Raw genomic sequence first — 55,454 nt, forward strand, 5'->3', positions numbered from 1 at the left:
ACGAATCGTACTTGTCTTGAATGCTTTCTACTACCTGCTTATCAGACATATAAGCCTTTAATTCGGTTACATTCCGATCATCTAACCATTCGGCAAATTGTTCAAGTTATTTTTACATGATGCCTTAAGCAAGCTTACAAAGATTTAGTTCAAGTTTGGCATCCAGATCGTTATGCTCATAATCCTCGCTTACAAAGAAAAGCCGAAGCTAAGTTGAAAGCAATTAATTCAGCATACGAAATAATAATGGAATCTTTAGCTTCTGGTCATAATGTCAGAAACAGAACTAATGTTCACAAAAATGAGTCTTCTAGTACACAGGTTTCTGAACCGGAACCAGTGGTAGAAGCGGTAGAAGTTAAAACAAACTTACTATTAAAGGTTAAATTTTGGATAAATAAAAATAAATGGATTTTGATAACTGGTACTGGTGCTGCTAGTGTCTTAATATCTCTTCAAATATATGCATACACCAAATATAAAGATTTTACATTTTTCAATCCGATACTGCTTATTCAGCGAATTTTTAGTAGCTCCTTTCTGGAAAGGAACATATTAGGGAATAATCTTGGTTATAGTTCAATAAAATTTAGTAGCAATGGAACTATTTTTAGTTCTGAAAATGAGGTTTGGGATTTCCATAGTGGAAAAAAACTTAAATCTTTTAGTGATAGTCAGAATAAAACGATTAATCTATATAATTTGAAAACAGGAAAAATTGACCAGTCTTTTATTGATGCTCCGAGCTTGGGGTCAACTCTTGCTTTCACTCCTGATGGTCGATTTTTACTCACTGGAAGTAAGAATGGTATAAGGATTTGGCGGATACGTTAGGTACTCGAATCCAGAAATTCGCTGACTTTTGTGTTGAAACTGCCGAATACTACTACATGTTAATACTATATTCTTTTTTTACTTTATACACTGTATAAATGCTAGAATCCTCAAGTAGACAGTTAGGATACTTAGATGCCAGTTGTAGCTAACTCAATCAAGTTTGGTACAGACGGCTGGCGGGGCGTTATTGGTGACGAGTTCACCTTTGAACGCCTAGCCCTGGTCGCGCCAGTTGCCGCAAAAGTATTATATGATACGTATTTTTCTACCGTTGGTAGCCGGACAATAATTGTCGGTTACGATCGCCGATTCATGGCCGAAGACTTTGCTCGTGCTGTCGCCGATACTGTCACCGCTGTCGGCTTTGATGTGCTACTGAGCGAAAGCTATGCCCCAACCCCAGCTTATAGTTGGGCAGCAAAACAACTCAATGCTTTAGGGGCGCTGGTAATTACAGCTAGCCATAATCCAGGCTCATATTTGGGTTTAAAAGTCAAGGGCTATTTTGGTGGGTCAGTACCGCCAGAAGTCACAAAAGAGATAGAAGCGCAGTTGTCAGTTGGAGTACCACTAGCAGCTACCCCAGGCAAGCAAGAGATATTCGATCCCTGGCCCAGTTATACCCAAGCGCTAGAAGGTAAAGTTGATATTGGCAAACTTCGAGAAGCGCTCGCATCTGGTAAATTAACGTTATTTGCCGATGTTATGCATGGTGCTGCGGCTGGTGGATTGGCGAGACTACTAGGCAATCAAGTCAAAGAAATTAACAGCGATCGCGATCCCCTATTTGGTGGCGGTGCGCCGGAACCCTTACCTAAATACCTTTCAAAGCTATTTGAAGTCATCAAGACTCACCGAGAAACCGATAAATCAGGTTTAACGGTGGGGTTGGTATTTGATGGAGACTGCGATCGCATTGCAGCAGTGGATGGAGAAGCCAACTTCCTAAGTTCCCAAGTATTAATCCCGATATTAATCGACCATTTAACCCTACGGCGCGACTTTAAGGGTGAAATAGTTAAAACTGTTAGTGGTTCCGACTTGATGCCGCTTGTAGCAGCACTACATAACCTGTCAGTCTTTGAGACAGCGGTTGGTTATAAATATATCGCTGACAGAATGTTAGTAGCAAAAGTGTTACTGGGTGGCGAGGAGTCAGGGGGAATTGGCTATGGCAGCCATATTCCCGAACGTGATGCCCTATTGTCAGCCTTGTACGTACTAGAAGCGATTGTAGAATCTGGTTTGGATTTAGGTGAATATTATCGCCACTTGCAGAAACAAACAGGGTTTACCTCAGCATACGATCGCATTGATTTACCCTTAGCAAGTATGGAAGTGCGATCGCGTCTTTTGCAACAACTGCAAACCCAACCCTTAACGGAAATTGCAGGGAAAGCAGTGATTGATTGCCAAACAATTGACGGCTACAAGTATCGTTTAGCTGATAAAAGCTGGTTAATGATTAGATTTAGCGGGACTGAGCCAGTTTTACGCCTCTACTGCGAAGCCTCAACAATTGAGCAAGTGCATCAAACTCTTGCTTGGGCGAAACAGTGGGCGGAGTAAAATTCATTATTAGTCATTTGTCATTTGTCCTTTGTCTTTGGTAAATGACCGATGACTAATTACCAATGACCAATGACTAATGACCAATGACTAAATTACTTGTAGTAGCCACAGGAAATCCAGGTAAGTTGCGGGAAATGCAAGCTTACCTGGAAAATTCTGGTTGGGAATTAACCCTTAAACCGGAAGAATTGGAAATTGAAGAGACGGGCGAAACTTTTGCTGCTAATGCTTGTTTGAAAGCATCACAAATTGCTAAAGCTACGGGAAACTGGGCGATAGCTGATGATTCTGGCTTGCAAGTAGATGCCCTAAATGGCGCACCAGGTGTTTATTCTGCACGTTACGCCAAAACGGACTCAGAACGGATTGCTAGGTTATTGAAAGAATTAGGCAACGAGGTAAATCGGCAAGCTCAATTTGTTTGTGCAGTAGCGATCGCTCGTCCTGATGGTGCGATCGTATTACAATCTGAAGGTATTTGTCGCGGCGAAATTCTCCATGTGCCTCGTGGTGATAGTGGTTTCGGCTACGACCCAATTTTTTATGTGCAAGAATTGCAATTGACCTTTGCTGAAATGACACGGGAGTTGAAGAGGTCAATTAGCCATCGAGGCAAGGCTTTTACAGCTTTACTTCCGCAATTAGAGAGAGTTAAGAGTTAGGAGAGACGCGATTAATCGCGTCTGTACAAGAGTTAGGATTTATGAATTCTGCTAAATCTTCATTCATTAGTCCTGACTCACAACTCATAACTTTTAACTCTTAACTCATAACTTTTTTAAACTGCTTCTGTGTTCTTTTCGCCAGTGCGAATCCGAATCACTTGCTCAACAGGCGAGATGAAAATTTTCCCATCGCCGATTTCACCAGTGCGGGCAGCAGCAATAATTTTGTCTACCACCATATCAACCTGATTGTCGTCAACTACGATTTCCACTTTGAGTTTTTGGAGAAACTCAACGGTGTACTCAGAACCACGATACCGTTCAGTTTGACCTTTTTGCCGTCCGAACCCGCGGACTTCAGAAACAGTCATGCCAACAATACCAGCGTTAACTAAAGCAATTTTCACCTCATCTAGCTTAAATGGGCGGATAATAGCTTCTACTTTTTTCATCTTCTTGACTCCTGACTTCTACTAGCTTCGTTTATATATCTAACCAGATCCGCTGTCTGAAGCTGTAACTAGCGGTGCTTTTCCTAAAAAATATGTAATATTTACAACTTTTTTAAAGTGTAAGTGCTTTACTTGAGGGTTTATGACATGAAAAGCGGCGAGGATTTATTAATTGGATAATCTTTGAGGTTCTAACATAAAGAAGTTGTTGTCAATTTAGCATTTTATGTAGCTTTTATAACCTAAAAATAGATCGTTTACACCATTTAGCACATTTGTTCGGATATTTAGAGAGTGATTGCAGCCAAAATATACGGCCGCCCGAAAGCCTGCTACTGCTGCTGACTGTGGGAATATCAACTAACGTTTCTGATGTTCAAACAAAGGACGCACAACGAAATATCCAGCACTAAAGGCAGTCAGCATGATTAACAAGATGGTAATAATTAACCACCAGCCATTGAGTCCCTTGACATCTGGCTCAGTAGTGGAATAATAAGTGACTTGTTGCTCTTCTATAAAAACTTGTTCTGGTATCGGAAAATTCATTTCCATTACAGGTGCAGAAAAGTCTTGGCGGCGGCTTTTTTTGGCTGGTTGTTTGGACGCAACAGATGGACGCGAACGAGAAACCTGCTGAGGTGAACGTGCTTGTGTTATTGGCTGTTTGGCGGCACTTTGAACGTCACCAGAAGCTTGATTAGCTTGGGGATAATTAGCTGTAGCATGGGAATCCACAAAATTTTGCAAACGAGAAAAAGACTCAACGACTTTGGTAATTTCTTGCCGTAATAGTTGATTTTCTTGTGTTAATTGCTGATTTTGGGTGGTGAGTGCATTTAGCCTCGCCTGTGCTGCTTGCAACTCTGTTGACAATTCCCTGTATACAGATAGTGGTACAGAGGGAGGGTAGGCTTGAGTACTCGGTGTTGGCGAATTTCTGTGAACAGAACCTATGGTTGTTCGCATCGGGGGCTTGGTATTAAAAATCAAAGTAATTAGATCGTACAGAGATGCTAACAGAGATAGTCACCCCTGAAACTATGCCCAAGAATAATAGAAAAATACCGAAAGGGCAAAGATTTTTTATTTGGGCATTGGGGATGAGGTACTGAGAAAACTTTTCTCTAGCCCCCATCCCTAATGCTCAGTCTCCAATCCCTAACCCCTAATCTCTAGTCCCTAGTCCCCACAATGGGAAGAAGTGTCCCACAGGGCCTTGTCCTTCGCCAATATCTAGGGCGTAAGTGAGTGCGGTAGTCACATATTCCTTTGCCTGTTGCACTGCCTGCCACAAATCTTTTCCTTTAGCTAGATTAGCAGCGATCGCAGCCGATAGCGTACAACCAGTACCGTGGGTATTTTTTGTCTCTACTTGCTGGCAAGTCAAAACTTCCAACTTGTCCCCATCAAACCAGATATCAACGCCACGCAAATCCCCCTGCATACCTCCGCCTTTGACTAAAACAACCTTTGTCTTTAAAGTCTTGTAAATAATTTCAGCAGCAGCTTGCATATCCTCTAAAGAATTAATTTGTAAACCGCTCAAAATCTGGGCTTCATAGCGATTGGGCGTGATTATAACCGCTTTGGGAATCAAGGCATGGCATAAAGTCTTTACAGCATCATCATCAATCAATTGTGCTCCCGTGCGTGACACCATTACTGGATCGACTACTAGATTATTGATTTGTAAAGCTTCCACTTGCTGGGCAACAGCAAAGATAATTTCCTGATTGAGCAACATTCCAGTTTTGGCAGCTTGTACGCCAATATCCTCAACTACTGCCTGAATTTGCGCCACAACAGCCTCTGTTGGCATAGCATCAACTCTCTTCACTCCTAGAGTGTTTTGTGCCGTGACGCAGGTTATAGCACTAGTACCGTGGACACAGTGAAAAGCAAAGGTACGTAAATCAGCTTGAATTCCTGCACCGCCACCGCTATCTGAACCAGCAATGGTTAAAGCAACAGGTATTCTGGAGTTTATTTCAGCGTTCATATTATGAAGATTAAGTAAGTTGGCGTCATCAAACCAAACTATCTCAAAGATTGATGAACTAGGCTAAAATCCTCTTTCTTCCTTCCTGCGCGATCGCAACCACAACCTGACTTGAGAATTCTGAATTATTTAGAGAAACTTCATCAAATCCTTGCACAAAGCGCTTTTTATTCTCATATCATTCTGGAAATTAATAAAACTCCACCAGACATATCCATATTTTTTTGAATTTTGTTGTAAAAAAACTTACCAGGTTCCGGGCTTTTACTGATATCAAGTGCTATTTGTAAAGGTTAGTTTTAACTAAGTTCACAACGCTCAGTTACACCGCTTAAAACAGGTTCAACTAAGTTGTTACATTAGTCCCCTTAAGTTAAAGGGTCAACCTAACTAAAGTTTCAACCAATTTAACTTCGATCGCTTTAACTTTAAGTTCCCAGTTATCAGCTAAGGGTGAATTTTACCATGCAGATTTGGCAACCTCCTGACCTAAAACAACGCATAAAGTTCAGAGGAATTACTATGCCAAATACGATCGTTTTATTGAAAAAAATAGATGCTAAAGCTGGTTTACAAAGAGCAGCAATATCTACGATTGGCTACGCCTACGCAGCTGCTAAAGATGAAGTCTGGAGTAGAAGCATCTACGCGCTAATCGTCCAATTAATCTCAACAAAACTCTGACGATTGACGGTATTGATATTCCTGATTTAACCATTAACGGTTGACAGGAGAAAAATTTTTCAGTTTGACAACAGCGTTTCTATAATCGACGCGATTTTAAGTTGCGATTGGATAACAGTGCAGATAGATGACTCATTCAAATAACTACTTAGCAACTGAAAAAAGTTGCTGAGATTGTACTACCAATTTCCCTTACACATATTCGGAGTAAACAGATGGCTGGCAATACATATTACGTTTCTGCAACAGGCAGTGATAAAAATAATGGCTTAAACGAAGAATCTGCATTTCTCAGCTTGGGTAGAGCCGTGTATGAAATGAAAGCAGGTGACACGCTCTACGTGATGAATGGAAATTATCAAATGAAAGGGGTTACGCTTTTTAACTTGAATGGCTCACCAGATAACTGGACAACAATAAAAGCTTATCCAGGGGCTAAACCTACGATAACAACGACGGCAAATGGCATTAATATATTCAGTTCATCCTACGTGCGGATTGAAGGACTTGATATAAAAGGCAATCGGGAAAACATCACTCTCGAATATGCCTTACAAGAGAAGGATAACCTTAATAACCCCTTGACCAATAGTAATGGTATTGCTGTTAATGCATGGAAAAACGCTGATGGTGTAGGTGGTACTAATCCCCATCATATTGTCATCACTGGTAACACAATCCGTAACTTTCCAGGTGGAGGCATAGCATTCAGTAATTCAGACTATATAACTGTTGAGAAAAACATTGTGTCTGGAAACGCTTGGTATTCGGCTCACGGTAATCAGGGAATAACCTCTCTCTACAGTTTTAATTTTGATAACAATACCACTGACTACAGAATGATTTTTCGAGACAACATTGTCTACGATAACCAAAGTCTAGTTCCGTGGAAAGCAGGAGGTACTGACAAAATCACCGAGGGACATGGGATTATGCTTGATACTACCCATGTTAGCAAAGATGATGTGGCCTATACAGGTAAGGCATTAATTGCAAATAACATCACTTACAACAATGGAGGTGCAGGCATTAATGTTTTCGAAGCTACCAATGTTGATGTTATCAACAACACGGCTTACAAGAATGCCCAGGTTATTAAAGATTCTGGAGAGATTGGTGTTACTTACTCGGAAAATGTACGTGTCTACAACAACATTTTGTATGCAAGCGACAATCAAAATGCTAACAGAATCAGGTATGCCACAAATGTCACCTTCGATCGCAATCTTGTTTATAACTCGAACATATTCCAAGCTTCAGATAATTTAAACGCTACAGGGTTGCAAAATCTTTTGGGTCAAGATCCTCAATTTGTTGATGCAGACAAAGGGAATTTTGCACTCAAACCTGGAAGTGTTGCGATCGATGGTGGTTCTAATGCTTTCAATAGCATCACTAAGAAGACTCCTCAAGATGGTGATGGAAATGGCAGTATAGTAATTGATATTGGTGCATACGAAGCTCCCCGCAGTTCTAGCAAAACCCCAGAAATTCAAGTTCTCAATGGCACAGTTAATATTGTTGATGGCAACACTGCTATTAACTTTGGCGAGACCCTTGTTGGTGAAGCCTTGACCAGAACCTTTACCATCAAGAACACCGGTATAGCTGTACTCAACCTGAGTAATCTTAAACTTCCCGACGGATTTAGTTTGGTCGGGACTCTTCCAACGAGCGTGGCTGTCAATGCTTCCACTACCATATCAGTAGCACTCAACCCCACTACACCCGGCATCTATAGTGGCAGCCTCAGTTTCAAGAACAACGATATTAATGAAAGCACCTTTGACTTTGCCATTAGTGGCACAGCTTATACTCCGGAAATTCAAGTTCTCAATGGTACTGTTGACATTACAGATGGCAACAGCACCGCCATTAACTTTGGTGAAACGACTGTTGGTGACACCTTGACCAAAACCTTTACCATCAAGAACACCGGTACAGGCGCACTCAAGCTGAGTAGTCTTAAACTTCCAGACGGATTTAGTCTGGTCGGAACTCTTCCAACGAGCGTGGCTGTTAATGCTTCTACTACCATATCGGTAGCACTCAACCCCACTACATCCGGTAGCTATAGTGGTAGCTTCAGTTTAAACAACAACGATATTGATGAAAGCCCCTTTGACTTTGCCATTAGTGGCACAGTCAGACCCGCTCCTGTCCCGGAAATTCAAGTTCTCAATGGCACTAACTCCAATGACACCTTTATTATCCAACGAGGCGATGGCAATTACAGCATCACTGACTTTGGTGGTGTAGGTACTAGCTCAAACCCCTCGGCTGCGGTGGTTGCCAAGATAGACACCTTGCAATTTATTGGGACTGAATTGACTGCGAGAAATCTGCAATTAACTCAAAATAGCAGCAATTTAGAAGTCACTTTTGGAAATGTGGCTAATACCAAAGTCACTCTGCAAAACTTTAAGTTAGAAAACCTAGACAACTTAGCCGCTTCGACAACAAGACCTGCCATCGGCAATATCATATTTGACGGAGAAGCTAGTGTTACCAAAAGCTTTGATGTGATTAATGCCAACTCCACTCAAACGTATATTTCTACAACAAACACTGTCACTTTCCTCAATGACTTGAACAATAACATCAGCGGTTTTTACGCTTCCAATGATGTGATTAATGGTCAAGGGGGTAATGATACCATCAATGGAAGTGGTGGTGATGACCTACTGCGGGGTGGTACTGGCAACGATCTTCTCATTGGTGGACAAGGCAATGATACTCTTGTGGGTGGTATCGGTGCTGACTCTTTCCTCTACGACACCAATGCTGCCTTTAATAGCGCGGTTGTGGGTATTGATACTATCGCTGACTTCAATCGCTCTCAAGGTGATAAGATTGTCCTCGATAAGACTACCTTTACTGCTATTACTTCTGTTGTGGGAACGGGTTTTAGTAACGCCAGTGATTTTCAAATCAGCAGTTTAGGGGCACTTAGCAATGCTGTAATTGTCTACGACCGGATGACTGGGCAGTTATTTTACAATCAAAATGGTAGTGCTGCTGGTTTCGGCAATGGTGGTCAATTTGCACAACTTACTGGTGGGCCCTATGTTACTGCCTCTGACTTCATCATTCAAGCATAGCTAGGTCGGGTTAACTGAGTGGAAGTGTAATCCAAAGATGAATCGAGTTTTAAGGCGGCTTTCAATTAGATAGAGCACATCCATAGGGGCACAATAAACATAGGAGTGAAAAAGAATGTAGAGATGTAGCACGGCTACGTCTCTACAAGGGTTTTGGATAACGTATATTGAATTTATGGAGATGTTTAATAAATGGTAGTCAAGTAAAAGCCATTCTAAAAAATATCTTTCCAATAAAAACGTTGTTGCCCATGAATAATATCAGTACTAGCGATCTCACTTTTTGACCAGAAATAGCCGTATTATTTGGAACTTAGAGTTTTAAATAATTACTGCTGTGGTTACGATGGCAGGTCTTGTAATAGCCCCTGCAAAAACTTACCCCATTCTGCTGCCAAAGGGATTTCTGTAAACGGAACCCGCACTGAGTTAGTAGATTCAGAAAATAGAAATTCTACTTCTATAGAACGACCTTTCTCCGGTGGATTGTTTACATCTACTGGTTTTTCATCTACTAAAACCTGGATTTGTTTGATATCAAGCAAGGAGAATGTTTCTAGTTTAATAGGCCCTTGAGGCGTGGGTTTTCCCCAAGTGATATTGTTTTCTTTTTGACCTAATACAGCATAAATATCATACTTAGCCCGTTCAAATTGCTCTGCCCAAGTGCGATAGGCTTCGACTTTTTGATACTCCTTCGAGCCTTGCCAAGCCAACCAAAAAAACATTACTAACAGCGGCAACCACAAAAGACCACGTTCCATCGTTTAAAAAAATCCTGATTCCTGAATAAAACTTGTAACTAAAAGTGCAAAATCTACCAACAAGGGGTGCAGATAAGTTATGGTATGAGCAAACTGGCAAAAAGCGGTGATGAGTTAATATGAGAAAACTTATATTATGGTGCTTGTTTGTCATTGGGCTGGGATCTGCCATATTTGGTTTCCTGAATTTCCAGGGATTGGCAGCTAAAGGAGAGTTTGAGACGATTTTGCTTGATTTTCGCGAAGATATTCCATCACTTGTAGTGGAACAGGATTTACAAGCGATCGCCAAACAATACAACGTTACACCCCAATTAGACAACAAGTTTTCCAAAAAAGATAATGTGTATATTATCAAAGGCGATCGCCAACGGCTTCAAGAACTGAAAAAATCTCAGTTTGCCCAAGCGACAGAATTCATTGAACCAAACTATATCTACAACAAGATTCCACAACCAGGTAAAACCGCTTGGCTAGGTGAATTTTTAACACCCCAAGAAGATGAAGAACCAAGTCCTTCATTAACTGGTCCTAATGACCAATATTACAGCAAGCAGTGGAACTTGCACAAAATCGGTGTTGAAGGCGCATGGAGTCAAACCAAAGGCAGTGGCATCACAGTCGCAGTTATTGACACTGGAATTACCAAGGTTCGCGACTTGTATGAGACAAAATTCGTCAAGGGCTATGATTTTGTTAACGACCGAGAAGAAGCCACAGACGATAACGGCCACGGTACCCATGTTGCCGGAACTATTGCTCAAGCCACAAATAACAAATATGGCGTCGCTGGAATTGCCTACGAAGCCAGTCTGATGCCGCTGAAGGTACTCAGTTCTTATGGCGGTGGTACCGTTGCCGATATTGCCGAAGCGATTAAATTTGCTGCTGATAAAGGCGCAGATGTGATTAATATGAGCTTGGGTGGTGGCGGTGAAAGCCAGTTGATGAAACAAGCGATCGAGTATGCTCATAGAAAAGGTGTTGTTATTATTGCCGCAGCCGGGAATGAAAACGCCAATGGAGCAAGCTATCCAGCTCGCTATCCCTACGTCATCGGCGTTTCCGCAATTGGTCCAGATGGCGAAAGAGCGCCCTATTCTAACTTTGGTGCAGGAGTAGATATCTCTGCTCCTGGTGGTAGTGAAGCTGGTAAAATTCTCCAAGAAACCATCGATGAAAAGGGCGAAGGGGTATTTCTGGGCTTCCAGGGTACAAGCATGGCTGCTCCTCACGTTGCTGGTGTTGCGGCATTAATCAAAGCTGCTGGCATCAAAGAACCAGATGAAGTTTTAAAAGTCCTCAAGCAGTCGGCACGAGTTATCCAGGATGATGGTTTGAACTATTATGGCGCTGGACAACTCAATGCAGAAGCAGCAGTCAAACTAGCTTTTAGCGGGCAAATCAGTTTCTCAGATTTCTTTCGATGGTTACGGGATAGCGGCTATCTTAACCCTGGCTTTTGGATTGATGGTGGTGCGATCGCACTGTTACCCAAGGTTTTAATGGTAGTTGGTTCCTATCTGCTGGCTTGGTTTTTACGCGTTTACTTCCCTTTCACTTGGAGTTGGTCTTTATCCAGCGGACTAATCGCCGGCAGTTCTGGGTTATTCTTCCTCAAGGGAATCTATATTTTTGATCTTCCCCAATGGCCTTTCCGGGTTTTGGGCAGTTCAATTCCTGAATTAGGCAATACTCTCCAGGGAACTGATGCATTAAATCCCCTATTTGCCAGTGTACTGATTCCCATTGTGTTGATGGCATTGCTGCTGGGACATCCTAGTTGGAAATGGTTTGCCATTGGTTCAACTTTAGGTGTAGCAGCGTGCTTAACTACAAGTGCGTTTTTCGAGCCGGCAGTTTGGGGATTGGGAAGTGGTAACATAGCACGCCTCTTCCTCATTGCTAATGCCCTAGTCTGTTATGGACTTGTTCGTTTAGCATTGAAAAACGAACATGCTTAAATAAAGACTACCTCACAGCCAAGGTTTAAGGCTTGACAACCAAATTTTGAGTAGCATTTGAGTAGAAACTAAAAATCTGGGCAATTTGCCTCTACTACCTGTGGATGGCAGTAATATTTCAAAACGGTTTCTACCTTGTCCCCAATCCATTGGGCGACTTTATCGGGTGAAACGCCTTGAGTAATTGCCCAGGTTGCAAAGGTGTGGCGTGTTGAATATGGTTTTAGGTAAAAAGGCAAGCTTCCCTTTTTTACCAATTCTTTAAGAACCCCCACGGATACATATTCACGCCCGTTTATTTTTGAGGTGTGTCCGTTCCAGACTTTTTGCAACACAGCAGAAGATAACGGATTGCCGGACTCATCTGTAAAAACTAAGGTGTTGAGGTCAGGTTGAGGCGGTCTGATCTCAAGCAGCAATTTTTGAAGTTTGGAGCCGGGGATGGTTGGAAATGTCCTTTTAACTCCGTTCTTGGTGCTTTTCAATATCCGGTATAAATTACGTGATTTATTGATGCGAATTTTGCAGTAATCATCTGAGATGTCGCCCCATGTCAGTGCGAAAGCCTCACCGGGACGACATCCCGTCCAAAACATAAATTTAATTAACGATGAATAGTGAGAATATTTAGAGTGATTTTCAAAGGCTTCTATAATTAAATCCCTTTGTCCCAAGGTGAAGGCTCGACGGTCTTCCCCGATAGTTTTTTTCTTTGGTTCTTTAGTTTTTAATTTCTCAAAAGGGTTGTCAGATATCAATTCTGAGGTGACTGCCCACTGGCAACACTGGCTGTAATGATTGACCAGTATCCAAGCCATTTTTCGCGTAGTCGTGTTTAGCAACCAATCTCTAATTTTCACCGCGTCATCGAGGAAATGCGTAGGAAGTCGCTGTGTGAAAAGAAGTACGCGGTTATAGCGGTTGAGTATGGTTGTTTGCTCAATCTGGGTTTCTTGGTAGTCGGTGAACTTGTTCCAGAGTTCCAGAAGGTTATATTCGTATTTTGGCTTGCGAGCGATCGCCGCCACTGCCACCGCCGGATTTTTCCCCGCTGCTCTAAAGCGATAGCTTTCCAGTGTCGAGTCAAATCGCTCCAGGGCGATATCGTTGGCGATCGCATCTCGCCGCGATCGCACTATCTCCCGGTTGCGTTTTGTGTCCTTGAGTCCGGTAGAAAGACAAAATTGTTTGCTAAATCCGCGAACACGGAAGCGAATTAGCAACTTCCCTGTTCGCGGATCGGCACTAATCCACTGGTCGTCAAGCATCAGTTTTTAAAAACTATTCAAGTGAGCCGGTTACAAAAGTTGGTTTTATCCAGTTCCATCGTCTATGGAGCCGCCCTTTACCTACAGCAGCCCGTCGCCAATGACCGCGCCGCCAGTGGGGAGAGGGGGAGGAATGAGAAGTATTTTCTCTGATATGCCTAGTTTGGTGCTTTTCGCCGTCACGCAACCATCTAGGATAGAGACATTTCTCTTTGGGTTCTTTGAAGGAAGTAAACCCACCAGTTTTGTTAACAGTTTCCTTGAAGGTGACATTATCAATTTCTGGCTTTTCAAAGCACAGAAACATTAAGCACTGCATGGTTAGCGATCGCAGTTCCCGGACAAAGCTGTTGTCTTTCGTCCCTACCTTCGCTGACCCAAGAGATATCGGTCTTTGATGAATAACGCCATCTTCTCGATTAACTCCCCATCCACTAAACCAGAGTGTAGCTTTTGTGTCCACACAACCGAAATGAAAAACTATATCATGTTCCTGCTCTAGGAAATATGGACTTATTCCATATTTCTCACCTTCAGACCAATCGGGATGTTGAATATCCGAGCAATGAATATTTAGAAAATCGACATACCCGCCATCTGGAGACATAACAGTTTTACTTGGTAGTAAAAGCATCATTGAGTGAAGAGGGATTTGAGAGATTAAATCCATAAATATTAGATTTTCATCCCCAATATCTGTCTGTTGAAATTGTTGGAGTAGTTGGTTATCCAAACAATATATTGGAGCGTCCTTTACTACCCACAAGGCCATACGGTGCGCTGTAAATCTTTGAGCTAAATCGCACCTCGTGTCTTTGAAGAGTGGTGCGTTTAAGCTAATCAATGCTGCTAATTCTCGCCATTGTATATAGCTCTTCGGAATCTTGTAATTTTTTCTGACAAGAATTTTGTATAGTTCATTGCCTCCCATCTTTATAAATGCTTCAACTTGGGAGTCTCTGCTGTCAGCAATAATAGTAATGTTTTTCATGCTTCTCCTTCCTGTGTCCGATCGCGCAGCGCTGCGCGATCGGTTAGTTTTTAGAAACCTTCGGGTATGCCTGCTTGTTCGGTCACAGGCGGAAACAACTGATTACGAACGAACAATTTTAAATTTTCAGCGACATCTTCAGGTAAATCTTCCTCTTCAAGAGTTGCTGTTAACTCCATTGCTTCTGTTTCAAAGTTCCCAAGGTTTCTAACTCTTCTGTAAGTGATAGTTTCAATTTTCATAAGTTTGTCTCAAACTGACCTGCGGCTCCTCAAACAAAACCTTGAAACCACCGTCGGGAGATAAACGGTTTAAGGTTTGACCGTGACTTTCAGCATCTCCTCGCAGGCGATAGCGGGCCACCTCCTGGCTTTGACTGCCAACGGTCATCAAAACTACCCAAGGTCTATATTCGTTATCTGGCTTCATTTTGATACCTCACACCGTTAATTAGACATTCGAGCAACCCTTCCTGGTCTGTTTGTGATAACTCGCTTTTGACCTTGTTGATTAACTCAAAAAGTTGACTACGGTAAGGTGACTCATCCTCGCCCTCAAATGCAGTGTCAACAATATCAGTGGCGATGCGTGAGACGAGATACATTTTTTCTATTTTGCTTAGTTGCTGAAGTTGTGCGCCATAAGCCTCCTGGATTTCTGCCAGCAAGCCAGTGTCACCGGGAGTATACCCGGTGTAGTATCCAAGTGGATGTGTCATATTTAAATCTCCTTGTAAATCAAAATTCGTGATTTAGCGTTTGGGATACCAGACGCTGTTTTTTGTCTACTCTATTACCACGATGGATTCACTATCTCCACGTAGACGCTGCCAAAGAATTTCGCCTTGCTTTCCATCAACGACTAGTGGAGTACCGCTATCGCCAAAGTGGACTTGAATGCTATCGCGGCCTATGGCTTGGACAAGGGAAATGTTGCTCAATCGAACAATACACTCAACCTCTGAATTGAGTCGGAGATGAATCAGGTCTGAACTCATAAAGTATGCTCTGAATGTAATCACTAGTACGGGTGAACTGCTGCACTGCATGAAGTGCATCTAGGAGACTGAGGTCAGGATTGTACAGCCCACTTCTCACCATGTCTGCATAGACTGGCGATTGTAAAACGCGCTGCAAGGTAGACTCTAGTAGTTGCAAGTCTTTGGTGATATCAGCGTATTTGTTCATTTTTAGGTTAGAGGAACCGCCAGCAGATATGAGAACTGCTGACGTGAGTAGATTAAATTAAACGTGCTAAAATTATTGGTTTTTCGTCTAAGGTTGCCTCCAGCTAAAGGGTAAACAGGTTTATTCTTCCTCGTCGTCTTGGTCGTTTTCTGGGTCTTCGTCGTTGATTACGATCGCCAGACCGTTGCTTCCGTGGTCAAAAGTAGTAATGAAAAATTCCACGCCAGTGACATCTCTGATAGTTACCACTGTGTCATCAGGGAAGCCTTGCAGCTTTGTGACCAGTTGTTGCACTGTTTTTGTCATGTTGTTTACCTGTTAGGTTAGTTGGTCGCTGACTTTGGATTGAAATAAATCACCGCGCGGCAATCTCGTTGTCCGCACTTTGTTCTTGGTGATGGCAGGGTGTTTCCGCGCCGTAGCGTGGGTGCTTGCTCCGTGGTTATTGGTGTGTCCTGCGAACGGTGAGGCAGGAGGGAGCGAGTATCTAATCTTCGATTCTTGTGTAAGAATAAGAGCATAATAACATCTTGTGTAAGATATGCAATAATCTTGTGTAAGAAATTAGGATAAAATGTTGTGTAAGAAATATGATGCTTTCACCAAATGACCAAGAAGAAACATGGCTGGTACGACGAGGGGAAAGTCAGAGTCAACATATCTCTGACTCAAACTTCAATAGAGAGCTTAGATCGTCAGGCTACTCGTTTGGGCATGAGCCGCTCGGAGTTGATAGAGACTATGGCTCGTCAAGAACAGTCTCTACAGCCAGAAGAAAAGGCACTCCTGGGAAAATCGTTCGTCGGCTGATCAGCGAATATCGGGATCAGGTAGCGACCAAAAAACAGGAAATTCAACAGCTTGAGTCAAACATCCAGGAATTTGAATCTTTATTAGAAGAACTGGATCAATCTGAGGAACTTGAATAAAACCGTCCTGCCTGCTGTGGCAAGACGGTTTTATTTTGTGCGATCGCTTAATTTCTGATTATTTATCCAGGCTTGACCGTAGATCATCTAATGGTGATTGTTGATCAAGGTTAACTGTAGAAGGCTCATCCGGTATAAACTCCACCCGCAAGTAGATTTTACCTTTCTGCCAGCCACCACCTTTAACTTGAAGGACTTCACACTCAATTCCTTTGTGTTTAAACCACCTGGCAAGGTCGTTACCAAGATAATTTTCGATAGCCGCGTACAGCTGACCAACCTTAAAAATTCCTCCAGCTTTAAAAGAAAATGCGTCATGCATCGTCACAACGTCATTTTTATTTAGTTCCATTTTTCGATTTTCTCTTGGTTACACAACAAAGCAGGGACAAGCTGCAACTTATCCCTGCTTTTCCTAGAATTCCCGGAGTAGATACTAATGCGATCGCACTTAGGGCAACCTGTGAAACCATCTATCAGCAATGATTTGACCTATTTCACCTCTCGTTTTGTGAACCCGTGACTATGTAGTGAATTAAACCTATGTCTACTGAGGAAGTGCGATCGTTTATTCCTCATTCCTCATTCCCCATTCCCCAATAGCTAATGACCAATGACTACTTCATTGACCGACCTTAAGACAAAGCAATCTATTTGGCGCTCCAAAGCCAAAACACTGAAACGACTCAGAGACGAAATAGAAGAGCATCGTCCTTCAATAGTCATTGTTGATGCCCTGCCAGAACAAGACGAGGAGTATCAATTGCTTGTCAAACAGTTCAACTGTTCAGTTGTGGTACTTCTCCCTGAAGTCTGGATGGAAGAAATGCGATCGCTCATTCCCCAATGCCCAATGCCCTATGCCCTATGACAAATGCTGACTCCTGGCGGATAGAGACGATCAACTTAATCGCCGATGAATTCGAGAGGTTACAGAGACAATCCAACTGTACCCTCAAAGTCAAAGATTATCTTGAAAAGACTTACGGAACAAGGCATTACAACACTCTGGATAACGCCCAACTCAAAGAATTTCGGAAGCATCTCAAATCTCTCACTGTGGAGAAACTAAGCCGTGAGCCAAATGAACAGATTTGGTTGAAACCTCACCTAACCAAGAACTGACCCGTAAAGGCGATCGCTAATTTCCAGTACCCTGCACCCTTGCACCCAACTAATAACTATGAGTGAAGACCTGTTAATTGACCTTTGTGAACCTTACTTACTAGACCTAATGGGTCTTCTAGTGGAATACATAAGACAAGATGATGAAGAGGATCTTACCGAGATAGCAAAAAATCACGGGTATAACATCCCCAAAGAAATCATTGTCAGGGTACAGGGGCTTGATCACTTACAAAAAACTGAAATTTTGGCGGTTGCCGCCAACCACGTAAAAGCGATCGCCGAACGCGATCGAGAACTGTGAGCAGCGCCGAATGAAACAAACCCAGAAATACTGTAGAGCTTGCCAGCTATTGACCTTCCCACACAAAACACAGGAAGACTTATACAGAGAACTAAACCGGCTTGGCTGGTACTGGAATTCTCAGAAAAAAGAATGGCTGCGAGACAACACACCAGCCAAAGAAGCAACCCAGCTAATCAGAGTTCGAGTGTGGGCCGCCACCGACAAAGTAGAACAAGCCGCCGAATTGTTCTTAGAGAATGCCGAAGGGAACGGCTTGCGATTGATTGAAAAATCCCCACCTTACATCAATCGCCCCCAAACCAAAACGACAGCAGAGTGTACCTTGTTTTTGAAGACGTTAGCGATAACTCCTAACTAATGACTAATGACTAACGAACAATTACCACAAACTTACGCAACATTGAAGGACGATACTCCATTCAATCAGTTCTTTCCAGACAATCAAGTACCTGTTCTCTCCCTTATCCCCGCAGTTCCAAAACTAGGCGCACCGCAATGTTATGCAATAGACCCTCAATATCTAAGCAAACAACAAATAACCGGGCTTGCTGAACTGGTCTATCAAAATTTGAAACCAGAATGTACTTCTTTAGAGATGGCAATTCAAGCTGTTGAGTCAGGATTACCTATAAAGTGCGAATGGTTCACTGGAGTAACTACAACAGACTTTGCAGAGTTTATGAAACTAGTTGATTAGAGGCAATTATGAACAGAGAAGAAGAAATAAAAGCCGCGATCGTAGTACTCCCAGATGAAATTTTGTTTGCCTCCCCAGAGGAGAACAACGCCAGCCAAGCCGTTGCATTTCACTCACATCAGTTAACTGAATTCGTGCAAACAGTCGATCCAAGACTGACTCGTGCCGAAGCCATATCATTAACCGCTCTCATTATTAAGGATGCCCTTGGGCATTTCAAAGAAGATCCAGAACTCGTTACACAACTCAAGCAAATAGCTGAAGAGTTGAGATGTTTACGGAAATGATAGAAGCTAACTGCTGTCATTTCGCTTGATAGTCACAGGTAAAAAAAAAAGGTGTAACAAGCACCTTTCGCATTAGTAATTTATAAAAGAAAAGAAGATGATTTACACCCCGTCTATTGACAACAATTCTATCACAAATATCGCCGAAGCTTATGATAAACGCCACTATGAAGAATGGGTAAAGAGTGGTATTAACGACTTGATAATATCTTTAAACTTCCGAACAATTAATGATGCTTTTGAAGTCGATAGACTGCTTAATAGAAACAGCAATGCTCGGTGGAAACACTCTAACCATTTAGTACCTTGCTGGACTGCAATTGGTATAGATCCTCTTACGGAAGAGCCTACGTTGCTTGGTGTTCAAGTTAAGCCAGATATCCCCAGCATAAACAAACAAGGAAAAGCTACAAAATATATTGGTGCTACTGACTACGATTCCTATCCTCTGTTTTTAAGTACGGGTATTAATAACTTTTGGCAAGCAGTCATCGCCGATAAATCTAAGCCAATAATCCTGACAGAAGGAGCAAAAAAAGCGGGTTGCGGACTATCAAATGAATACATAACAATTTCGATTCCGGGTGTTTCCACTTGTAGAAAGAACGGCAGATTGCACGATTCACTCAAACTGTTTACAGGGTTTGGTAGAACTTTTTACCTGTGCTTCGATAACGATATTATGCACAAAAGACCTGTTCAAAATGCCCTGCTAGGAATGGCTAGAGAGCTAAGTGCATCTGGATCTAAGGTAATGGTCATTGAACTACCTCCAGGTGAATTAAAAGGCATGGATGACTTTATCAGCAATAACGGCAAAGAAGAGTTTGACAAGTTAATCGATAACGCCTTGACCATTGAGGAATGGCGTAAAAAACTTGAAGAGCTATGGATTCAGCAGCAATTAGAAGAAGGAGAAGAAACTAAGTGTAAGCTCAAGCGCCAGTTTGATATCGTCCGCCAGGGCTGGGGTGAAGGTTTGCGAATCAATCAGATGGTAAATCAAATTGAACTAGCTGGAGATCAACTTGATTTAGACCAGATTCGTTTACGGATGGCTCTAGAATTTGGTGAAGCAGTGCCTATCGGCGATGCTCAAGCAATAGTCCAAATGCTTGCCGGACAGAATGCTTACCACCCAGTTAACGATTACTTGGAAACAGTCGCGGCTAGATATCCTGACATCGATGTGAGCATTTTGGACAACTTAGCGACTCGCTACTTTGGGACAGATAACGAACTTTACAACATATATATGAAGAAAACCTTACTTGCAGCCGTTGCCCGAATTAAGCAACCTGGATGTAGGGTTGAATCCGTGCCTATCCTTGTCAATCCGCGCCAGGGAATAGGTAAGAGTACTTTCTGGCGCAATCTCTTTGGTGAAGAGTGGTTCAGCGATGATATGGGCGACGCCAACGAGAAAGACGAACGGATGAAGCTGCATCAGTTTTGGTGTCTGGAGTGGTCAGAGTTTGAGAACGTCTACAAGAAAAAGGACGTTAGTGCTTTAAAGAAATTCATCACCACCAAAACCGACAGCTACCGCACGCCTTACTCTCGCACGGTGAAGGCATATCCGCGCCGATCAATCTTAGTGGGAACTACCAACGAACAGGAAATACTTGCCGACCCCACAGGCAGTAGACGATTTTGGGTAATTCCCGTTAAAGGCATGATTCCCGTTGAGCAAGTAGCCGCCGAAAGAGATTTTCTTTGGTCCGCAGCTTATGCCCTTTACAAGTCTGGGGAAAAGTGGAATTTGACATCGGCACAAGAGCAACTTGTGGAAGAACTCAACAAACATTTTCAAGTGGTTGACCCCTGGCTGGAGAAGATTCAGGAGTATGTTGAGTACAAAGATTTGGTAACACTCCCTGAACTGTTCAAGCTCCTAGATATTGAAACATCAAGGCAGGATGTAGGGTTTTCTAAGCGAATTGGCGCAGTTATGAGCCGATTAGGTTGGGAAAGCGAACGGGTGAGATTTGCTGGAGCTTGGGTGAGAAAGTGGACGAAAAAAAATCAAAAAGTTGAAAAAGTCACTGGATCTACGGGATCAGCTTTTGACGATGTAGCGCACACGACAGGCGTATTAAGTATGGAAAAAAATCAAAAAGTTGAAAAAGTCACTGGATCTACGGGATCAGCTTTTAACGAGGTCGCAGACAGCACTAACTACCTACTTAGTTTTTCGCCCGTACCAGAAATAAAGAATACGCATCAAAAAAATGATTCAATCTACGGGATCAGCCCCACAGACATTACACCAGAAGAGTTACAGCCGATAAAATTACAGCCTGATCCCGTAGATCCAGTAACTTTTTCAACTTTTCAAAATGATCGAAATGGAGGGTCTAACCCCTCACCCTATGCACCCCAAGAATTTCAAACTGGTGATTACATTAGAATCCTTTCCCACCCCACCCGATTAGACGCACTTGGTTTAGTGCAGAAGATCGCTTTTGTGGATAACTCGGTTATTAAAACTGAATCAGGAATACGTCTACATCCGGGCGAGTTTGAAAAAGTTGACGCGAATACACCGGCCATATCACTAGCAGCCATGTCACTGGTGAAGACAGAACCGCCCATACCTCTGATTCAGGAAAAGGCTGTCTACACGAGCGTCTCTTACAAGCGCAAGGCTACAGTCTTCTTTATAGTGGATGAACTGGGAACAGTTAGCGCCGCCGTTGAGGGGAAGGGCAGACAGACATTACCTTTCAATGATTTAGTTCACTGCGAAGAGTCACCCAGGCACGATCTGAAGGTAGGGGATGAGGTCGTCGTTTTAGTTGGCAAGCATAAAGAGACCTTCGCTACCATCACCGCTATTGGAGCCAATGGTATCTCCGTTAAAGACGATCGAAACCGCCACCATAAGGCTTATTTTCCCCACCAATTGGTCAAAGTGTAATGCGGGCGTAGACATCGCTCGTGAGAGAATCACCCGCTAGTAGAATGTAGCGATCGCAAGTGAAGTGACAAAAGTCAAGTGACAAAAACGGAATTATGCCCCAAATCAAAGCACTTTCTACAGACGTTAGTTTTAGTCAAAGTTATGACGCTGGAGATCCGCGTTGTTTATGCTCCCGTTGTCTTCTGCCAATTTCTGAAGAAGCTGTACCGATCCGCTTTTTGGCAATGACAATCAAGGTGGATACGAGCTTCGATATCATCCAATATGCTTAGGTTTTGAAAAAAATGAATGAGGATGAAGCCAAAATTTATGATTTGTTACTAAAGGCTGGGCCGCTTCGTGCAGTTCAAATCCATGAAACGTTACACATGGGATTTCATCGGCTATATCCAGCATTGCATCAACTTAGAAAACACGATTTTGTACAAGGTCGTAAGCAACCTGGCAACAAATTGACCTACGAACTTACAGGCTTGAAGCCTGTTAAGTGACAAAATGGAGATTTTGCAAGATTCCATATTATCGATTAAGAAGAATTTCGATAATATAAATTTCGTTGTGAATGGAATCGATAATATGTGCGCCCAAGTGCCGAAATGGAGATTATGTTTACTTTTTGCGCTTATTTTTTCTAGGATTGGTCATGTCAAAATTTAAAAAATCTTGTACATCTTCTGGCAAGAGCCGCATCAAGAAGTAAACAGTAAGTCCAACGCCAGCAATCACCAAGCATGGCAGGAAAGTATAAAAAAATTAAGCTTATAGTAGTAGCATCCATAGGAGTAATTTGGTAGTTACTCCCCAAGATGTGAGAATTTTTCTGATCTAGCATCAGAAAATTCTCGTATTTTATTTCTCTCTGCTCTTGGATATTTCGCCATCTGGAGCAATTCCGTAGCGAATCATATAAGCTTTTATTTCAAAAACTTCTTGGTGTAAACTGTCTACTTTTTCTTCTAATTTTTCTTTTAAATTATCAACTTTTTCTTCTAAATCATCGAAACCATCCGCTATCCCTTTAGAAATATTAATTTGATTATTTTTTAAATGCTCGAAATCGCGCTGTGCCGCATATTCTTTAGTTGCAGCTTCCGTAGATTTTTGAATCGCGCTAAACTTGTCATTCTGAATCTTTGTTATCCACCACAGCACCCATCCTGAAGCCGTAGCAATCGCTCCAAAAATAAAGGATGCTAAGGTAACATCAAATTTCATAAGTAGTTATACTCAATCGCTTTTACTTTAGTAGGTAACAACGCGTTAGCAGCTATTCCAAAAACCGCGTTTTGCGAAAGTGTACTATCTAGCCACTTTTCACCAGAATTAAGTAAAAAATCATAATCAGTCGGAGAAATTACAAAAGTAGACGCCGTAGAATCTGCTCCAATTGGTAAATATTTAAAGTAGATTGTTTGCGCGCCCAAATTTGAAATTAAATAATTTCGTCTGCTGCCGTCTGTTTTTTCAGGGATTACAAGTTTTTTTGCATTTACAATTAAACTGTCTGGTAAAGATTGAGCATTGGTAGTTTGAGGTTTATTAGAAGAAATCAACATATTTTTATACTCTATTTTTATTTTCCAAACAATATCAAGATTTGTATCTAATCTTTTAAAAGCAAGGCTTTTAGAAATTTGATTAAGGTCAGGAAAATTAAAAATTTCTCTTTCTTGACGGCAAGTTAACCGCCTGGGATTAAAAAGACAAACCATTAAATCATCCTGAAACCCATGAGCTAATACAGCTTTTATATAATCCTGTTTTAAAGGAACTGACAAATGAGTAATTCTAATCAAATCTGAATTAAAAACAGGGCTAAACTGCCATTCAGCAGTAATCGCAAAACTTCCTAAATTTACCCATGTCATTGATTGTAATCAGAAGTATTATCAATTTTTGATTCTATTCTCGCTAAATCTATCTCGATATTTTCAAGTCTTTCTTCTATTGATGATGAGCTTGTACCCGTGTATTCCCAAATTTCTACATAAATTTCTTCATGCCAGTGAGGGATTTTAAGCTTAATTCTTAATTCAGCATTTCCAATAATAGGTATTTCTAACAACGTGAGTCTTTGAATTAATAAAGATTCAGTTTTTAAATCAACCCACTGCCCAAAAAGACTTGATGTATTGATTTTAGCTTGCATAGAACAATACGCAGCTAATCTCCATTCTTTATAGGCTTTTGGGCAATTTATCCCAATTAAAATTGAAGTAGATCCCAATACAAACTCTAAATCAGGAATGGGATTATATATTTTTTCAGGAATATCAACCCAATTTACTGTATAAGTTTGTGCTGTTACTTGCAGCCAAAAGCCTATTCCATATTTCATTAAGGTGTTTCTTCTGTTGGCGATTCTCCAGGATTTACATCTCCAGTAACATTGACAACTGGATATCTTGCGCCGCTTTCCATGATAAAAAAGTCAGGGCGCTTTGCTGTGTCAGTTTTGCTGTAAAGAAATTTAGAAATCGAAGCAACATTAGCATTCCCTGGAACTCTAATGTCAACATAGCGAATATTGCCTTTAGCCGTTGTTAGTTTAGTAGGAACTCTTACGCGTTTACCACTACCAATTTTAGATACTCGCTTAACACCTTGCCAAGTAGAAGCTGCTACATTAGTACTTACGGCAGTAGTATCACTTAACCCATCATAAATTGCTCTAGTATGGGCTTTGCGACGGCGAGTAACAGTAGTATCTCCGGCTGGGGCTGCGGTGATACCAAAATAAGTTGCGACATCAGAACGAAGAGTAATTACAGCTTCCCGTCCCGATCCAATATCCATAGATGCGGTTACAACTGAATTTACCATAAAATGATTTTTTCTCTATTTGCAGACATTAAACTGAACTTAACACAACGAAAATAAAATCATCAATATATAAAAATTCCTTAGAAGGTTAAACCTATTGAGGTATTTTTTTAAACCTATCTAACTATGCAATCAACTAAATTAACGCCCGTATCATATAAATGAATTGGTTTTTTTAAGCCATGCAAATGTAAGATTGCATAGCGAAAAATAACATCGACTACAGGACGTTCTTTTGGTAATTCTACTGATTCTCCTAAAATAGTTTCTCGCTGCGGAGTATTAGGGTATCTATCGCTTGGGTCTTGGTTTTCAACATTATTCATTTTTTTACGAACAAAAGAAGCACCGTGAACCTTTAGCACTTCTTTAACAACCCTTTCCCCGTCTTCAGGAGTTTTACATAAAATTTGTAATTGTAATCCTTGATTCCAATCAGTATAACTAACTAAGTACTTACCTTTACGCCAAACAAAAGGACTAGCCCCCCCAAAATTAGTTTTTATTAAATTAGCAATTCTAGTTATTTCAGGTTTGGTAATAGTTTCGCTTGTCTCAGACATTATCCGCCAACTGATAAATCCTGTTGTTGGCGCACCATTTTTAGGGACTTCAATACCATTTTGAGAGAAATAAAGTACTACTTGAGGCTTATATTTTCTTTGCGCTTGTAATGCCCCAATAGGAATTCCATAAATAGGAATTTGCATATCTTGAGCTTTACGAAGAACAATATAATAGAGAATTAATCTTAATATTACTAACTGTGCTGAATCATTAGCTCTAATCGTGCAAGCTACCCTTAAACTACCTCTAGGGGTGCTAATTTCAGGTTCCCAACTATCATCACCTACATCTTTGAAATCCTCTTTTGTAATCCGATTTTGTACCTGTGCAATGACAGATATAAAATGACTCCACGGATTATAATTAGAGGGTAATGGCATATTTAAGAGTTAGGATTTCTCTCTAGTTCTGATGGTATTATACCCGATAAACTAGCAGCAAGTCCAGCGTCTTCTCTAGCCTTTACAGGCTCATTGTCATCTCTTTCTTTAGGCGGTAGTCCTTTTACGCCTCGGTCAAACTCTTCAGTTTGCTCACGAATTTCATTAACATTTTGAGTGATTGATAGAACCTCTCCTGTAACCATTTCAATTCCTTCAGCCACTTCATTAATATTTTCCAGTCGACGTATCCACAAGCTACGACCATCAACATTTTCAGGCATCCAGTTAAAAGCATCTCCAGCAATCGCACCTGCTTTTTTGAGAGCGTTTCCTACTTTACCGATATTTTCAGCACAATATTCTGTAATATTCCGAAGGCTATCTACCATACTTCGAGTAGCATTAATTATATTAGCCCCAGCTTGATAAATTCGATTAGCTCTTTTATAAGTTGCAATTAAATTATTATAATTTTCTACTCCAAATATTGATTTAAAAAAATCTGATGTCCATTCTTTGACAATTTCTCCGAAACCTTCTTCTTCGCCTTTTTCATTTTTCCATTTAAAGCCTACAGCTTGGGAAATATTGTCAACCGCACCAAATAACGTTTGAGCAATGTTATTTGAGAGCATCAAGGCATTGTGGAAAGTAGTAATTAGAATTAATACATTAAGAATTCTATCAATTTGCAGAGTTTTCCATAACCTGCCAAAAGTAGAGCTTAACCCACCAGGAAGCTGCGGTCCAAGCCTTTCTAATATCGTATCTTGCCCAGCTAGCAGAGCTGCATTAGCGCCTGTATTCACGGCATCGAGAATATTAGCAGCATTGCCATTATTGTTGTTTGTTATCCGATCTGTGTTATCGTTAAGCGCTCTTGTCATACAGCCGCCTGGCTGGGTCGTTCTACAAGTCCCTGTAGCTGCTGCTGCTTCTATTTGTGGAATTGTGGGAATATCTGGTCTAATTGCTGCTGCAGCACGAGCAGGGATGAAGGGTAATATTCCTAATATTTGGTCTAGCTTTGGTAATGCTTGCTCATTCACTTTTACCTGATCCTTTAATTCTGTATCAATTTTTTTAATATCAGCTTTATTAGTTTCTAAATCATTTTTAAGTTTAGGAACATCTTGCTTAAGCTGATTTACATCTTTAGTTAAATCAGCAGTAGTCAATTTGTAGCTACTTGATGTGGTTACTTTTTCAATATCACCTACTTTGCCTTGCAGCTTGCTTAAATCAGAATTCCACTTTGCAGCTTGAGCGTCATAAGATAACTGATAAGTTTGTTTTAGCCCAACGACAGCATCCACAATAGAAGTCTCTGTTACACCTAGCTTTTGATCTGTTTGTTGCTGTTTTATTTCAAGTGGTTGAATCTTGCTATTAATTATTTGAACAACAGAGTTTTTTAAATCTACAATTTTCGTATCAATTCCTTTAATTGTACCTTGTACAGTAGTAATTAGATTAGCCTGTACCCCATTAATAGTAGTAGCGGTTTGGGCTTGCGCCTTTGCTTCTGTTAGCCCTTTTTGAATATTCGTAATTGTTATTTGAATTTGCTGTTGAAATTTTTGATTAGCGTCGTTTCCAAGTTTATTAATTTGTTGTTGAATTGTACTAATTTTTGAATCAGTATCGCGCTTATTTACTCTTGCTTCATATAAAGCATCATTTGCTAATTTTCTAGCAGAATCTGCTAATCCAGTTAATATTTTTCTTCCTGCTCTAGCTTCGTATAGAGCATCGTTAGCTTCTTTCTTAGCTTCTACTGTACCTTTAGTATTAACTTCTGTTTGTTTATTTAATTGATAAAAGTCTTTAGAGTTAGCATTCAATTCTTTCTCAAATTTTTGAATTTTAGTATCAAACCTTTTAAGTTTCAAGCCATTGTCTACAGCAATTGTGTTAATTTTGGTAAGCTCATTATTTATATTATCTAAATTATCAAATATAGTTCCTGTGACAAATTCTTGCAGCTTGGCAAGTGCTACTACCCCAATAGCCGCAAGAATTCCTAAAATTCCGCCAACACGGGACGCTTTATCTAGTACTGCGCTACCGGGAACATTTTTAAATAATAATTCATTTACTTTAGTAGCAATATCAGAAGCTTTTTTAACGGCATCAGCCGTTTTTTTGGCATTGTCAGCTATTTTCCTCGCTTGCCTTAAGCTTTTAACCTGCTTCATAGCATCGCTGATGAATTTTTTGCTAGGTGAAGAAAGAATGATTCTTTTGGCGCTAGCACTGGCAGTTCTGTATCCTTTCCAATTAAGTCGATTAACTTCTCTAGCACCTTTAAATTTATTGAAAGTTCCTTTTGGATCTGCCGCATAGGAACCCCAGTTAAAATTTTGAGGAATGGAATTTGGGATTTTAATCTGTGGCGACGGTGGTATGGGTGAGCCGTTCCAGCTAGGCATTAATCGGAATCTCCTAAAAAACCAATAACCGTTGACATACTATCTATAAGTGGCGTTACCATTTCATACAAACCCTTAAAGGCTAGGGCAAACTCTTGATTTGTATTTTCGATATCTGCAAAATTATTTAGGCATTCCACAACTGCTTCTTTAAGTAGTTCAATTGTTTTATCTAATTCTTTGACTTGTTTCTCCAAATTAGCATTGTTACCATTGCTATTAATATTTTTATTATTACAACACTGATTTATTTTTTGTTCTAATTTTTTGATTTGATTGTTTTGCTCATCAATTTTTTTATTTAAAGCTGCTAGTCCCTGGTCGATATCCTTGCAAACTTCTGGCATTTATCGACCTACCTTGTTAGCCATATTTTTGAGCTTTCCTCCGACTTGTTTACACGGAATACAGCAATACCCAGGATATTTTTTGTGAGTGCATTTGATGCTACCTTCAGGACAATCATTATCACAGTAAACCTTATAATCATTGCAACTTTTCACAGTTATGTTTCTACTACTTACTACTAAATTTGTGCCCTGGCATGAGACTTCTATAGGAGTATTATTAAAAACATATTCAACGCCAGAAGCTAGGACTTTAGCTTGCCCTTTCCCCTGACAATAAAAAGTTGATGCTACCAGACAACTATCACAGCTTCCCTGTGCCGTAGCACCATTTAACCACCTATTAATTTCACTCTGACTAGCTAAAGGAGTAATACTAATGGGAACTGCACCATAATCATTTTGGGCAAGATTAACTCCATTATCTGAAGGATAAGAGTAATTTCCCCCATAGAGAGGGTTAGGAGTCCAGCCGGGGCTTTCCGCGCAAGCGAGAAACCAAACATCGTTATTAACTCCATCTTTGCTTCTCCAGCCATAGCATTTTTTCATTTTAGTTAGGTATGAATTCTCCGTAAAATTCAACTTCACCTAAGCAGAAATAATTTGAGTTTGAGGAGTCAAGCCCATTTTGTAATAGTTGAAAATATGAATATGGTGTTGCGCTAGCGACAGGTAGAGACAGCCATTGGGATACAGAGTTTAAAACTGTATTGTTGAGTTGAGTATCTATAATATCCCAGTTATTAGCATCATTACTAGCTTTTAATATCCAATTCCTTGGATAGTAATCTATATTGTTAGCTCTCGTTTTTAAAGAGTAGTAATTACATTTAAGTTTTCCTATTTGAATATAAAAACTTACCCAGCTATTTGCTATTGCAGAGCTAAACCACTCGCTATTTTGTCTATCAACTAAAGATATTGGGCTTCCTGATTCGGTAGAACTTGCAGTTACTATTAAATTATTACCCGCCGGACTTGACCACGGTGTAGTACCTTTATTTGTACCTAAATAATAAAATAACCCATTACCATCTCCACTTGATGAAAAGACAAGATTAACTGTATTGCTAACAGGAACTAAACCCGCAAGAAAATCAGCTTTTGTAATACTATAAGTCTCCCCTGTGCTGGGGTTTTGCATTATCAGATAATCTGAATCTTCGGCAACAGTCTTGACTGCAAAATCTTTAATCTGCTTGAACATAGCTCGCTAAAACAATTGTTTTTGTAAGAAAAATATTGTCATTTTTCTTCTTTGAATAGTCATCCCAGACGAACATTTCTAAATATTCGTATAGCTCTTTGTTATCATATCCAAGAGGTTTGCTATTATCTGATAATATATTCCCTTGTTCATCTACTAAAAAGCCTTGGAAATTACTTAAGGCATTTATCAAGATTGCAACTAAAAGTTGTTCTGCTCTATTATTTATTGTTGCGGTTAGCCCAATTCTTGATAAATCTGATTTTTTAATCACTAATTCAGTGGCAGTCTGATAAGCACTAGCCCCAAATAAATCTTGAAGTGTTAGCCCTTGCATTATTAATAATCATCTGGGTCAATGATGCCAGCATTGGGGATAAGCTTATCAAGCTCTATTGAAATAGTTGTCCTTAGATAAACACCCTCATTTCGAATAGCTACTGTTTGCCCAAAGCCATCAGTTAGAGCAACTGATTGGTCTATATTAGTTTCTCTTGCCGTATCTGGTAGACCAGATTTAGCTTTTAAAGCAACTGCTACTAACAATGATTCAGCCGTGTTATTCACTGATGGAGTTAGCCCAGGTAAATCAGACTTTTTAATTACTAAGTCTGTCTCTGTCTGAGTAGCGTTCACACCAAATACTTCTGCTAAAGTTGGTTCAGGCATGATAAATAAAAAATAGAATGCTCTTACAATGTAGGATAGTTCTCTTGCACTGCCAAGAATTTTTAAAAACAAAGTGACAAAAATTAAGTTTTGTCACTTCAGGAAGTCCCAGCTTTCAGCAAGAGGAACTATCCAGACTGAGACTTCATTGTATTCATCAGTTTGGGGATGCTTTTTGAAAGCCCTGCCAGCACCGATTAATACTTCTGGGTAGTTTGGTAGTTCTGGGAGTTTAATTGTTTTGCGTTCGCCGTCGCTACGGATTAAAATAACTTCCATTAACTTTTGCTCACAAGCGATCGCCACGAGAATAAGTAGCATTTTAGCAGTGCGATCTCCTGCAAAGATCCTCAAAATGGGGTTGTAAATACTCTGAACGAGTAGCAAATGAGTAGAATTGTAAGCTCAGAACCAAAAAACCTTGATATGTCGGGGTCGTCGGTTTAGCATTGAAAAACGAAGAGAAAATTGCGTAAACGAGGAGTGGGGAGTGGGAAAGAATTCTTAATAACTCCTTACTCCTAACTCTTAACAGACGCGATTTACTCCTAACTCCACCACTCAGCACTCAGAACTGTTATGAGCATCACACTTACAGGTACAGTCGAACGTCGTGATATTGGTACAGGCGCATGGGCGTTAGTTACAGAAGAGGGTGTTACTTACGAAATCCTCAGAGGGGCTGATAAAGACTTACTCAAAGCCGGACAAAAAGCAAAAGTTAAAGGGCAGGTGCGTGAAGATATCATGACAACTGCCATGATTGGCCCTGCCTTAGAGGTTAAATCTTTTGAGGTAATTAGTTCTGATTAGCTGTGGAATCTAGAACCTCTTGCAGACGGCTTCTAAACTCCCCTTTGGGATGGCCTCCTTTTACTTCACCAACAATCTGAAATTCCCCCTCTGGAGAATTGCAGATGATGTAAGTAGGCCATCCCATTTCTGATTTATCGGGATATTGAGTCAATAAAATCTTGCGATACTTGCGGTAAGCAGTCGTATCTTGCATTTTTACATCGATAAACTCTAAACCCAGTTCTTCAGCCACTTTTTTGTCATAAAAAGACATTTTGTGGCAGATGCCGCACTCTTCTGAAGAGAACTTAATTACAGCTAAACTCATGGGTTGGCTACTCTTTGATTCTAAACAAAGTTTTTTAGCATAATGCTATGAAATATTACCATATAGCTGGTCATTAGTGTCAATCTCAGGCTGAAACCCCGATCCAGTATTTTTCCCTAATAGTAGTCTGTCAATACGATGGTCGCTGAGTCAAGTCCTACCACTACATGGAAGCAAGCTACGCGCAGCGTCTCCTACGCCAAAATATCAAGTAGGATGTGAAAATCAGTCGAAAGCTATTCACTATCTGAATTTGAGCTTGTATTTAACAATATCCAAATCTTGATAAAAAAATAAGGTGCGTTAGCTTTCTTTGTAACGCACCATCTATTAGCAATTGCAGATTAATAAATCCGCATTTCTTATTCTTCTGGCTCTAAATCTACTTCTTCCTCTTCATCTTCATCACTAGCTTTAGCTACGGAGTTAGCAGAAACAACAGCGCCTTTATCTAGCTTTTCACGCACTAGTTTCTTAATTTCTTCAGCAAATTCAGGCTTTTCTTCTAGATACTTAATGGCGTTATCTCGTCCTTGGGAGATATTATCGCCATTGTAACTATACCAAGCTCCCTTGCGGACAATAATGCCAGTTTCTTCTGCTAAGTCAACAACACAACCCAAAGTAGAAATACCTTTACCAAAAATAATGTCAAATTCCGCTATTCTAAAAGGCGGCGCTACTTTATTTTTGGCGACTTTGACCTTAACGCGATTACCATATTCATCTGTACCTTTTTTCAAGGTTTGAATCCGACGAATATCCAAGCGCACCGAAGCGTAAAATTTCAATGCGTTACCGCCAGTAGTCGTTTCTGGGCTACCGTAAGTAACACCGATTTTTTGTCGCAACTGGTTGATGAAAATTACTGTACAACCAGATTTACCAATGTTGCCAGTAATCTTACGGAGGGCTTGGCTCATTAACCGCGCTTGCAGACCAACGTGAGCATCGCCCATATCGCCTTCAATTTCAGCACGGGGAACCAATGCTGCTACTGAGTCTATAACTACAATATCAACCGCAGCAGAGCGAACAAGTTGATCGACAATTTCTAAAGCTGATTCGCCAGTGTCAGGTTGGGAAATCAACAAATTGTCAATATCTACACCCAATGCGGCAGCATAAGTAGGGTCTAGGGCGTGTTCAGCATCAACAAAGGCAGCAATACCGCCATTTCTTTGCACTTCGGCGAGTGCGTGTAGCGCTACTGTAGTTTTACCAGAACTTTCCGGCCCATAAATTTCAATTACCCGCCCCTTGGGTAAACCACCACCCAATGCTAAATCTAGGGTAAGCGCTCCACTGGAAATCGTTTCCACCCGCATCCGGGTAGCATCGCCCAAGCGCATGATTGCTCCTTTACCAAAGCTGCGCTCAATCTGGTTGAGCACCATAGTCAGTGCTTTTTGCTTGCCTGAAGTATCGGTGTTGATAGCCATTCCTGCCTCTAATGCCTCTTAATATATGGTTTTAAGGAGTGTTGCTCTGGGAGTTTGAGTAGAACAGATATACTATTTTAACCAGAAAATTCTGGAATAGGACTTCTCAAATCAAAAAAGGTATATGACAAGATCGTAACCCGATCGCTACCAAATTAGGGTAGTCTTGCACAATGATACCAACTTGCATTCAGAGATAGCTTTTTTTGGCTAGGTAAGCAAGGGTTTTCAATGAAAAAATTACCTAAATAACTGACCTGACGCCATGTACCTAGTTAGACTACTTGATTTTGGAGAGATAAAAGCTTAGTACAACGCGACGCGATCGATCGTTAAACCCATGAATTTAGCTGACTCACAACATAAACCGTAGTAGTCCCCGGTATCTATAAGTTTAGTAAAGTTAGCGCTTTTATTGAATCTGGCCTGTTGGCATGGAAATTATATACTGATAAAATCATGATATAAATTACACTTACTGTTCTAAGCAAACGTGAATAAGTCACAGGCTATTAAGTTACTTGAAAGTGAGGCATGGACAAAAGCAGATGCTATGCGTGCTTTGGAAGTAATTGACTTTAGTACTAATCCTGATGAGATTACCATTCGCAGAGCTATTTCGCATTTTGCTGGTTCTGAACTAATTAAGCGTCAGCGCCTTCAAGCGGCCCAGAAAGGTCTGGTAACGAAGAAAACTAAAGAAATTGAGTTGAAAGAACAGGAGTATGCTGCCAAAATTGACCAACTTAAAAAATATCCAAAACAGGATAGGGAAAAATACGAAGCTGAAATTAAAAGCTTGTCTCAGATAAATAATATTTTAGAAGTTGAACTCAAGACAATATATTCTCAAAACAAAAACTTAATAGAAGTTAATGAACAACTCAAAAAAGACAATAAATCTCTAAAAAATTTAGTCGATAAAATTAGACTTAAGTTAGCTATTAATACTAAAGAAATTCTCAAATATGAAGATAGTGAAATTCGGAAAGCAGTAATTACTTTTTTCAAATGGACTTTAGGATAAAGCACTGAATACATGAACGATCAAAAAGGTAAAAAAAGGAATTTTAGAGGAATGAGTTATCGGGTTGTTCAACTCGCTAACTCCAAGAATCGGAGTAAGCTTCATGAAAAAGACCAAATTTGGCTAAAACAAAACTTTTACAAGAATATTGGCTGGGATAATGTTGTTAATTTTTATCAAAAAATAGAGGAATTTATAGATAATTATCAGCTTGAAGAATTGACACTTGAAGAATTATTTATTGAGTCCGACCGTATTGGTAATAGATATCTCACTAATCAAGAAATAAACGACTATAACCAAAGCTTATCTAAAGAAGTTAACGAGGTAGCAGAAGAAATAGATAAGCAGTTTCCTGAGACAGAAATTGAATTTATTGATTTCAGTCAAAGTACTAACATTAAATACAATAAAAAGCAGAATCAAAAAATATATAGGACAGTAAAAATTTAGCGGTAAATATGGTTAATTTTGAAGAAAAAGAACTTAAAGAATTATTTGAGCTTGCGGACTCAATTGGTAACAAACGATATCACAGGCTAACTCATGAAGATTTTGAAACTTATAGAAAATTCGATTATTGGCGGTATATTAATGGTGATTTTGAGTGTGGAACAACTCAATAAAGCAAAGATTGGGTAAGAGAAAATTCTAACTGGTATTGTCCAATTTGTGGATCTCACTACTCTGACAAAGGTGGCAAGACGATAGATCACAAGCTACCTCGGTCACAGTATCCTTGGTTATCAATGGAATTCAGGAATTTATGGGTTATTTGCCAGGTTTGTAACAAAGAAAAGAGTGAAATGCATTGGTATAAATATGAACACTATATATTTGTTCGCTATCCGAATCTTTATCTTGCTGTGAAAATGGCACGCCCTAGCCAGTTACTCCAGTCTCTGAAAGATTAAACCCAATAGTGTAATCTATTGCTTTGATGTGTGCTGGGAAATCTAACATTCAATAATGAACACTCTATTATCTCGATCCAGAATTGAGATGAGCAGATTTATCTGCTAAGATATAGTCCAAATTGCTATGCAGACCTACACTCTTACATCTCAACAGATGCCCACAACAAACATGGTGAGGTTTTTGATAAGGCTGCTACTGAACCAGTTCTAGTAACTAAGCAATCACGGACTAGCCACGTGATTATCTCAGCAGAGAGCTACCAAAAATTAATTAATCGGCTGGAAGAATTAGAGGATATGGTTTTTGGTCAAGCTGCTGAAGTTGCTCAGAGTCAGTTCAAAATGATTGGTACAGAGGCTTTTACATCTGCATTAGAGCATTTAGCTAATGGCGAAACTTGATGGCACTTCATCCATCACCATTGTTACTATAAACGCCAGTTATCTAGTCTTAGCGAATAATCGAAATCTTGAATTCTTTGATAGTGAGATAAATTACCCGTAACTAAAGTTAGATTATGACTGATGGCAATTGCAGCAATCATACAATCGGGATAACCAATTCTTTTTCTGGTTGTCTCTAAATCAGCGTAGATTCTTCCTGCTAATACAGCTTCTGTCAAGTCAAAGGATAATATTTCCTGTGAAGCCAGTATAGTTAAAAATTGCTGAAGACGTTTTTCTTGCTTACGTTTTTGCCAGCCTTCTACAATTTCCATGACTGTAATTGCAGAAATTGTATATTTATCAAACTGCTTTAAGTAACTATTGGCTTTGACAATAATACTAGGATTTACTCGTTTAATAATTTCTGAAAGAATATCCGTATCAAGTAGAGACTTTTCTACTTCATTCATCTGTTCCAGTAAATCCTCTTTTTTCCATCGCCTCAGCAACAATTTCATCAACAATTTCTGGAACATCAGCATATAATCCCATTAAGGGATCGTTTTTCTCCTGAACTTCTGCTAAACGCTCAATTACGTGACTAATCAATTCTGATAGAGTTGATTGATTGACTATTGCCAGAGTTTTTGCTCGTTCAAAGGTGAGTCTGTCTAGTTCAAGTTCTATTTTTTCCATTATGGTTTTAAACTCTGTTTAGTGATTAATTTAAGTTTAATAGATTTTTGGGATATTTTCAGTTTGATTATTCAACAAAATAGCTATCAATTAATGTTATTTGCTAAGATTTGATTAGGCTTTTGCTTTCGTATATCTTTGATGACTCTCGACCTTCCCGACTCTCTGATTCTCGACACTGCACTTTCAGTTTCTGGATTAACTGACTATATCCGCTTGCTGTTAGAGCAAGATGAACAATTGCGGCAAGTTTGGGTAACTGGCGAAGTTTCCAGTGCTAACAACCATCGCAGCGGTTTGTTTTTCACGCTGCAAGATCCCGATCGCACCGCCGGAATTAAGTGTGTAGTATGGAATAGCCAATTGCCAAAACTCGCCCAGATACCCGTTACCGGTGAGCAGATAATCATTTTGGGCAACATTCGCGTCTATCCGCAACGGGGAGAGTATCAGTTATCAGTTTGGCAGACTCTACCTGCTGGTGTTGGTTTACAGGCGTTACGCTATCAACAACTCAAAAATCGCTTGCTGGCTGAGGGGTTATTCGACGCGCAAAGAAAGCGATCGCTCCCCATTCATCCCCAAACGATCGCTGTTGTCACTTCACCAACGGCTGCTGCTTGGGGCGATATTCAAAAAACCCTGAAGCAAAGGTATCCAGGTTTACACGTTTTATTTTCTCCGGCGACAGTACAAGGCGATCAAGCGCCAGAATCTATCGTCAAGGCAATTGAGCGAGTGGAAAGAGATGGGCGCGCCGAAGTGCTAATTTTATCGCGGGGTGGTGGTGCGGTGGAAGAATTAGCTTGCTTTAATGATGAACGAGTGGTGCGATCGCTTGCGAGTTGTTCTATTCCTGTAATTACTGGTATCGGCCATCAACGAGATGAATCTTTAGCAGATTTAGTCGCCGATGTATGTGTGCATACACCGACTGCGGCAGCGGAAATGGTTGTACCAGCACTTTCAGAGTTGTATACTGAGCATCGCCAGCGAGTTGTCGCTTTACATGAGGCGGTGCATGACTTTAGGGAAAATGCTGAGAATAAACTGCAAGTATTGCGCAATCGTTTGCGACGTTTGCGGTTAGATCGGCAAGTGCAGCAGGAAGTGGAAAAGCTTGCTTGGAAACGTCAGCATTTGGTGCAAATTACGACGGGGCGATCGCAGCAAGCAACGCAGCATTTAGAATTATTGCGGCAGAAGTTGGCTAGTCTTGACCCGAAAGCGGTGTTACAGCGTGGTTATGCGGTGGTGAGAAGGGAAGATGGAGCGATCGCTCGTTCGGCAACGGAGTTGGCTGTGGAGGAAGAGTTAATGATTCAGTTGGGGCAGGGTGGGGTTAAAGTGAAGGTTATGGAAATAAACGAACCGCCAAGACGCCAAGGACGCAGAGAGATTAATGGTTAAACGTAAGGGTGCTTCTAGTTCTGAGGAAGGTTGGAATTATGAGACGAAGGTTGCTGAAATAGAGGGAATTATTACTCGCATTGAGGCGGGTGAGTTGGAATTGGAAGCTGTGTTTGACCAATTTGCAACTGCTGTGGAGTATTTGCGTCAGTGCGAAGGTTTTTTGCAGCAGCGACAACAGCAGGTAGATTTGTTGATTGAAACATTAAGCCAAGAGTAGAAACTGGAGACTCTAGTTTGAGTTTAGGCTAGTAGTGTGAATATAGGAGTTTGCTTTTAAGTGAGGTATAAAATACAGGACTCAAATTCTCAGATATAAAGAGCTTCTGCCTCCTTGAAGCCAGAGTTTTAATGAGGAGTTGGATAAACAGAGAATGACTGATGAAATCATTGATTTGACAAACTGCGATCGCGAACCAATCCACATTCCCAGTTCGATCCAGCCTCACGGGATTTTACTGGTTTTGCAAGATCCCACGCTGGAAATCCTTCAGGTGAGCAGTAACAGCCAAAGAGTCGTTGGCCGTCAACCTGATGAATTACTGAACAAGCCGCTATCAGATTTACTCAATATCAAGCAGATTAAACTAATTAAACAATGTCTGGCAGAGGATTTTGAGAGTGTTAATCCCCTGAATTTGTCTATTAAATATCAAAATAAATCAATTCATTTTGATGGGATTGTCCATCGTTTAGATACTATTATTATTCTGGAATTGGAGCCGAAAAAAGCGAAGGAAAAAACAGGCTTTTTTGACTTTTATCAACAGGTAAGAGGAACCATTACCCGCATTCAGAAAGCACCAACGTTGCTAGAAATGTGCCAGATTGTGGTGACAGAAGTTCGGCGAATCACTGGCTTCGATCGCGTCATGGTCTATCGATTCGATCGCGAAGGAGCAGGCAGTGTTATCGCTGAATACACCAATCAGGAAACGCCCTATTTGGATTTACACTATCCGCCCTCTGACATTCCCAAGCAAGCTCGACAGCTATACACCTTGAACTGGCTGCGGCTAATTCCAGATGCCAGCTACCAGCCTGCAACCTTAATTCCAGCGAACAATCCCTTAACAAATCAACCGGTCGATTTGAGTTTATCGGTGTTACGCAGTGTTTCTCCGTTACATCTAGAATATCTGAAAAATATGGACGTGACTGCCTCCATGTCTATTTCTCTGATACAGGATCAAAAGCTTTGGGGATTGATTGCCTGTCATCATTCCTCGCCTAAATATGTTCCTTACAATATCCGCACAATCTGCGAGTTTATTGGACAGGTGATGTCTATGGAACTGGCAAATAAAGAAGTGAGTGAAGATATTGATTACAAAAGTCAATTAAAGTCATTACAAACTCAATTTGTGGAAGGGTTGTCTCAGGCTGAGTATTTCCTGGATGGGATGGTGCAACTGAAATCTCAATTACTCAATCTGGTCAGCGCCACGGGAGCGGTGATATGTAGTGGCAACCAGTATATTCAAGTGGGTAAAACGCCATCGCAGTCAGAGGTTGAAGCCTTACTTGATTGGATTAAACCTCAACTGCATCATAACTTGTTTGAGACGCGATCGCTTACGAAAAATTACCCTGCTGCCGAGTCATTTAAAGCGATCGCTAGTGGCGTGTTAGCTCTGGAAATTTCCAAAGTTCACCACAATTATATTCTCTGGTTTCGTCCAGAGGTAATTCAAACGGTGAATTGGGGCGGCAACCCCAACAAGCCTGTGGAAGTTTTCTCAGATGGCAGTTTAAGAATGTCTCCTCGCAAATCCTTTGAATTATGGCAAGAAACGGTGCAAGGATCTGCCCTACCCTGGAAACCATGTGAAATTGAGGTGGTTAGTGAACTGCGAAGTCTGATTGTGGGCGTTGTGTTACGGCAGGCAGACAAACTGGCATCGATGAATTTTGAATTACAACGGAGTAACGAAGAACTTGATTCTTTTGCCTACGTTGCCTCCCATGATCTCAAAGAACCGCTGCGGGGCATTCACAACTACGCTAACTTCTTAATGGAAGACTATGCAGATGTACTAGATAACGATGGAATTGCCAAACTGCAAACCTTGGTGCGGCTGACGCAGCGAATGGAAGACTTGATTAATTCCCTCCTCCATTTCTCGCGGCTGGGACGCGCCGAACTGATCCGGCAATCAGTGAATCTGCATGATTTAGTGCCGCAGGTAATCGCCACCTTGACCATTTCCCGACCGCAGAGCGAAGTTGAGTTTCGCATTCCTCAACCCCTTAAGAGTGTTGAATGCGATCGCGCTCAGATCAATGAACTGTTCAGCAACCTGATTAGCAACGCTATTAAGTACAATGATAAACCTGAGAAATGGGTCGAAATAGGTTTTATTGAAGGAAATGGAGAAAAAAAAGTTGCTTCTACTTCTCTAACTTTCTACGTTCGTGATAACGGTATTGGCATCCCCCAAGAACATCTCGATAAAATCTTTCAAATCTTCCGCCGCTTACACGGAAGGGATGACTTTGGCGGTGGGACTGGCGTAGGGTTAACCATTGCCCGCAAAATTGTGGAGCGTCATGGTGGTAGAATTTGGGTGGAATCTACACCCACTCTTGGTAGTACCTTTTACTTTACCCTGTCGGCGCAGGCAAATACATGACTCAAATTTCAGCCTCCCCGATCTCGGAAAAGCCACTACTTTTAATTGTCGAAGATAGCAATGAAGACTTTGAGGCACTGCAAAGATTTCTAGGGCGCTCTGCGATTGCGATCGCTATTCAGAGGTGTGTGAATGGAGAACAAGCCTTGGCGTTTCTTTATCGCACTGGTAGCTATGTGGAGCGCGAAAGTGCGCTCCGGCCCGGTTTGATTGTGCTTGACTTGAACCTACCCGGAACCGATGGACGAGAAGTGTTACGCCGGATTAAACAGGATGACAACTTGAAGATGATTCCGGTGGTGGTGTTTACTACCTCTAACAATCCTAAAGATATTGAAGTATGTTATCAATATGGTGTCAACAGCTATATTGTTAAGCCAATCAATTTTGCTCAACTGAAACGAGATATTCAGATGCTTGTGGAATATTGGTTTGAAGTGACGACACTGCCTGATTATTCCAAGGATTATTTATGAGTCAGAGATCGCCCATTGTCTTAATTGTCGATGATTGCCAGAAGATTGAGAACTCTATCTGCGGTATTTACTGCGCGATTATAGATTAGAAAACGAACCGCCAAGGACGCCATCGCGTAGCGTCTCGTTAGAGAAGGACGCAAAGGAAAGAAGAAAGAGAGATATCAATACTGCCCGCTTTGTGCATTTTTAACTCGGCATTGGGTTTGGGGAAAAGGTTAAAGGGTAAAGGTTAAAGGTTTTTTCTTTCCCCTTTGTTATTCCCCTTTTCCCCAAAATCCGACAAGTATTAAGAGAGATATAATTTTCACGAATGAATTAGGACTGCTATATGAAGTCTGCTAAAACATCCATAATAAAAAGTTTGTAATGGGGATTGAAGTTCCCAAAGCTAGGATTAAAGTCCTGACTACGACAATTTTTTATTCAGCTTGATAAAGCAGGCTATGATATAACAATGTATTGATAATTATTGAATGTTTAATAGTTTTTTGGTTTATATATGTCCTGCCATTGGTCTAATATTCTGCTGAGTAAAAAATTTATTATTCAGACTGCAAAGTTTAGGGAACGAGAGAAAAAGGGTTTTGAGATTTTTGCATACATGCAGTCCCACAATAATAACTAATGAATCAGATATAGCAACCGAATTGAAACGCGAGAATATTAGGAAATTCAAAATCCCTAATTATAAGCTTTACAGCGATTTTATCTGTCTCACATGATTTAAGATTGCTATTACTATCTTTATAGAAAATTTGTATTATTGAATGAATATTTATAGATTATTCTCTGGCAAAAGTGATATAAATTTTATAAGTATGCTAAGAATAAAATTATACATTAAAGTTATCAAATAAGTTAACGCAAAGCAGATGTAAAAAGCGAACCAATAAATCTATCAAATATGCTAAAATCCTGGGATCATGAGGGTTTTAGTATTTCTTGAAAAATGTCAATTTTCTATGCCAACCTGCGGAATGTGGGTTAACATCTACTTGATTAATTAATTCACAATGTCTCAGCAACAGCGCGCTCTCTTAATTGTCGATGATTCCCCAGAAGATCGAGAACTCTATCGGCGGTATTTACTGCGCGATCGCGAATATTCGTACACTATCCTAGAAGCAACGCTGGGACAACAAGGGCTAGAACTTTGGCAGCAACATCAGCCCGATGTAGTATTGCTTGATTATCGATTGCCCGACCTAGACGGACTGGAATTTCTGGCACAATTGCAACCCTCAATGCAACAGCCTTGCCTACCCGTGATTGTCGTCACTGGACAGGGTAATGAGGCGATCGCAGTTAAGGCGATCAAAGCGGGCGCACAAGATTATCTTATCAAAGGGCAAATTACCCCAGAAGGGCTGCAAATTGCGATAAATGGGGCAATTGAAACAGTGCAGCTACGCACCCAACTACAACAGCGTATTGAACGAGAGCGCGTAGTCTCACATATTACCCAAAAAATTCACCAATCGCTAAATCTGGATGAAATTCTTCAGACAACTGTAGCCGAAGTGCGAGAATTTCTGCACACCGATCGCGTCTTGGTTTTTCAGTTAAAACCTGATGGTAATGGCACAGTAGTAGCAGAATCGGTTGGGGCACAGTGGCGATCGCTGCTCTCGTCTACTATCTACGATCCTTGCCTGGCTGAGAGCTACATCGCCTCGAATCGACTGCAACCTGTCAGGTACGATCCTGCTTTTATCAAGAATTATATCGAACGTTATTATCACGGGCAAGTTACGGCAGTATCAAATATTCACGATAGCAGTATTGACCCATGCCACGGTGAATTGTTGACACAGTTTCAAATCAAAGCTCATCTGGTTGTACCAATTCTGCAAGATAACCAGTTTTGGGGATTGCTAATTGCTCATCATTGTACCTCCCCTCGATTTTGGCAGCCTTTAGAAATTGACTTGCTTAAAGAGTTGGCAACTCAGATGAGTATCGCTTTACGACAGGCAGAACTGTATCAGCAGGCGCAGCGCGAACTAAAAGAACGCCAACAGGTAGAAGCAGAACTACGCCAGAGCCAAGAACGGCTGCGATTGGCACTATCAGCTTCTCGGATGGGAACGTGGAACTGGAACATCCAGACCGGAAAAATTTCCTGGTCGGATAACCTGGAAGCCTTGTTTGGACTGGAACCAGGAGAATTTGACGGTTCATTCGAGATGTTTGCCGCGCGAGTCCACCCTGAAGATCGCGATCGCGTGCTGGCAGCCGTCAATCATGCTATCGTCACCGGAGAAGAATATGACATTGAATTTCGGGTAGTCTATCCCAACGGCACAATTCGCTGGGCACTGAGCCAGGGTAAGGTGCTCTACGACCAAGACGGGCAACCAATTCAGATGGCTGGTATCGATCTAGATATCACCGAACGCAAACGGTCAGCCGAAACTCTGCGCGAGAGTGAGGAGCGTTTTCGGCAACTTGCAGAAAATATTGATGCGGTGTTCTGGATTAAAGAAGTGTCAGAAAATCGAGTCAGCTATGTCAGTCCTGCATATAAACGACTGTGGGGATTGAACCCGCAGCAATTGTATCAAGGACAACAAGCATGGGTCGATCGCATCCACCCAGAGGATCGAGAATCGATAGACAGAGCGTTTCATGAAAAAGCTGTCGTAGGTAAATTTGATGAGGAATATCGGATTATTTTACCCAATGGTAGTATTCGCTGGGTTCACGATCGCTGCTTTCCGCTTCGAGATGAAACAGGAGAGATTTATCGGTTTGCAGGTATTGCCGAAGACATCAGCGATCGCAAACAGGTAGAGCAAGCTTTGCGAGACAGTGAAGAACGCTTCCGCACCTCAGTTGAAAATATGCTGGACTGCTTTGGGGTATATCGTGCTGTACGAAACGATCGGGGACAGATTGTCGATTTTGTGACTGAATATGTCAATAGTGCGGCTTGTTTCAACAATCAAATGACTTATGAGCAGCAGATTGGACGGGGATTGTGTGAATTACTACCAGGGCATCGTGAAAGTGGATTGTTTGATGAATACTGCCAGGTAGTAGAAACAGGACAGCCGCTCATTAAAGACAGTTTAATTTATGAAGATGAGTACGGAAAACAACGCTTAGTTAGAGCCTTTGATATCCGCGTGGCTAAATGTGGAGATGGATTTGTTGCCACTTGGCGAGATATCACTGTTCGCCAACAAACAGAAGTTGCCCTGCGCCAGAGTGAAGAATTTAAAAACCGCATTTTAGACAGCAGTCCTGACTGCATCAAGGTATTAAGCCTCGATGGGCGGCTGCTGTACATGAACACAGGTGGACTGTGTTTGATGGAAATTGATGACTTAAATTCTTATCTCAATATTGAATGGCTCTGTTTCTGGGAAGGCAGTTCTCGGCAACAGGCAGAGGAGGCACTCGCTGCCACTAAAACAGGCGAAGTCAGCATTTTTAGCGGATACTGTCCAACTGCAAAAGGCACTCCGAAATGGTGGGAAGTGGTCGTTAGCCCGATTTTGGATGGCTCTGGGCAGCTGGAACGAATCTTGTTGATTTCACGAGACATCACCGATCGCAAAAAGATACAACTCCTGTTGCAGGAGAGCGAAGCCCGGTTGAAATTGGCGTACAAAGCTACGCAATCGGGATTATGGGACTGGGACATTACCCGCAACAAAGCTCATGTATCTGAAGAATACATTAATATGTTTGGGCTTGACCCAAACATAAAGGAAATCACCTATGAACTGTGGTTAAGCTGCCTGCACCCAGACGATCGCACCTCAGCCAATGAAGTGGTGAGTCACACCATTCAGCAACAGCAAGAGCACTATGAAGATGATTACCGCATTATACATCCTGATGGCATTCACTGGTTAGCAGCTAGAGGTCAGGTTTTCTATGATGCTGCGGGCAATGCAATACGGATGGTAGGCAATGTGCAGGATATCACCGCTCGCAAACAAGCTGAAATCGAACGCGATCGCCTATTTCAACTAGAACAAGCAGCCAGAGCCGAAGCCGAACGCGCCAATCGGATCAAAGATGAGTTTCTGGCCATTCTCTCCCATGAATTGCGATCGCCTCTCAACCCGATTCTCGGCTGGACAAAACTGCTGCAAACCCGCAAATTTAGTGAAAAGAAAACGGCTGAAGCTTTAGCCACCATCGAACGCAACGCCAAACTGCAAACTCAACTGATTGATGACTTGCTCGATGTAGCCAAGATTCTGCGGGGCAAACTCAGCATCGATGCGGCTCCTGTGAATTTGGCATTTGTGATTGAATCTGCGCTCGACACAGTAAATACAGCAGCCCTTTCCAAATCAATTGTGTTGCATTCAGTACTGCCGAATATTGGGCAAGTCTCTGGAGATTCCAACCGCCTTCAACAGATCGTTTGGAATTTACTTTCCAACGCGATCAAGTTTACCTCCAAAGGTGGGCGGGTAGAAACCAGATTAGAGCGAGTTGACGATCGGGCACAAATTATTGTTAGTGACACTGGTAAAGGCATTAACCCAGATTTTCTCCCGTATATTTTTGAATCATTCCGTCAAGAAGATGTCTCAATTACTCGCAAGTATGGCGGGTTGGGATTGGGGTTAGCGATCGTCCGGCAGTTGGTTGAGGCGCACGGCGGCACCATCACCGCTGATAGCCCTGGTGAAGGCTTGGGAGCCACCTTTACAGTCCAGTTGCCACTACTAAATGTTGAATCGGCAATCAAGCAGACAGATGAGTTGCCACAACCAGCACTCGAACTTACGGGGATTAAAGTCCTCACAGTTGATGATGACCCCGATGCCCGTGAGCTATTAACAGTATTGCTTGCTGAATACGGCGCGCAAGTCCTGACTGTTGCTTCTGCGACAGAAGTTTTAGCAAACCTAGAATCCTTTCAACCCGATGTTTTAGTCAGTGATATTGGAATGCCCGAAGTCGATGGCTATTCTCTGATTCAACAGATTCGCGCTTTAACTCCCGAAAAAGGGGGAAAGATTCCCGCGATCGCTTTGACTGCTTACGCCAGAGTTGAGGATTCCCAACTAGTGATAAGCAGTGGCTATCAACTGCACGTTACCAAGCCCCTCGATCCAGAAGAGTTACTTCAAGCTGTGGTGGCACTTGCACACAGTAAACTAAACCATCGCATTCCTGAAAATATAGCAGGAGGCAGGATAGCGCAGCGTTAGCGAGTCCGCGAGCGTCGGCAGGAGGCAGTGTTTCGACTCCCTTCTCTACGAGAGGCTGCGCCAACGACTACGCTCAGGGCAAGTCGCTCAACAACCAGGCAGGAGGTAAAAACCTTGCTATTCCTGAGATTTACGCTTGTCATTATGTCCTAATCTACCTGGCAACTGCTATGATTAGCTTTAATCTTCAATCAACACCTGTGTTTGGATTGACCTTCAAAAGGACTTCTCGAATAATGGCGGAGGACTCCTTGGCAGAGTGTGCCTCCTCTTTGAATCTTTGTGCCGCCAAGGTTTGATTGCGAGCCTCCATCCTTGAAGCCATACGATGTGATAAAGAAGCTTTCTCTTCCAATGCCCTCAAAGCGATCCATAGTGCATCCTCCACCTTATCAGACTGCGTGGCCAGCAAAGTTTCTGCTGAAAAAGCATGACCCGTGCGGCACCGGAAGCGCAATAAATTTCCTTCTTCGATTTCCCAAAGGATACCGCCGCAGTCAGGACAGCCAAAGGTTGATGGTTTACCAGGTCGTTCGCTTTCGTTTTCTACTGCTTCCAAATTCAATTGCGCTATTTCAGTTTCAAACTCTATCTTGCTAGGTACCGGGTTTTCTGGTTGTACTTCCATTGGCGTATTAACTAGAGCTATTAAAGTAGAAGGAATATCTGAAAGTGGCAGAATATAATCAATATCCTCTACGTTCTCGATCGCATTACGTGGCATAGCAGCATACAAAGCATCGTCGGGATTTTGGACAATTGCCACGCCGCACCGCATTTTTACAGCCATTAGTCCCGCCGTGCCGTCATCAAGCAGACCTGTTAGTAGCACAGCAATCACTCGCTGCCCATAGGTTCGCGCTGCACTGCGAAACAATGGATCGATCGCGGGACGACAACGGTTTTCTTTTGCTCCCCGTGTCAGACGCAAATATCCTTGTTCTACCAGTAAGTGGTAGTCAGGCGGAGCCACATAAATCCAACCATGAGCAATAGCTTCGCCGTCCTGAGCGTGAGACACTGGCAAGTTGCCAACGCGACTTAATATTTTTGGCAGAACGCTTGTGCCGTGACTGGATACATGAAGAACTATAATCACAGCAGCATTGAGATCGGGCGGCAAATGCTTGACTAGATAAGTCAGTGCCTCAACTCCACCTGCTGATGTTCCAACGACAATAATATTGTGTTCAAGCATTAATGTAACGATTTCACTAGCATAGCAGCGTAGGCAACAAAAGCACATTTACTGCCAATACTGAGAATAACGCAGCCAAAAAACTTGCTCACCTAGCTTTGAGAGGATTATATTCCAATACAGTTCAGTTAAGAAAAATTGTAGTCCTGCTCAGAGAGTTTTTGCGTAAGTCTTAAGGGTTTTAAAATCACGCAAAATTATTTTCCGCGATTGAAAAAATATAAACTGCAAAAAACCATTTCCACAGAAAGATATTCTAAGGGTCGTAGCAATGCTACTTCTCTACATTGTTTTTCGGTGCTACGTCTCGGTAGACATCGCTCAAATTTAAACATTAGCTGTCAAAATTTGAGCGTTTGCAGCTAATGCTCTTCCATATATAAGAAAGGTTTAAGTATTTCCAGCAAATATATAATTAATTGTTGCTAATGCTTAATACTTTGCAACAAATGCTCTTCCACGTATAAGAAAGGTTTAAGTATTTCCAGCAAATATATAATTAATTGTTGCTAATGCTTAATACTTTGCAACAAATGCTCTTCCACATATAAGAAAGGTTTAAGTCTTTGCAACAATCATTGTAATGAACTTATAAATCTATTTATTACGTGAAGGCTTGACTCGTTCCCAGGCTGCGCCAATGCATTCATTGAGTCAGAGACGAATGGCACGCTTGTAAAGCCCAAAGGTTTGTGTCGTCTTGTTCCCAACCTGGAGTTGGGGAATGTATTTAAAAGAGGCTCTGCCTCTCGGAATTCGTTTCCAGGCTTCAGGCTGGGAACGACGCTACATAAGCCTTTGGGTTTTACAAGCGTGCCATTGCCTATAATCGAATGGCACTAAGATAACGGCAAACCCCTTATATATCAAGCTTTTGGGTGTGGGGTGTCGGGTGTTGGGTGTAGTGAGGAGAAAATTTATTTCTATCCCCACTCATATTTACTTTTCTTGATTTTTCCCTACACCCAACACCCTACCCCCTACACCCAGCCCAGACGAGCTTTCAGCTTTTCTTAGTGCCATTCGCCTATAATCCTTTCCTGACAATCATTGCAACTACCCTTAGTCCTGAATTGAATGTCTGGCATATTTTGTTTTCAACAAAGAAATCTCTTGTAAAAGTCTCTTCACGCGGTAGAATAACGAAATTTTGCAAGAGTTCTAATCATGAAGCCATTTCTTTTTGTAACCGATTTAGATGACACCCTCGTATACCGGACTGTGGGCGATGACAGCGCTTTACCAAAACTAAATCAATTGCTGAGTCAACATCGCCAAGAATACGGCACTAAAATCGTTTATTCTACCGGGCGATCGCCTGTACTTTACAAAGAACTTCAAGCTAAAAAAAATCTTTTGCAACCGGATGCCCTTGTTCTTTCCGTGGGTACAGAAATTTACCTAGATGGTACTGATACTCCAGACTCAGGTTGGTCAGAAATCCTCTCTCCGGGATGGGAACGGGAAACTGTATTATCTATTACGAGAAAATATCCTGAGTTAGTTCGGCAACCAGATTCCGAACAGCGTCCCTTCAAAGTGAGTTGTTTCCTAGAACAAGAAGTATCTGCGAATGTTCTACCACAACTTGAAGCAGAGTTGCAGAAATCTAAATTAAATGTAAAGTTAATCTACAGTAGCGGGATTGACCTTGACATTGTACCCCATAGCAGCGATAAAGGTCAGGCAATGCAGTTTTTACGCCAGAAGTGGAAATTTGCAGCAGAACAAACAGTTGTCTGTGGTGATTCGGGTAATGATATTGCTTTATTTGCTGTAGGCAACGAACGGGGAATCATTGTGGGGAATGCCCGCAAAGAGTTACTTCAATGGCACAATGAGCATCCCGCTGACTACCGCTACCTGGCTTCATGTTTTTGTGCAGGTGGAATTATCGAAGGCTTAAATTATTTTGGTCTCTTGTAATGATTAGTTATTTAAAAGGTATAGTCGCTGGTATCCAAACAATTGGCGCTAATCGCGTGATTCTGACTCTGGAAGTGAATGGCTTGGGGTATGATTTGCAAGTTCCCCAACGCCTAGCAAACCAGTTACCAGAGTCGGGAGGAGTAACGCAAATTTTTACCCATCTCCAAATTCGCGAAGAAGTGCCCTTTCTTTATGGCTTTGCTTCCCCAGCCGAACGCGATTTATTTCGCCACTTGCTGACTGTCACAGGTATTGGTGCAGCCTTAGCGATCGCCCTCTTGGACACTCTGGAACTACCAGATTTAGTCCAAGCAATTATCGCAGGCAATACACAAATCCTCATTCAGGCTCCCGGTGTTGGTAAAAAAATCGCCGAACGCATCTGTTTGGAACTGAAAAGCAAATTAGTCGAGTGGCGCAAATCAGCCGGGTTCTTCGTCGCCACAGGCGGGCCAGCACCGGGAATTCTCGAAGAGGTGCAAATGACCCTCTTCGCCTTGGGATATACTGCCCATGAGGTCAGTCACGCCCTGCATGTGGTCAGCGAAGACATCGGACTACCCAAAGATGCCTATGTCGAAGATTGGATTAAACAAGCAATCGCTCATCTCAGTAGCGAACAAGTCTAATTGTCATTTGTCCTTTGTCATTAGTCATTTGTCATTCTCCCCTCTGCTCCCCTGCCCCCCTGCTCCCCTGCTCCCTTGCCTCAATGACCGACCCTTATGCCTGGCTAGAACAGTCCTTAGCAACAATTCATCGGGCGGACTGGTATCGTTCAGTACAACCGATCGATGGTCGTCCGGGCGCAACGGTGGTTTTAGCTGGACAAGAGGTAATTAATTTTGCCAGCAATGACTATTTGGGATTGGCTGGAGATGAGCGGTTGATGGCAGCTGCAACTGCTGCGATCGCAAAATTTGGCACTGGTAGTACTGGTTCTAGATTACTCAGTGGGCATCGAGAATTACACAGGGAGTTAGAAGAGGCGATCGCATCTACCAAACAAACAGAAGATGCCTTGGTATTTAGTTCCGGGTATCTAGCAAATTTGGGTGCTATTACCGCCCTTGTGGGCAAGCGCGATCTAATATTTTCTGACCAGTACAATCATTCCAGTCTGAAAAATGGAGCGATTCTTAGCGGTGCAGCAGTTGTGGAATATCCGCACTGTGATATGGCAGTATTAAAAACTCAGTTGAACCAGCAGCGGCAAAATTACCGACGCTGTTTGATTATTACTGATACCGTCTTCAGCATGGATGGCGATTTATGTCCGTTGCCTGCACTGTTGGATCTCGCTGATGAATTTAACTGTATGCTGCTAGTCGATGAAGCTCATGCCACTGGGGTACTAGGAAAAACTGGCGCTGGGTGCGTCGAATATTTCGGGTGTACAGGAAGGCAATTAATTCAAGTTGGCACTTTGAGTAAAGCTTTAGGTAGTTTAGGCGGGTATGTAGCAGGAAGTAGCGCTCTAATTGACTTTTTGCGGAACCGCGCACCCAGTTGGATTTATACCACTGGGCTTTCACCTGCTGATACAGCCGCAGCCTTAGCAGCGATCGAGATTGTGCAACAAGAACCGCAACATCGTGCCCAATTGTGGGGGAATATACATTATTTGAAAACTTTGCTGCAACAGTTACCTAACCTGAAATTGCTGCCTTCTGAATCACCCATATTATGTTTTCAATTGCCTAATGCTACAGATGCGCTCAAAGCTGGAAAACAGCTAAGAGATGCTGGCATTTTTGCCCCAGCAATTCGTCCCCCCACAGTGCCCACAAGTCGAATCAGAATATCCGTGATGGCAACTCATGAAGTAGCACATATTGAAAAATTGGTAGCAGTACTAAAGGATGTTAGCTAGCGACAGTAGGGTATATAGAGTTTGTCCGGGATATAAAACTTATCAAAAATATCCTGTTCGCTAACAAAAAAGGCTCAATTCGTCCCGTATTTTCTAGCTGAATTAGACACTGTTTTAAATCAATTTTAACGTGAGTTCGATAAACCTCTCCCTCCCAGCCTCCCTCTCCGAAACGGAAAGGGAGGAGAAACGAAAAATTAAGCTTTTTGCTCCCCTCTCCGCGTCGGAGAGGGGCTGGGGGAGAGGTCAAATAAGACTTGTCGAACTCACGTAATTTTAATTCCCCAGGCACTTTGATATCGATCCTTTGCTGTTTTAGCTAAAAGTTTTAGGATAATTTCTGAAACGAGTGTAGGAATTTTTGGAGCGATCGTATCTGATGGAACGGGTTGCAAAGCCATTCACCCCTTATTTACTCTAAAAAATAAGTTCCTAACTCTTTTATTCTCTCTACCCAACCTTTCATCTCATCAGCCACTTTATACTTCCATTGAAGTTGAAGTACTTCTCTAGTATGAGAATCATCAAATATAACTTTGTCTTTGTTTTCAAAGACTGGCGCCATAAATTCTACCTGAGCAGCCTGAGCAAACATTTTTGACACCTGGCTAATACTAAAATTTTCAGACGCAGCAAGGTAATGTCCTCCTTTGGAGCCAAATCGCGCTACTGCAATGTAGCAGTCTGCTAAATCTTCAACGTGAATCCACGCCGTCATAAAATCTGGTGGAAATGGCTGATAGCCTTGGTGTGGTTTCCCTGTAATGAACTGCTGAATTGCAAAATCCCAGAAACTGCCACGAGTTGGTGCTGAACCATACACTGATGAAGGATAGACTATCGAGGCGTTACCTCCATTACTGATATATTCTTCTACTAGCACATCTTTCAACGCATTTACACCCGATAGTAAGTCAAAACATGCTAAATATTCGGGTCGTGTATATCCTTTTGGCGGAGGTATTTCTGTTATTCGTCCTCCATTGGTGGTAATCAAAGAGAAATTCCCACTGGTTGTAATTACATGAATATCTGGCGAAACTGCACTAGCACCGTGTAAAGCGGCTTCTAATGCTATACAGTCTAAAGCGAATTGAGCTTCTTGGGTTGATTCTGGAGGCATGTGCCACGCTACATTAATTACTGTTGTAATATCATGCTTGCGAATTGCTTGTGCAACATCATTGCTGGAAATTTCTACCTCTTGAGAGCGGATTATTTCTTTGCAGAAAGGCTTTATACCCTCAATATCACTACTCGGACGCACAAGTGCCAATACTGCAAAATCTTGTGTCTGAGAAAACTTTCGGCACAGCGCTCCGCCAATATACCCGGCTGCACCTATAATCAAGACATTTTTAACGGAAGAGCTTTTTTCGGATGAAAAGTCTTTGTTATTTGACATATTTGAAAGTTGTAGCTAATCAAGGTTTTTTATGTTTTTAAAATAGCGCTAAGACAAATTAAATATCCGTAGTATACATTAATAAAGTAAAAAATGATATCAATAGTAAATAAATGCGTGGAGATTTTTATGTGCATAACTAACTTATAATCTTTAGGTTGACGATCGCAAGGCAGATAAATGCGAAATATCGACTTTTACCTTTGCTTTAACCGTTGAATTAGTCAAATATTTAATTTGCAGCATTCATGAGGTTTAGTTGGGAGAATGCTTAAATTAGTCCGTGGCTTTGATTACCATAAATACCTGAGAAAATGCTGAGAATTAACTAAATTTTTTCAAGGGATAAATTTATGAAAATCATGGCTTCATTTCAGATAGGCTTCAGTCCTAACAGAGATACTTTGGATGTTCGGGATAACTCAAACATCAGTAGTGTTAGAACCGAAGGCGTTATTTGATTGCAATGTAGATGCGATGTCTACGGCGGCAAGCTACGCAGTAGCAAGTATCTGATGGAGTCCTCAACAAGAAGGCATTTTCTTTATACCAATAGCCTTTATGAATCTGCTTGTAGTTTAGTTTCCTCTGAATCGACCGATACAAAAAGAAATATCCAAAGGACGAAAGAAGAATATGAACTGGAAAACACTTTCTTTAATTGCTGGTTTGATTTTAACTACCAGTCTCACTGCTTGCTCTAGCAGCCCTGCAAGCAACAATCAAATTGCTCCTGAAGCCTCTCCTGCTATGAGCAAAGACAAAGCTGGTGATGCAATGGGCAAAGATGCGATGGGTAAAGACAAAGCTGGTGATGCAATGGGCAAAGATGCAATGGGTAAAGATAAAGCCGGCGATGCAATGGGCAAAGATGCGATGGGTAAAGACAAAGCTGGTGGTGCAATGGGCAAAGATGCGATGGGTAAAGATAAAGCCGGCGATGCAATGGGCAAAGATGCGATGGGTAAAGATAAAGCTGGTGGTGCAATGAGCAAAGATGCGATGGGTAAAGATAAAGCTGGTGGTGCGATGAGCAAAGATAAAGCTGGTGATGCGATGAAGCAATCGCCTGCTTCCACCAAGCCTTAGCCACAACTAGCTTTGCATCTCACTTTTCTTGTACTGGGTACTAGGGACTGGTTAACCAGGAAAATCCTAACTCCAATCCCTATACTTTGGTGCTTTGACCTCAACAAGAGAAATTCTGATGAATCACAATCTACTCCGTCGGCGTCAGTTACTTTTTTATCTTGGGTTAGGGGTTGTTGGAATCAGTGCAGCCACAACATTTTCCAACTTTAGAAAAGTGAATGCCCCTTTTATCTCTCCTACAAATAGTAAGAATACACAAGACTCGGAAAATATTGCAGTGAAACCTCCGGCAGGCAAGAGTTTACCAGAGTTTCAAGGGATAAGTCAGTGGCTTAATTCTACACCTTTGTCAATAGCTGACCTCAAAGGCAATGTTGTTCTGATACAGTTTTGGACTTTTGCTTGTATTAACTGCCAGCGTACACTGCCTTACATTACTAGATGGCATCGACAGTATGAGTCTCAAGGACTCAAGGTGATTGGCATCCACACACCAGAGTTTGCTTTTGAGCGAGACGCAAACAACATTAAAAAGGCGTTACAACAACACCAAATTACCTATCCGGTTCCGGTTGATAACGAATATAAAACTTGGAACGCTTACGAAAATCAATATTGGCCCCATCTATTTTTAGCTGACCGTCAGGGTTTGTTGCAATATGACCATATTGGTGAAGGTGCATACGAAAAAATAGAGCAAACTATCCGCCAGCTATTGGGGTAGAAGGAATGATGACGACTTCTACTTTATCAATCAGTCTGGCTTTATTGGGGGGAGTTTTGAATGTGCTTTCACCCTGTGTTTTACCGATTTTGCCTGTGTTATTGGGGCGATCGCTCCAATCCCATACTTATGGCCCAATCGCACTTTTAGGGGGATTAATCACTGGTTTTGCACTAGCAGGTAGTTTACTAGGTATAACAGCAAGCTGGTTTACAGGCTTGGTTAATTTATTACGCAACGGAGCGATCGCACTCCTTTTATTTTTAGGATTACTGGCAATTTTCCCCACCTGGAGTTACCGAATATTTAGTTATATTCCAGTTGGCAAGTGGGCTAAGAAACCTGTACGAATGGGACTCATGGGAGAGTTTTGGCTAGGGACTCAGTTGGGGCTTTTGTGGACTCCCTGTGCTGGGCCAGTTTTGGGCGGAATTTTAGTATTAGCAGCAGTTAATCATCAAGTCATAAGTGCATTTTGGCTACTAGTGGCTTATGGAATCGGAGCAGGTTTGCCTCTTTTAGCGATCGCTTACGGTGGGCGAGTATTCAGCCAAAAAATTCTCAATATCCGCTCCCATAGTGCAGCTTTGCAACGGATTGGTGGGGTAGCGATCGCGGCTACAGCAATTGCTATTCTTCTGGGTTGGGATGTCCAGATACAACTTTGGCTGGCTCCGTTTTTTCCCACTCAATCTTTGTGAAACGTGCCAATTTTAGACTTTCCTGCGGAACGCTACGCGTAGCTTGCTTCCCCGGAGGGGTACGGCGATCGCTTAGTCGAACGATTTTGGATTCAAGACCCAATCCGAAAGTCTAACTGGGAACAATCTAAAAATCCAAAATCCAAAATTGGTATGACCTCATCTAAACGTAAAGTTCGCTCAACACCAAGTCAGACTTTTCTATCAAAGACCTTTCACTGGATTAATATCATCAGTCTCATTTTGATGATTGCTAGTGGACTGCAAATCTATAATGCTAATCCGGTATTTGGAGGGCGTGCAGGTTGGCGTTTTCCTGATTTTCTATTACTAGGAGGTTGGCTGGGAGGTGCTAGACACTGGCATTTTGCTGCTATGTGGCTATTTTCGCTAAACTTACTTTGGTATGGACTTTATATATTTATAACTCGTCGTTGGCAGCGTCGTTTTGCCGATGGTAGTGACTTAAAAGCGTTACAAGTCAGCCAGAATCCCAAGCGCAAAAATTACGCATGGCATCGGCTAGTTTATACTGCTATCATTCCAGTGCTACTGCTGGCAATTTTGAGTGGTCTGGCGATGTACAAACCGGCTCAACTGTATTGGCTTTCCGGGCTGTTTGGTAGTTGGCAGACTCTACGCACTGTTCACTTTATCACTGTTCCTACTGTCATACTGTTTACAATTGCTCATTCCTTACTTGCCCTGAAGGTAGGAAGCGTCCGTTTAGTGAAATCTATGTTTCTGTAGAGGTTTTATGAGTCTGATTCTTCCCAAACGTACCCTATCCCGTCGTCGGTTACTGCAAGTATCTGGACTTTCAGGGATAGGCTTTCTTGTTGGTGGCTGTGGAACAAATTTGTTCTCAGATAATCTGCGGCAAATATCTGAGCCACTAAACCAAAGTCTTGAAGCACTTCTGCTAACTCAAAAACCTATACCTGAATTTCCTGTTAGTGCCATAGAAGCAGATAAATTGCTGGTTAATACCTTTGACTTTACCCCGCAAATCGATCCGGCACAGTTTCGCTTAATAATTGATGGTGAGGTCA

At 41.6% G+C, this 55,454-nt stretch carries 67 protein-coding genes (1 of these 67 running past the window's edge); 35 read left to right on the plus strand and 32 right to left on the minus strand.

What is annotated here, in order from left to right; all coding sequences use genetic code 11:
- Window positions 1–213: 213 nt before the first annotated feature.
- The 3 genes from AC1F2U_RS26935 to rdgB all read left to right on the plus strand — a co-directional run bounded on the left by AC1F2U_RS26935 (window position 214) and on the right by rdgB (window position 3,071).
- Window positions 214–834, plus strand: coding sequence for a WD40 repeat domain-containing protein (locus AC1F2U_RS26935; protein WP_480263895.1), 621 nt, complete (start codon window positions 214–216; stop codon window positions 832–834).
- Window positions 835–969: 135 nt separating this feature from the next.
- Window positions 970–2,406 carry a phosphoglucomutase/phosphomannomutase family protein gene (locus AC1F2U_RS26940; protein ID WP_480263896.1) on the plus strand — a complete coding sequence of 479 codons (1,437 nt, stop codon included), beginning with the start codon at window positions 970–972 and terminating at the stop codon, window positions 2,404–2,406.
- Window positions 2,407–2,492: 86 nt separating this feature from the next.
- Window positions 2,493–3,071: an RdgB/HAM1 family non-canonical purine NTP pyrophosphatase gene (gene rdgB / locus AC1F2U_RS26945; RefSeq protein ID WP_480263897.1), complete on the plus strand. Its 579-nt coding sequence runs from the start codon at window positions 2,493–2,495 to the stop codon at window positions 3,069–3,071.
- Between the two features lie 116 nt (window positions 3,072–3,187).
- Here the strand turns inward: rdgB and AC1F2U_RS26950 are convergent, their stop codons facing one another.
- From AC1F2U_RS26950 to thiD, 3 genes are all read right to left on the minus strand, one after another.
- Window positions 3,188–3,526, minus strand: a complete 339-nt coding sequence (locus AC1F2U_RS26950) for a P-II family nitrogen regulator (RefSeq protein WP_012410794.1) — start codon at window positions 3,524–3,526, stop codon at window positions 3,188–3,190.
- A gap of 360 nt (window positions 3,527–3,886) precedes the next feature.
- Window positions 3,887–4,495, minus strand: a complete 609-nt coding sequence (locus AC1F2U_RS26955) for a hypothetical protein (protein WP_480263898.1) — start codon at window positions 4,493–4,495, stop codon at window positions 3,887–3,889.
- A 199-nt stretch (window positions 4,496–4,694) separates the two neighbouring features.
- Entirely contained in the window at window positions 4,695–5,528 is an 834-nt protein-coding gene (gene thiD, locus AC1F2U_RS26960; RefSeq protein ID WP_480263899.1) for a bifunctional hydroxymethylpyrimidine kinase/phosphomethylpyrimidine kinase, read from the minus strand.
- Between the two features lie 522 nt (window positions 5,529–6,050).
- Here thiD and AC1F2U_RS26965 point away from each other — a divergent pair.
- Together AC1F2U_RS26965 and AC1F2U_RS26970 are read left to right on the plus strand one after the other, a co-directional pair.
- Window positions 6,051–6,212, plus strand: coding sequence for a hypothetical protein (locus AC1F2U_RS26965; RefSeq protein WP_480263902.1), 162 nt, complete (start codon window positions 6,051–6,053; stop codon window positions 6,210–6,212).
- 215 nt (window positions 6,213–6,427) lie between these two features.
- On the plus strand, window positions 6,428–9,313 hold the full coding sequence (locus tag AC1F2U_RS26970) for a choice-of-anchor D domain-containing protein (RefSeq protein ID WP_480263903.1): 2,886 nt from the start codon (window positions 6,428–6,430) through the stop codon (window positions 9,311–9,313).
- Window positions 9,314–9,654: 341 nt separating this feature from the next.
- On the opposite strand, the gene AC1F2U_RS26975 is transcribed toward AC1F2U_RS26970, so the two are convergent.
- Entirely contained in the window at window positions 9,655–10,077 is a 423-nt protein-coding gene (locus tag AC1F2U_RS26975) for a hypothetical protein (protein ID WP_480263904.1), read from the minus strand.
- Window positions 10,078–10,196: 119 nt separating this feature from the next.
- Between AC1F2U_RS26975 and AC1F2U_RS26980 the strand changes: the two genes are divergently transcribed.
- A complete protein-coding gene (locus AC1F2U_RS26980) occupies window positions 10,197–12,041 on the plus strand; it encodes a S8 family peptidase (RefSeq protein ID WP_480263906.1) in 1,845 nt (614 codons plus the stop codon).
- 68 nt (window positions 12,042–12,109) lie between these two features.
- Here the strand turns inward: AC1F2U_RS26980 and AC1F2U_RS26985 are convergent, their stop codons facing one another.
- The 8 genes from AC1F2U_RS26985 to AC1F2U_RS27020 all read right to left on the minus strand — a co-directional run bounded on the left by AC1F2U_RS26985 (window position 12,110) and on the right by AC1F2U_RS27020 (window position 15,793).
- The gene (locus AC1F2U_RS26985) at window positions 12,110–13,309 is read right to left on the minus strand and encodes a tyrosine-type recombinase/integrase (protein ID WP_480263907.1); all 1,200 of its coding nucleotides are present in this window, start codon (window positions 13,307–13,309) and stop codon (window positions 12,110–12,112) included.
- Window positions 13,310–13,322: 13 nt separating this feature from the next.
- Complete coding sequence (locus AC1F2U_RS26990; RefSeq protein ID WP_480263908.1) at window positions 13,323–14,300, minus strand: AcrVA2 family anti-CRISPR protein; 978 nt, start codon at window positions 14,298–14,300, stop codon at window positions 13,323–13,325.
- Window positions 14,301–14,350: 50 nt separating this feature from the next.
- On the minus strand, window positions 14,351–14,542 hold the full coding sequence (locus AC1F2U_RS26995) for a hypothetical protein (protein ID WP_480263909.1): 192 nt from the start codon (window positions 14,540–14,542) through the stop codon (window positions 14,351–14,353).
- Window positions 14,532–14,729: a hypothetical protein gene (locus AC1F2U_RS27000; RefSeq protein ID WP_480263911.1), complete on the minus strand. Its 198-nt coding sequence runs from the start codon at window positions 14,727–14,729 to the stop codon at window positions 14,532–14,534. Before AC1F2U_RS27000 ends, AC1F2U_RS26995 begins: the two co-directional genes overlap by 11 nt.
- Window positions 14,716–15,018 carry a hypothetical protein gene (locus AC1F2U_RS27005; protein WP_480263912.1) on the minus strand — a complete coding sequence of 101 codons (303 nt, stop codon included), beginning with the start codon at window positions 15,016–15,018 and terminating at the stop codon, window positions 14,716–14,718. Before AC1F2U_RS27005 ends, AC1F2U_RS27000 begins: the two co-directional genes overlap by 14 nt.
- A 66-nt stretch (window positions 15,019–15,084) precedes the next feature.
- On the minus strand, window positions 15,085–15,240 hold the full coding sequence (locus AC1F2U_RS27010) for a hypothetical protein (protein WP_480263913.1): 156 nt from the start codon (window positions 15,238–15,240) through the stop codon (window positions 15,085–15,087).
- Window positions 15,241–15,253: 13 nt separating this feature from the next.
- Complete coding sequence (locus AC1F2U_RS27015) at window positions 15,254–15,487, minus strand: hypothetical protein (protein WP_480263914.1); 234 nt, start codon at window positions 15,485–15,487, stop codon at window positions 15,254–15,256.
- A 120-nt stretch (window positions 15,488–15,607) separates the two neighbouring features.
- A complete protein-coding gene (locus AC1F2U_RS27020) occupies window positions 15,608–15,793 on the minus strand; it encodes a hypothetical protein (protein ID WP_480263915.1) in 186 nt (61 codons plus the stop codon).
- A 300-nt stretch (window positions 15,794–16,093) separates the two neighbouring features.
- On the opposite strand from AC1F2U_RS27020, the gene AC1F2U_RS27025 reads away from it, so the two are divergent.
- Window positions 16,094–16,297: a ribbon-helix-helix domain-containing protein gene (locus AC1F2U_RS27025; protein WP_480263916.1), complete on the plus strand. Its 204-nt coding sequence runs from the start codon at window positions 16,094–16,096 to the stop codon at window positions 16,295–16,297.
- Between the two features lie 177 nt (window positions 16,298–16,474).
- On the opposite strand, the gene AC1F2U_RS27030 is transcribed toward AC1F2U_RS27025, so the two are convergent.
- Entirely contained in the window at window positions 16,475–16,768 is a 294-nt protein-coding gene (locus tag AC1F2U_RS27030) for a KGK domain-containing protein (protein ID WP_480263917.1), read from the minus strand.
- A gap of 261 nt (window positions 16,769–17,029) precedes the next feature.
- Here AC1F2U_RS27030 and AC1F2U_RS27035 point away from each other — a divergent pair, with 261 nt between their 5' ends.
- The 9 genes from AC1F2U_RS27035 to AC1F2U_RS27075 all read left to right on the plus strand — a co-directional run bounded on the left by AC1F2U_RS27035 (window position 17,030) and on the right by AC1F2U_RS27075 (window position 22,246).
- Window positions 17,030–17,287 carry a hypothetical protein gene (locus tag AC1F2U_RS27035; RefSeq protein ID WP_480263918.1) on the plus strand — a complete coding sequence of 86 codons (258 nt, stop codon included), beginning with the start codon at window positions 17,030–17,032 and terminating at the stop codon, window positions 17,285–17,287.
- Window positions 17,284–17,541: a hypothetical protein gene (locus tag AC1F2U_RS27040; protein ID WP_480263920.1), complete on the plus strand. Its 258-nt coding sequence runs from the start codon at window positions 17,284–17,286 to the stop codon at window positions 17,539–17,541. Before AC1F2U_RS27035 ends, AC1F2U_RS27040 begins: the two co-directional genes overlap by 4 nt.
- A gap of 58 nt (window positions 17,542–17,599) precedes the next feature.
- Window positions 17,600–17,845, plus strand: a complete 246-nt coding sequence (locus AC1F2U_RS27045) for a hypothetical protein (RefSeq protein WP_480263922.1) — start codon at window positions 17,600–17,602, stop codon at window positions 17,843–17,845.
- Window positions 17,846–17,855: 10 nt separating this feature from the next.
- Complete coding sequence (locus AC1F2U_RS27050) at window positions 17,856–18,206, plus strand: hypothetical protein (protein WP_480263924.1); 351 nt, start codon at window positions 17,856–17,858, stop codon at window positions 18,204–18,206.
- A gap of 6 nt (window positions 18,207–18,212) precedes the next feature.
- Window positions 18,213–18,545, plus strand: coding sequence for a hypothetical protein (locus AC1F2U_RS27055; protein WP_480263925.1), 333 nt, complete (start codon window positions 18,213–18,215; stop codon window positions 18,543–18,545).
- An 8-nt stretch (window positions 18,546–18,553) separates the two neighbouring features.
- On the plus strand, window positions 18,554–18,832 hold the full coding sequence (locus AC1F2U_RS27060; protein ID WP_480263927.1) for a hypothetical protein: 279 nt from the start codon (window positions 18,554–18,556) through the stop codon (window positions 18,830–18,832).
- A 97-nt stretch (window positions 18,833–18,929) separates the two neighbouring features.
- Window positions 18,930–21,752 (plus strand): VapE domain-containing protein, encoded by a 2,823-nt coding sequence (locus AC1F2U_RS27065; protein ID WP_480263929.1) that lies wholly within the window; start codon window positions 18,930–18,932, stop codon window positions 21,750–21,752.
- 95 nt (window positions 21,753–21,847) lie between these two features.
- Entirely contained in the window at window positions 21,848–22,027 is a 180-nt protein-coding gene (locus AC1F2U_RS27070) for a hypothetical protein (protein WP_480263930.1), read from the plus strand.
- 12 nt (window positions 22,028–22,039) lie between these two features.
- A complete protein-coding gene (locus AC1F2U_RS27075; RefSeq protein WP_480263931.1) occupies window positions 22,040–22,246 on the plus strand; it encodes a helix-turn-helix domain-containing protein in 207 nt (68 codons plus the stop codon).
- 358 nt (window positions 22,247–22,604) lie between these two features.
- Here the strand turns inward: AC1F2U_RS27075 and AC1F2U_RS27080 are convergent, their stop codons facing one another.
- From AC1F2U_RS27080 to AC1F2U_RS27135, 12 genes are all read right to left on the minus strand, one after another.
- Window positions 22,605–22,970, minus strand: a complete 366-nt coding sequence (locus AC1F2U_RS27080) for a hypothetical protein (protein WP_480263932.1) — start codon at window positions 22,968–22,970, stop codon at window positions 22,605–22,607.
- Window positions 22,967–23,623 (minus strand): hypothetical protein, encoded by a 657-nt coding sequence (locus AC1F2U_RS27085; protein ID WP_480263934.1) that lies wholly within the window; start codon window positions 23,621–23,623, stop codon window positions 22,967–22,969. Before AC1F2U_RS27085 ends, AC1F2U_RS27080 begins: the two co-directional genes overlap by 4 nt.
- The gene (locus AC1F2U_RS27090; RefSeq protein ID WP_480263935.1) at window positions 23,620–24,093 is read right to left on the minus strand and encodes a hypothetical protein; all 474 of its coding nucleotides are present in this window, start codon (window positions 24,091–24,093) and stop codon (window positions 23,620–23,622) included. The genes AC1F2U_RS27085 and AC1F2U_RS27090 overlap by 4 nt, the downstream gene beginning before the upstream one ends.
- The gene (locus tag AC1F2U_RS27095; RefSeq protein ID WP_480263936.1) at window positions 24,093–24,578 is read right to left on the minus strand and encodes a hypothetical protein; all 486 of its coding nucleotides are present in this window, start codon (window positions 24,576–24,578) and stop codon (window positions 24,093–24,095) included. Before AC1F2U_RS27095 ends, AC1F2U_RS27090 begins: the two co-directional genes overlap by 1 nt.
- A gap of 116 nt (window positions 24,579–24,694) precedes the next feature.
- Entirely contained in the window at window positions 24,695–25,525 is an 831-nt protein-coding gene (locus AC1F2U_RS27100; protein ID WP_480263937.1) for a hypothetical protein, read from the minus strand.
- 2 nt (window positions 25,526–25,527) lie between these two features.
- A complete protein-coding gene (locus tag AC1F2U_RS27105; protein ID WP_480263938.1) occupies window positions 25,528–27,960 on the minus strand; it encodes a hypothetical protein in 2,433 nt (810 codons plus the stop codon).
- Complete coding sequence (locus AC1F2U_RS27110; protein ID WP_480263939.1) at window positions 27,960–28,307, minus strand: hypothetical protein; 348 nt, start codon at window positions 28,305–28,307, stop codon at window positions 27,960–27,962. Before AC1F2U_RS27110 ends, AC1F2U_RS27105 begins: the two co-directional genes overlap by 1 nt.
- Window positions 28,308–28,859 (minus strand): hypothetical protein, encoded by a 552-nt coding sequence (locus AC1F2U_RS27115; protein ID WP_480263941.1) that lies wholly within the window; start codon window positions 28,857–28,859, stop codon window positions 28,308–28,310.
- A 1-nt stretch (window position 28,860) separates the two neighbouring features.
- Complete coding sequence (locus tag AC1F2U_RS27120; protein WP_480263943.1) at window positions 28,861–29,517, minus strand: hypothetical protein; 657 nt, start codon at window positions 29,515–29,517, stop codon at window positions 28,861–28,863.
- Window positions 29,501–29,854: a hypothetical protein gene (locus tag AC1F2U_RS27125; RefSeq protein WP_480263944.1), complete on the minus strand. Its 354-nt coding sequence runs from the start codon at window positions 29,852–29,854 to the stop codon at window positions 29,501–29,503. Before AC1F2U_RS27125 ends, AC1F2U_RS27120 begins: the two co-directional genes overlap by 17 nt.
- Before the next feature lie 2 nt (window positions 29,855–29,856).
- Complete coding sequence (locus AC1F2U_RS27130) at window positions 29,857–30,186, minus strand: hypothetical protein (RefSeq protein ID WP_480263945.1); 330 nt, start codon at window positions 30,184–30,186, stop codon at window positions 29,857–29,859.
- A gap of 93 nt (window positions 30,187–30,279) precedes the next feature.
- A complete protein-coding gene (locus AC1F2U_RS27135; protein WP_480263946.1) occupies window positions 30,280–30,507 on the minus strand; it encodes a hypothetical protein in 228 nt (75 codons plus the stop codon).
- Window positions 30,508–30,765: 258 nt separating this feature from the next.
- Between AC1F2U_RS27135 and AC1F2U_RS27140 the strand changes: the two genes are divergently transcribed.
- A complete protein-coding gene (locus AC1F2U_RS27140) occupies window positions 30,766–30,999 on the plus strand; it encodes a hypothetical protein (RefSeq protein ID WP_289796246.1) in 234 nt (77 codons plus the stop codon).
- Here the strand turns inward: AC1F2U_RS27140 and AC1F2U_RS27145 are convergent.
- Complete coding sequence (locus AC1F2U_RS27145) at window positions 30,986–31,309, minus strand: thioredoxin family protein (RefSeq protein ID WP_185580382.1); 324 nt, start codon at window positions 31,307–31,309, stop codon at window positions 30,986–30,988. The genes AC1F2U_RS27140 and AC1F2U_RS27145 overlap by 14 nt on opposite strands.
- A gap of 362 nt (window positions 31,310–31,671) precedes the next feature.
- Window positions 31,672–32,751, minus strand: coding sequence for a recombinase RecA (gene recA, locus AC1F2U_RS27150; RefSeq protein WP_104906158.1), 1,080 nt, complete (start codon window positions 32,749–32,751; stop codon window positions 31,672–31,674).
- A 493-nt stretch (window positions 32,752–33,244) separates the two neighbouring features.
- Here recA and AC1F2U_RS27155 point away from each other — a divergent pair, with 493 nt between their 5' ends.
- The 5 genes from AC1F2U_RS27155 to AC1F2U_RS27175 all read left to right on the plus strand — a co-directional run bounded on the left by AC1F2U_RS27155 (window position 33,245) and on the right by AC1F2U_RS27175 (window position 35,097).
- Window positions 33,245–33,778 (plus strand): hypothetical protein, encoded by a 534-nt coding sequence (locus AC1F2U_RS27155; protein WP_480263947.1) that lies wholly within the window; start codon window positions 33,245–33,247, stop codon window positions 33,776–33,778.
- Between the two features lie 12 nt (window positions 33,779–33,790).
- On the plus strand, window positions 33,791–34,231 hold the full coding sequence (locus AC1F2U_RS27160) for a hypothetical protein (RefSeq protein WP_480263948.1): 441 nt from the start codon (window positions 33,791–33,793) through the stop codon (window positions 34,229–34,231).
- 8 nt (window positions 34,232–34,239) lie between these two features.
- A complete protein-coding gene (locus tag AC1F2U_RS27165) occupies window positions 34,240–34,404 on the plus strand; it encodes a hypothetical protein (RefSeq protein WP_480263950.1) in 165 nt (54 codons plus the stop codon).
- Window positions 34,405–34,446: 42 nt separating this feature from the next.
- Window positions 34,447–34,692 carry an HNH endonuclease gene (locus AC1F2U_RS27170; protein ID WP_480263981.1) on the plus strand — a complete coding sequence of 82 codons (246 nt, stop codon included), beginning with the start codon at window positions 34,447–34,449 and terminating at the stop codon, window positions 34,690–34,692.
- Window positions 34,693–34,839: 147 nt separating this feature from the next.
- On the plus strand, window positions 34,840–35,097 hold the full coding sequence (locus tag AC1F2U_RS27175; RefSeq protein ID WP_480263982.1) for a type II toxin-antitoxin system Phd/YefM family antitoxin: 258 nt from the start codon (window positions 34,840–34,842) through the stop codon (window positions 35,095–35,097).
- Window positions 35,098–35,123: 26 nt separating this feature from the next.
- Here the strand turns inward: AC1F2U_RS27175 and AC1F2U_RS27180 are convergent, their stop codons facing one another.
- Window positions 35,124–35,552 carry a PIN domain-containing protein gene (locus tag AC1F2U_RS27180; protein WP_480263951.1) on the minus strand — a complete coding sequence of 143 codons (429 nt, stop codon included), beginning with the start codon at window positions 35,550–35,552 and terminating at the stop codon, window positions 35,124–35,126.
- A complete protein-coding gene (locus tag AC1F2U_RS27185) occupies window positions 35,545–35,778 on the minus strand; it encodes a hypothetical protein (protein ID WP_480263952.1) in 234 nt (77 codons plus the stop codon). Before AC1F2U_RS27185 ends, AC1F2U_RS27180 begins: the two co-directional genes overlap by 8 nt.
- 141 nt (window positions 35,779–35,919) lie before the next feature.
- On the opposite strand from AC1F2U_RS27185, the gene xseA reads away from it, so the two are divergent.
- From xseA to AC1F2U_RS27210, 5 genes are all read left to right on the plus strand, one after another.
- Window positions 35,920–37,188, plus strand: a complete 1,269-nt coding sequence (xseA, locus tag AC1F2U_RS27190; protein WP_480263953.1) for an exodeoxyribonuclease VII large subunit — start codon at window positions 35,920–35,922, stop codon at window positions 37,186–37,188.
- Entirely contained in the window at window positions 37,181–37,408 is a 228-nt protein-coding gene (gene xseB, locus AC1F2U_RS27195; protein ID WP_480263955.1) for an exodeoxyribonuclease VII small subunit, read from the plus strand. Before xseA ends, xseB begins: the two co-directional genes overlap by 8 nt.
- Window positions 37,409–37,562: 154 nt before the next feature.
- Complete coding sequence (locus tag AC1F2U_RS27200) at window positions 37,563–39,821, plus strand: ATP-binding protein (protein ID WP_480263957.1); 2,259 nt, start codon at window positions 37,563–37,565, stop codon at window positions 39,819–39,821.
- Window positions 39,818–40,297 (plus strand): response regulator, encoded by a 480-nt coding sequence (locus AC1F2U_RS27205; protein ID WP_480263959.1) that lies wholly within the window; start codon window positions 39,818–39,820, stop codon window positions 40,295–40,297. The genes AC1F2U_RS27200 and AC1F2U_RS27205 overlap by 4 nt, the downstream gene beginning before the upstream one ends.
- Before the next feature lie 1,016 nt (window positions 40,298–41,313).
- A complete protein-coding gene (locus AC1F2U_RS27210) occupies window positions 41,314–45,480 on the plus strand; it encodes a PAS domain-containing protein (RefSeq protein WP_480263961.1) in 4,167 nt (1,388 codons plus the stop codon).
- A 187-nt stretch (window positions 45,481–45,667) separates the two neighbouring features.
- Here AC1F2U_RS27210 and AC1F2U_RS27215 read toward each other — a convergent pair whose 3' ends face one another.
- Window positions 45,668–46,678: a chemotaxis protein CheB gene (locus AC1F2U_RS27215; RefSeq protein ID WP_480263963.1), complete on the minus strand. Its 1,011-nt coding sequence runs from the start codon at window positions 46,676–46,678 to the stop codon at window positions 45,668–45,670.
- Window positions 46,679–47,845: 1,167 nt separating this feature from the next.
- On the opposite strand from AC1F2U_RS27215, the gene AC1F2U_RS27220 reads away from it, so the two are divergent.
- From AC1F2U_RS27220 to bioF, 3 genes are all read left to right on the plus strand, one after another.
- A complete protein-coding gene (locus tag AC1F2U_RS27220; protein ID WP_480263965.1) occupies window positions 47,846–48,604 on the plus strand; it encodes a sucrose-phosphate phosphatase in 759 nt (252 codons plus the stop codon).
- Complete coding sequence (gene ruvA, locus AC1F2U_RS27225; RefSeq protein WP_099101282.1) at window positions 48,604–49,236, plus strand: Holliday junction branch migration protein RuvA; 633 nt, start codon at window positions 48,604–48,606, stop codon at window positions 49,234–49,236. Before AC1F2U_RS27220 ends, ruvA begins: the two co-directional genes overlap by 1 nt.
- An 83-nt stretch (window positions 49,237–49,319) precedes the next feature.
- Window positions 49,320–50,480: an 8-amino-7-oxononanoate synthase gene (gene bioF, locus AC1F2U_RS27230; RefSeq protein WP_480263967.1), complete on the plus strand. Its 1,161-nt coding sequence runs from the start codon at window positions 49,320–49,322 to the stop codon at window positions 50,478–50,480.
- Window positions 50,481–50,746: 266 nt separating this feature from the next.
- On the opposite strand, the gene AC1F2U_RS27235 is transcribed toward bioF, so the two are convergent.
- The gene (locus AC1F2U_RS27235) at window positions 50,747–50,881 is read right to left on the minus strand and encodes a hypothetical protein (protein WP_480263970.1); all 135 of its coding nucleotides are present in this window, start codon (window positions 50,879–50,881) and stop codon (window positions 50,747–50,749) included.
- Between the two features lie 11 nt (window positions 50,882–50,892).
- On the minus strand, window positions 50,893–51,885 hold the full coding sequence (locus AC1F2U_RS27240; protein WP_480263972.1) for an NAD-dependent epimerase/dehydratase family protein: 993 nt from the start codon (window positions 51,883–51,885) through the stop codon (window positions 50,893–50,895).
- Between the two features lie 636 nt (window positions 51,886–52,521).
- Here AC1F2U_RS27240 and AC1F2U_RS27245 point away from each other — a divergent pair.
- From AC1F2U_RS27245 to AC1F2U_RS27265, 5 genes are all read left to right on the plus strand, one after another.
- Window positions 52,522–52,974 (plus strand): hypothetical protein, encoded by a 453-nt coding sequence (locus AC1F2U_RS27245; protein WP_480263974.1) that lies wholly within the window; start codon window positions 52,522–52,524, stop codon window positions 52,972–52,974.
- A 118-nt stretch (window positions 52,975–53,092) separates the two neighbouring features.
- On the plus strand, window positions 53,093–53,701 hold the full coding sequence (locus AC1F2U_RS27250) for a thioredoxin family protein (protein ID WP_480263975.1): 609 nt from the start codon (window positions 53,093–53,095) through the stop codon (window positions 53,699–53,701).
- A gap of 5 nt (window positions 53,702–53,706) precedes the next feature.
- A complete protein-coding gene (locus tag AC1F2U_RS27255) occupies window positions 53,707–54,402 on the plus strand; it encodes a cytochrome c biogenesis CcdA family protein (protein ID WP_480263977.1) in 696 nt (231 codons plus the stop codon).
- A gap of 153 nt (window positions 54,403–54,555) precedes the next feature.
- Window positions 54,556–55,152, plus strand: coding sequence for a cytochrome b/b6 domain-containing protein (locus AC1F2U_RS27260; protein WP_480263979.1), 597 nt, complete (start codon window positions 54,556–54,558; stop codon window positions 55,150–55,152).
- Between the two features lie 7 nt (window positions 55,153–55,159).
- On the plus strand, window positions 55,160–55,454 hold the beginning of the coding sequence (locus tag AC1F2U_RS27265) for a molybdopterin-dependent oxidoreductase (protein WP_480263980.1). The gene runs 422 nt beyond the window's last position; 295 of the gene's 717 nt are visible here — the first part of the coding sequence; the start codon lies at window positions 55,160–55,162; its stop codon lies beyond the right edge, outside the window.

The organism is Nostoc sp. LEGE 12454, assembly GCF_056620565.1.

Bases quoted from the DNA above. Each gene is read 5' to 3' on its own strand.
- AC1F2U_RS26940 (WP_480263896.1), top strand. From the start codon at position 970: ATGCCAGTTGTAGCTAACTCAATCAAGTTTGGTACAGACGGCTGGCGG.
- rdgB (WP_480263897.1), top strand. From the start codon at position 2,493: ATGACTAAATTACTTGTAGTAGCCACAGGAAATCCAGGTAAGTTGCGG.
- AC1F2U_RS26950 (WP_012410794.1), bottom strand. From the start codon at position 3,526: ATGAAAAAAGTAGAAGCTATTATCCGCCCATTTAAGCTAGATGAGGTG.
- AC1F2U_RS26955 (WP_480263898.1), bottom strand. From the start codon at position 4,495: ATGCGAACAACCATAGGTTCTGTTCACAGAAATTCGCCAACACCGAGT.
- thiD (WP_480263899.1), bottom strand. From the start codon at position 5,528: ATGAACGCTGAAATAAACTCCAGAATACCTGTTGCTTTAACCATTGCT.
- AC1F2U_RS26965 (WP_480263902.1), top strand. From the start codon at position 6,051: ATGCCAAATACGATCGTTTTATTGAAAAAAATAGATGCTAAAGCTGGT.
- AC1F2U_RS26970 (WP_480263903.1), top strand. From the start codon at position 6,428: ATGGCTGGCAATACATATTACGTTTCTGCAACAGGCAGTGATAAAAAT.
- AC1F2U_RS26975 (WP_480263904.1), bottom strand. From the start codon at position 10,077: ATGGAACGTGGTCTTTTGTGGTTGCCGCTGTTAGTAATGTTTTTTTGG.
- AC1F2U_RS26980 (WP_480263906.1), top strand. From the start codon at position 10,197: ATGAGAAAACTTATATTATGGTGCTTGTTTGTCATTGGGCTGGGATCT.
- AC1F2U_RS26985 (WP_480263907.1), bottom strand. From the start codon at position 13,309: ATGCTTGACGACCAGTGGATTAGTGCCGATCCGCGAACAGGGAAGTTG.
- AC1F2U_RS26990 (WP_480263908.1), bottom strand. From the start codon at position 14,300: ATGAAAAACATTACTATTATTGCTGACAGCAGAGACTCCCAAGTTGAA.
- AC1F2U_RS26995 (WP_480263909.1), bottom strand. From the start codon at position 14,542: ATGAAAATTGAAACTATCACTTACAGAAGAGTTAGAAACCTTGGGAAC.
- AC1F2U_RS27000 (WP_480263911.1), bottom strand. From the start codon at position 14,729: ATGAAGCCAGATAACGAATATAGACCTTGGGTAGTTTTGATGACCGTT.
- AC1F2U_RS27005 (WP_480263912.1), bottom strand. From the start codon at position 15,018: ATGACACATCCACTTGGATACTACACCGGGTATACTCCCGGTGACACT.
- AC1F2U_RS27015 (WP_480263914.1), bottom strand. From the start codon at position 15,487: ATGAACAAATACGCTGATATCACCAAAGACTTGCAACTACTAGAGTCT.
- AC1F2U_RS27020 (WP_480263915.1), bottom strand. From the start codon at position 15,793: ATGACAAAAACAGTGCAACAACTGGTCACAAAGCTGCAAGGCTTCCCT.
- AC1F2U_RS27025 (WP_480263916.1), top strand. From the start codon at position 16,094: ATGACCAAGAAGAAACATGGCTGGTACGACGAGGGGAAAGTCAGAGTC.
- AC1F2U_RS27030 (WP_480263917.1), bottom strand. From the start codon at position 16,768: ATGGAACTAAATAAAAATGACGTTGTGACGATGCATGACGCATTTTCT.
- AC1F2U_RS27035 (WP_480263918.1), top strand. From the start codon at position 17,030: ATGACTACTTCATTGACCGACCTTAAGACAAAGCAATCTATTTGGCGC.
- AC1F2U_RS27040 (WP_480263920.1), top strand. From the start codon at position 17,284: ATGACAAATGCTGACTCCTGGCGGATAGAGACGATCAACTTAATCGCC.
- AC1F2U_RS27045 (WP_480263922.1), top strand. From the start codon at position 17,600: ATGAGTGAAGACCTGTTAATTGACCTTTGTGAACCTTACTTACTAGAC.
- AC1F2U_RS27050 (WP_480263924.1), top strand. From the start codon at position 17,856: ATGAAACAAACCCAGAAATACTGTAGAGCTTGCCAGCTATTGACCTTC.
- AC1F2U_RS27055 (WP_480263925.1), top strand. From the start codon at position 18,213: ATGACTAACGAACAATTACCACAAACTTACGCAACATTGAAGGACGAT.
- AC1F2U_RS27060 (WP_480263927.1), top strand. From the start codon at position 18,554: ATGAACAGAGAAGAAGAAATAAAAGCCGCGATCGTAGTACTCCCAGAT.
- AC1F2U_RS27065 (WP_480263929.1), top strand. From the start codon at position 18,930: ATGATTTACACCCCGTCTATTGACAACAATTCTATCACAAATATCGCC.
- AC1F2U_RS27070 (WP_480263930.1), top strand. From the start codon at position 21,848: ATGCCCCAAATCAAAGCACTTTCTACAGACGTTAGTTTTAGTCAAAGT.
- AC1F2U_RS27075 (WP_480263931.1), top strand. From the start codon at position 22,040: ATGAATGAGGATGAAGCCAAAATTTATGATTTGTTACTAAAGGCTGGG.
- AC1F2U_RS27080 (WP_480263932.1), bottom strand. From the start codon at position 22,970: ATGAAATTTGATGTTACCTTAGCATCCTTTATTTTTGGAGCGATTGCT.
- AC1F2U_RS27085 (WP_480263934.1), bottom strand. From the start codon at position 23,623: ATGACATGGGTAAATTTAGGAAGTTTTGCGATTACTGCTGAATGGCAG.
- AC1F2U_RS27090 (WP_480263935.1), bottom strand. From the start codon at position 24,093: ATGAAATATGGAATAGGCTTTTGGCTGCAAGTAACAGCACAAACTTAT.
- AC1F2U_RS27095 (WP_480263936.1), bottom strand. From the start codon at position 24,578: ATGGTAAATTCAGTTGTAACCGCATCTATGGATATTGGATCGGGACGG.
- AC1F2U_RS27100 (WP_480263937.1), bottom strand. From the start codon at position 25,525: ATGCCATTACCCTCTAATTATAATCCGTGGAGTCATTTTATATCTGTC.
- AC1F2U_RS27105 (WP_480263938.1), bottom strand. From the start codon at position 27,960: ATGCCTAGCTGGAACGGCTCACCCATACCACCGTCGCCACAGATTAAA.
- AC1F2U_RS27110 (WP_480263939.1), bottom strand. From the start codon at position 28,307: ATGCCAGAAGTTTGCAAGGATATCGACCAGGGACTAGCAGCTTTAAAT.
- AC1F2U_RS27115 (WP_480263941.1), bottom strand. From the start codon at position 28,859: ATGAAAAAATGCTATGGCTGGAGAAGCAAAGATGGAGTTAATAACGAT.
- AC1F2U_RS27120 (WP_480263943.1), bottom strand. From the start codon at position 29,517: ATGTTCAAGCAGATTAAAGATTTTGCAGTCAAGACTGTTGCCGAAGAT.
- AC1F2U_RS27125 (WP_480263944.1), bottom strand. From the start codon at position 29,854: ATGCAAGGGCTAACACTTCAAGATTTATTTGGGGCTAGTGCTTATCAG.
- AC1F2U_RS27130 (WP_480263945.1), bottom strand. From the start codon at position 30,186: ATGCCTGAACCAACTTTAGCAGAAGTATTTGGTGTGAACGCTACTCAG.
- AC1F2U_RS27135 (WP_480263946.1), bottom strand. From the start codon at position 30,507: ATGCTACTTATTCTCGTGGCGATCGCTTGTGAGCAAAAGTTAATGGAA.
- AC1F2U_RS27140 (WP_289796246.1), top strand. From the start codon at position 30,766: ATGAGCATCACACTTACAGGTACAGTCGAACGTCGTGATATTGGTACA.
- AC1F2U_RS27145 (WP_185580382.1), bottom strand. From the start codon at position 31,309: ATGAGTTTAGCTGTAATTAAGTTCTCTTCAGAAGAGTGCGGCATCTGC.
- recA (WP_104906158.1), bottom strand. From the start codon at position 32,751: ATGGCTATCAACACCGATACTTCAGGCAAGCAAAAAGCACTGACTATG.
- AC1F2U_RS27160 (WP_480263948.1), top strand. From the start codon at position 33,791: ATGAACGATCAAAAAGGTAAAAAAAGGAATTTTAGAGGAATGAGTTAT.
- AC1F2U_RS27165 (WP_480263950.1), top strand. From the start codon at position 34,240: ATGGTTAATTTTGAAGAAAAAGAACTTAAAGAATTATTTGAGCTTGCG.
- AC1F2U_RS27180 (WP_480263951.1), bottom strand. From the start codon at position 35,552: ATGAATGAAGTAGAAAAGTCTCTACTTGATACGGATATTCTTTCAGAA.
- AC1F2U_RS27185 (WP_480263952.1), bottom strand. From the start codon at position 35,778: ATGGAAAAAATAGAACTTGAACTAGACAGACTCACCTTTGAACGAGCA.
- xseA (WP_480263953.1), top strand. From the start codon at position 35,920: ATGACTCTCGACCTTCCCGACTCTCTGATTCTCGACACTGCACTTTCA.
- xseB (WP_480263955.1), top strand. From the start codon at position 37,181: ATGGTTAAACGTAAGGGTGCTTCTAGTTCTGAGGAAGGTTGGAATTAT.
- AC1F2U_RS27200 (WP_480263957.1), top strand. From the start codon at position 37,563: ATGACTGATGAAATCATTGATTTGACAAACTGCGATCGCGAACCAATC.
- AC1F2U_RS27205 (WP_480263959.1), top strand. From the start codon at position 39,818: ATGACTCAAATTTCAGCCTCCCCGATCTCGGAAAAGCCACTACTTTTA.
- AC1F2U_RS27210 (WP_480263961.1), top strand. From the start codon at position 41,314: ATGTCTCAGCAACAGCGCGCTCTCTTAATTGTCGATGATTCCCCAGAA.
- AC1F2U_RS27215 (WP_480263963.1), bottom strand. From the start codon at position 46,678: ATGCTTGAACACAATATTATTGTCGTTGGAACATCAGCAGGTGGAGTT.
- AC1F2U_RS27220 (WP_480263965.1), top strand. From the start codon at position 47,846: ATGAAGCCATTTCTTTTTGTAACCGATTTAGATGACACCCTCGTATAC.
- ruvA (WP_099101282.1), top strand. From the start codon at position 48,604: ATGATTAGTTATTTAAAAGGTATAGTCGCTGGTATCCAAACAATTGGC.
- bioF (WP_480263967.1), top strand. From the start codon at position 49,320: ATGACCGACCCTTATGCCTGGCTAGAACAGTCCTTAGCAACAATTCAT.
- AC1F2U_RS27235 (WP_480263970.1), bottom strand. From the start codon at position 50,881: ATGGCTTTGCAACCCGTTCCATCAGATACGATCGCTCCAAAAATTCCT.
- AC1F2U_RS27240 (WP_480263972.1), bottom strand. From the start codon at position 51,885: ATGTCAAATAACAAAGACTTTTCATCCGAAAAAAGCTCTTCCGTTAAA.
- AC1F2U_RS27245 (WP_480263974.1), top strand. From the start codon at position 52,522: ATGAACTGGAAAACACTTTCTTTAATTGCTGGTTTGATTTTAACTACC.
- AC1F2U_RS27250 (WP_480263975.1), top strand. From the start codon at position 53,093: ATGAATCACAATCTACTCCGTCGGCGTCAGTTACTTTTTTATCTTGGG.
- AC1F2U_RS27255 (WP_480263977.1), top strand. From the start codon at position 53,707: ATGATGACGACTTCTACTTTATCAATCAGTCTGGCTTTATTGGGGGGA.
- AC1F2U_RS27260 (WP_480263979.1), top strand. From the start codon at position 54,556: ATGACCTCATCTAAACGTAAAGTTCGCTCAACACCAAGTCAGACTTTT.